Source organism: Capnocytophaga sp. oral taxon 412 str. F0487 (genome assembly GCF_000271925.1).
GTDB classification, from domain to species: domain Bacteria; phylum Bacteroidota; class Bacteroidia; order Flavobacteriales; family Flavobacteriaceae; genus Capnocytophaga; species Capnocytophaga ochracea.
This window is the reverse complement of record NZ_AJZR01000002.1, coordinates 1-47,916: the sequence shown is the minus strand read 5'-3', so window position 1 is coordinate 47,916 and position 47,916 is coordinate 1. Positions and strand designations below refer to the sequence as shown.

Annotated in this window: 40 protein-coding genes and 2 pseudogenes; 24 read left to right on the top strand and 18 right to left on the bottom strand. The window is 40.3% G+C overall.

Features of this window, described 5'->3' with window-relative positions:
• Positions 1-160: 160 nt before the first annotated feature.
• Positions 161-598: a hypothetical protein gene (locus HMPREF1321_RS00255; protein WP_034575323.1), complete on the bottom strand. Its 438-nt coding sequence runs from the start codon at positions 596-598 to the stop codon at positions 161-163.
• 295 nt (positions 599-893) lie between these two features.
• On the opposite strand from HMPREF1321_RS00255, the gene HMPREF1321_RS00250 reads away from it, so the two are divergent.
• Complete coding sequence (locus HMPREF1321_RS00250) at positions 894-1,145, top strand: GlsB/YeaQ/YmgE family stress response membrane protein (RefSeq protein ID WP_009411577.1); 252 nt, start codon at positions 894-896, stop codon at positions 1,143-1,145.
• Positions 1,146-1,227: 82 nt separating this feature from the next.
• Here the strand turns inward: HMPREF1321_RS00250 and HMPREF1321_RS00245 are convergent, their stop codons facing one another.
• The gene (locus HMPREF1321_RS00245) at positions 1,228-1,614 is read right to left on the bottom strand and encodes a hypothetical protein (RefSeq protein WP_009420824.1); all 387 of its coding nucleotides are present in this window, start codon (positions 1,612-1,614) and stop codon (positions 1,228-1,230) included.
• Between the two features lie 710 nt (positions 1,615-2,324).
• Here HMPREF1321_RS00245 and HMPREF1321_RS00240 point away from each other — a divergent pair.
• The 6 genes from HMPREF1321_RS00240 to HMPREF1321_RS00215 all read left to right on the top strand — a co-directional run bounded on the left by HMPREF1321_RS00240 (position 2,325) and on the right by HMPREF1321_RS00215 (position 6,753).
• Positions 2,325-2,471 (top strand): hypothetical protein, encoded by a 147-nt coding sequence (locus HMPREF1321_RS00240; protein WP_009420811.1) that lies wholly within the window; start codon positions 2,325-2,327, stop codon positions 2,469-2,471.
• Positions 2,472-2,669: 198 nt separating this feature from the next.
• A complete protein-coding gene (locus HMPREF1321_RS00235) occupies positions 2,670-4,109 on the top strand; it encodes a hypothetical protein (RefSeq protein ID WP_232205402.1) in 1,440 nt (479 codons plus the stop codon).
• 127 nt (positions 4,110-4,236) lie between these two features.
• Positions 4,237-4,758: a DUF3127 domain-containing protein gene (locus HMPREF1321_RS00230; protein WP_009411581.1), complete on the top strand. Its 522-nt coding sequence runs from the start codon at positions 4,237-4,239 to the stop codon at positions 4,756-4,758.
• A gap of 3 nt (positions 4,759-4,761) precedes the next feature.
• The gene (gene aat, locus HMPREF1321_RS00225; RefSeq protein WP_009420832.1) at positions 4,762-5,430 is read left to right on the top strand and encodes a leucyl/phenylalanyl-tRNA--protein transferase; all 669 of its coding nucleotides are present in this window, start codon (positions 4,762-4,764) and stop codon (positions 5,428-5,430) included.
• 5 nt (positions 5,431-5,435) lie between these two features.
• Positions 5,436-6,227, top strand: coding sequence for a glycoside hydrolase family 16 protein (locus HMPREF1321_RS00220; protein ID WP_009420806.1), 792 nt, complete (start codon positions 5,436-5,438; stop codon positions 6,225-6,227).
• 13 nt (positions 6,228-6,240) lie between these two features.
• Complete coding sequence (locus HMPREF1321_RS00215) at positions 6,241-6,753, top strand: zeta toxin family protein (RefSeq protein WP_009420830.1); 513 nt, start codon at positions 6,241-6,243, stop codon at positions 6,751-6,753.
• Positions 6,754-6,808: 55 nt separating this feature from the next.
• Here the strand turns inward: HMPREF1321_RS00215 and HMPREF1321_RS00210 are convergent, their stop codons facing one another.
• Positions 6,809-8,020 (bottom strand): Bcr/CflA family multidrug efflux MFS transporter, encoded by a 1,212-nt coding sequence (locus HMPREF1321_RS00210; RefSeq protein ID WP_009420809.1) that lies wholly within the window; start codon positions 8,018-8,020, stop codon positions 6,809-6,811.
• Positions 8,020-10,503 (bottom strand): zinc-dependent metalloprotease, encoded by a 2,484-nt coding sequence (locus HMPREF1321_RS00205; RefSeq protein WP_034575321.1) that lies wholly within the window; start codon positions 10,501-10,503, stop codon positions 8,020-8,022. The genes HMPREF1321_RS00210 and HMPREF1321_RS00205 overlap by 1 nt, the downstream gene beginning before the upstream one ends.
• Positions 10,504-11,369: 866 nt before the next feature.
• Between HMPREF1321_RS00205 and pheS the strand changes: the two genes are divergently transcribed.
• The 4 genes from pheS (at position 11,370) to HMPREF1321_RS00180 (ending at position 15,516) form a co-directional block, all read left to right on the top strand.
• A complete protein-coding gene (gene pheS, locus HMPREF1321_RS00195) occupies positions 11,370-12,392 on the top strand; it encodes a phenylalanine--tRNA ligase subunit alpha (RefSeq protein WP_002673912.1) in 1,023 nt (340 codons plus the stop codon).
• Between the two features lie 267 nt (positions 12,393-12,659).
• The gene (locus HMPREF1321_RS00190) at positions 12,660-13,571 is read left to right on the top strand and encodes an ABC transporter ATP-binding protein (protein WP_009420822.1); all 912 of its coding nucleotides are present in this window, start codon (positions 12,660-12,662) and stop codon (positions 13,569-13,571) included.
• A 62-nt stretch (positions 13,572-13,633) separates the two neighbouring features.
• Positions 13,634-14,245: a PASTA domain-containing protein gene (locus HMPREF1321_RS00185; RefSeq protein WP_002673909.1), complete on the top strand. Its 612-nt coding sequence runs from the start codon at positions 13,634-13,636 to the stop codon at positions 14,243-14,245.
• A gap of 212 nt (positions 14,246-14,457) precedes the next feature.
• Positions 14,458-15,516, top strand: coding sequence for an RluA family pseudouridine synthase (locus tag HMPREF1321_RS00180; protein ID WP_009420836.1), 1,059 nt, complete (start codon positions 14,458-14,460; stop codon positions 15,514-15,516).
• Between the two features lie 114 nt (positions 15,517-15,630).
• On the opposite strand, the gene HMPREF1321_RS00175 is transcribed toward HMPREF1321_RS00180, so the two are convergent.
• Both HMPREF1321_RS00175 and HMPREF1321_RS00170 read right to left on the bottom strand, forming a co-directional pair.
• On the bottom strand, positions 15,631-17,385 hold the full coding sequence (locus tag HMPREF1321_RS00175; protein ID WP_009420816.1) for a TonB-dependent receptor: 1,755 nt from the start codon (positions 17,383-17,385) through the stop codon (positions 15,631-15,633).
• A 113-nt stretch (positions 17,386-17,498) separates the two neighbouring features.
• Positions 17,499-20,504 carry a tetratricopeptide repeat protein gene (locus HMPREF1321_RS00170; protein WP_009420840.1) on the bottom strand — a complete coding sequence of 1,002 codons (3,006 nt, stop codon included), beginning with the start codon at positions 20,502-20,504 and terminating at the stop codon, positions 17,499-17,501.
• Between the two features lie 1,178 nt (positions 20,505-21,682).
• Here HMPREF1321_RS00170 and HMPREF1321_RS00165 point away from each other — a divergent pair.
• The 7 genes and pseudogenes from HMPREF1321_RS00165 (at position 21,683) to HMPREF1321_RS00135 (ending at position 26,305) form a co-directional block, all read left to right on the top strand.
• Positions 21,683-21,931, top strand: a complete 249-nt coding sequence (locus tag HMPREF1321_RS00165) for a phosphopantetheine-binding protein (protein ID WP_009419675.1) — start codon at positions 21,683-21,685, stop codon at positions 21,929-21,931.
• Positions 21,921-22,820, top strand: a complete 900-nt coding sequence (locus HMPREF1321_RS00160) for a lipid A biosynthesis acyltransferase (protein WP_009420807.1) — start codon at positions 21,921-21,923, stop codon at positions 22,818-22,820. The genes HMPREF1321_RS00165 and HMPREF1321_RS00160 overlap by 11 nt, the downstream gene beginning before the upstream one ends.
• Positions 22,817-23,705: pseudogene (locus HMPREF1321_RS00155) on the top strand (dialkylrecorsinol condensing enzyme DarA). The gene HMPREF1321_RS00160 and the pseudogene HMPREF1321_RS00155 overlap by 4 nt, the downstream one beginning before the upstream one ends.
• 167 nt (positions 23,706-23,872) lie before the next feature.
• Positions 23,873-25,000 carry a beta-ketoacyl-ACP synthase III gene (locus HMPREF1321_RS00150; RefSeq protein ID WP_009420820.1) on the top strand — a complete coding sequence of 376 codons (1,128 nt, stop codon included), beginning with the start codon at positions 23,873-23,875 and terminating at the stop codon, positions 24,998-25,000.
• Positions 25,001-25,002: 2 nt separating this feature from the next.
• Positions 25,003-25,437, top strand: a complete 435-nt coding sequence (locus HMPREF1321_RS00145; RefSeq protein ID WP_009420843.1) for a hypothetical protein — start codon at positions 25,003-25,005, stop codon at positions 25,435-25,437.
• A gap of 38 nt (positions 25,438-25,475) precedes the next feature.
• Positions 25,476-25,913 (top strand): acyl carrier protein, encoded by a 438-nt coding sequence (locus tag HMPREF1321_RS00140; protein WP_009420829.1) that lies wholly within the window; start codon positions 25,476-25,478, stop codon positions 25,911-25,913.
• Positions 25,910-26,305 (top strand): hypothetical protein, encoded by a 396-nt coding sequence (locus HMPREF1321_RS00135; RefSeq protein WP_009420812.1) that lies wholly within the window; start codon positions 25,910-25,912, stop codon positions 26,303-26,305. The genes HMPREF1321_RS00140 and HMPREF1321_RS00135 overlap by 4 nt, the downstream gene beginning before the upstream one ends.
• Before the next feature lie 188 nt (positions 26,306-26,493).
• Here the strand turns inward: HMPREF1321_RS00135 and HMPREF1321_RS00130 are convergent, their stop codons facing one another.
• Together HMPREF1321_RS00130 and HMPREF1321_RS00125 are read right to left on the bottom strand one after the other, a co-directional pair.
• The gene (locus HMPREF1321_RS00130) at positions 26,494-26,973 is read right to left on the bottom strand and encodes a hypothetical protein (RefSeq protein ID WP_009420839.1); all 480 of its coding nucleotides are present in this window, start codon (positions 26,971-26,973) and stop codon (positions 26,494-26,496) included.
• An 18-nt stretch (positions 26,974-26,991) separates the two neighbouring features.
• Entirely contained in the window at positions 26,992-27,861 is an 870-nt protein-coding gene (locus HMPREF1321_RS00125; protein ID WP_009420834.1) for a GyrI-like domain-containing protein, read from the bottom strand.
• 1,160 nt (positions 27,862-29,021) lie between these two features.
• On the opposite strand from HMPREF1321_RS00125, the gene HMPREF1321_RS00120 reads away from it, so the two are divergent.
• Together HMPREF1321_RS00120 and HMPREF1321_RS00115 are read left to right on the top strand one after the other, a co-directional pair.
• Positions 29,022-32,096: a SusC/RagA family TonB-linked outer membrane protein gene (locus HMPREF1321_RS00120; protein WP_034575318.1), complete on the top strand. Its 3,075-nt coding sequence runs from the start codon at positions 29,022-29,024 to the stop codon at positions 32,094-32,096.
• Between the two features lie 5 nt (positions 32,097-32,101).
• Positions 32,102-33,484 (top strand): RagB/SusD family nutrient uptake outer membrane protein, encoded by a 1,383-nt coding sequence (locus HMPREF1321_RS00115; protein WP_009420826.1) that lies wholly within the window; start codon positions 32,102-32,104, stop codon positions 33,482-33,484.
• Between the two features lie 545 nt (positions 33,485-34,029).
• Here HMPREF1321_RS00115 and HMPREF1321_RS00110 read toward each other — a convergent pair.
• The 5 genes from HMPREF1321_RS00110 to HMPREF1321_RS00090 all read right to left on the bottom strand — a co-directional run bounded on the left by HMPREF1321_RS00110 (position 34,030) and on the right by HMPREF1321_RS00090 (position 38,714).
• Entirely contained in the window at positions 34,030-35,346 is a 1,317-nt protein-coding gene (locus tag HMPREF1321_RS00110) for a DUF389 domain-containing protein (RefSeq protein WP_009420818.1), read from the bottom strand.
• A 376-nt stretch (positions 35,347-35,722) separates the two neighbouring features.
• Positions 35,723-36,436 (bottom strand): DUF4197 domain-containing protein, encoded by a 714-nt coding sequence (locus HMPREF1321_RS00105; RefSeq protein WP_002673868.1) that lies wholly within the window; start codon positions 36,434-36,436, stop codon positions 35,723-35,725.
• Positions 36,437-36,517: 81 nt separating this feature from the next.
• Positions 36,518-37,225, bottom strand: coding sequence for a hypothetical protein (locus tag HMPREF1321_RS00100; RefSeq protein WP_009420815.1), 708 nt, complete (start codon positions 37,223-37,225; stop codon positions 36,518-36,520).
• A 9-nt stretch (positions 37,226-37,234) separates the two neighbouring features.
• On the bottom strand, positions 37,235-38,077 hold the full coding sequence (locus HMPREF1321_RS00095) for a DUF3822 family protein (protein WP_050977193.1): 843 nt from the start codon (positions 38,075-38,077) through the stop codon (positions 37,235-37,237).
• Positions 38,052-38,714, bottom strand: coding sequence for a hypothetical protein (locus HMPREF1321_RS00090; protein ID WP_002673865.1), 663 nt, complete (start codon positions 38,712-38,714; stop codon positions 38,052-38,054). The genes HMPREF1321_RS00095 and HMPREF1321_RS00090 overlap by 26 nt, the downstream gene beginning before the upstream one ends.
• Before the next feature lie 126 nt (positions 38,715-38,840).
• On the opposite strand from HMPREF1321_RS00090, the gene HMPREF1321_RS00085 reads away from it, so the two are divergent.
• Positions 38,841-40,262, top strand: a complete 1,422-nt coding sequence (locus HMPREF1321_RS00085) for an ATP-dependent RecD-like DNA helicase (protein ID WP_009420825.1) — start codon at positions 38,841-38,843, stop codon at positions 40,260-40,262.
• Between the two features lie 55 nt (positions 40,263-40,317).
• Here HMPREF1321_RS00085 and HMPREF1321_RS00080 read toward each other — a convergent pair whose 3' ends face one another.
• The 5 genes from HMPREF1321_RS00080 to HMPREF1321_RS00060 form a co-directional block, all read right to left on the bottom strand.
• A complete protein-coding gene (locus tag HMPREF1321_RS00080; protein ID WP_009420813.1) occupies positions 40,318-40,665 on the bottom strand; it encodes a phage holin family protein in 348 nt (115 codons plus the stop codon).
• Positions 40,650-41,420, bottom strand: coding sequence for an alpha/beta fold hydrolase (locus HMPREF1321_RS00075; protein WP_009417256.1), 771 nt, complete (start codon positions 41,418-41,420; stop codon positions 40,650-40,652). Before HMPREF1321_RS00075 ends, HMPREF1321_RS00080 begins: the two co-directional genes overlap by 16 nt.
• Before the next feature lie 19 nt (positions 41,421-41,439).
• The gene (locus HMPREF1321_RS00070; protein WP_009420821.1) at positions 41,440-42,540 is read right to left on the bottom strand and encodes a glycoside hydrolase family 6 protein; all 1,101 of its coding nucleotides are present in this window, start codon (positions 42,538-42,540) and stop codon (positions 41,440-41,442) included.
• Positions 42,541-42,694: 154 nt separating this feature from the next.
• A complete protein-coding gene (gene trmB / locus HMPREF1321_RS00065; RefSeq protein ID WP_009418948.1) occupies positions 42,695-43,381 on the bottom strand; it encodes a tRNA (guanosine(46)-N7)-methyltransferase TrmB in 687 nt (228 codons plus the stop codon).
• A 90-nt stretch (positions 43,382-43,471) separates the two neighbouring features.
• Positions 43,472-44,626, bottom strand: coding sequence for a 5-(carboxyamino)imidazole ribonucleotide synthase (locus HMPREF1321_RS00060; RefSeq protein WP_009420814.1), 1,155 nt, complete (start codon positions 44,624-44,626; stop codon positions 43,472-43,474).
• A 417-nt stretch (positions 44,627-45,043) separates the two neighbouring features.
• On the opposite strand from HMPREF1321_RS00060, the gene ribD reads away from it, so the two are divergent.
• The 3 genes and pseudogenes from ribD to HMPREF1321_RS00045 all read left to right on the top strand — a co-directional run.
• The gene (gene ribD, locus HMPREF1321_RS00055; protein WP_009420833.1) at positions 45,044-46,039 is read left to right on the top strand and encodes a bifunctional diaminohydroxyphosphoribosylaminopyrimidine deaminase/5-amino-6-(5-phosphoribosylamino)uracil reductase RibD; all 996 of its coding nucleotides are present in this window, start codon (positions 45,044-45,046) and stop codon (positions 46,037-46,039) included.
• A 392-nt stretch (positions 46,040-46,431) separates the two neighbouring features.
• Positions 46,432-47,346, top strand: a complete 915-nt coding sequence (locus HMPREF1321_RS00050; protein WP_009420837.1) for a hypothetical protein — start codon at positions 46,432-46,434, stop codon at positions 47,344-47,346.
• A 299-nt stretch (positions 47,347-47,645) separates the two neighbouring features.
• Positions 47,646-47,916 (top strand): annotated as a pseudogene (locus tag HMPREF1321_RS00045) (hypothetical protein); the annotation flags it as partial.

Sequence of the window (47,916 nt, the reverse complement as noted above, 5' to 3'; positions counted from 1 at the left end):
CAAAATTTGAAAGCAATTCACAACGGAGAAAGCCTCAAAGGTTTAGGAGCGGAAGTTGTTATCAATCGCAAAGATACAAAAAAAATATTTTATAAGTAACAAAGCATAAAAAAGGTTGCCCAGACTTCTGAGCAACCTCTTTCTATATTCTATTAGATGATTAACTTCCTAAGGTATACCAATGTACGCCTATCAAATATTGAAACTCCGCTGAAAACGACAGCCGTACGGCAACTACCAGCAGAAAAGCCAACACGGATAAACCTATCTTTTGGTACGTCTTGCTCACAGTAGCAATGCACATTCCCAATAGGAAAGCCACCGCAGTGCCAGCAATATAACCGAGTGCCAAGCTCGTATGCGCATCTTGCAGGCTGCCAGCGATGAGCATTAGCACTGCAAAAGGACTCACCACACGCAAGAAACTACCCCACTTCTGTTGAGGTCTCTCTCTTACAAAAAGATAACTGATAATCACCATCCCTGTTAAGTATAGGGGTAGGGTTACCAAATGATCTCCATAGGCTATTGAACTTATAAACAAGTAAAGTGCAATAGCTGAGATAAGTTCTAAAAAGATTTGTACTGACTTTTTCATAATTAAATATTTTAGAATTTTGCGACAAAGTTATAAGATATTCTCTTCTCTGTCAAGTAAGTTAACAAAGTTTAAGATTGTTTTAACTTTTAATTGTAGACTTTGTATTGTTTTTAACAAATGTTGTTATTAATCACAAAAGTACAAAATTTGAAAGCAATTTACAAAATGTATAAGTAAATAATCTGAACAATAACGCTAAGTAAAGCGAGCGAATCCTCTCCCTTTTATGATTTTTATTTGTTTTTTTAGATGATAATTCTTACCTTTGTACCCTAATTTAATATTAAAAATTATGGGTATTATCGCAACACTTATTATTGGAGCCATCGCTGGATGGTTAGGAGGAACTATCTACAAAGGTAGTGGATTAGGTCTTATAGGCAATATCATTATTGGTATTCTTGGAAGTATCGTGGGATATTGGCTTTTAGGAGATGTGTTTCACGTCTCACTTGGAGGAGGATGGATTGGTGCTATCTTGACAGGAGCTATTGGAGCTATTGTTATTTTATTCTTGATAAATTTGATATTTAAAAAGAAGTAATAAGGAAGAGCACATATTAAAAATGAAAAACCCCCGAAAATATTAGATATTTTCGGGGGTTTTTAGTACTTCTTTTTTAGAATTACCTTTTTGCGTTAGCAGTCCAGGTCTTTCCATCTGTAGTATACAGAATGTTCAATGAAGATGCGTTGATTCTAATTACTTTTAAACCATCTTGCAAATCAACATTTACTAAAATGTTATCTCCTTCTTTTTTGAAGCTAACACCTTTAAGGTCAGGAATACCGTCTGAAAAACGGAAATAATAGTCATTTCCTGTTTTAACAACTGTTACGGCTCCGTTATCAACAGATTTTTTTTCATCTCCATTTGAATAAGAGATTTTACCTTTGTAGGTTCCTACAAAAAGGTCATTGTCTGCTGGGTCATCATTCTTGCTACAAGATATAGAAGAAAAAGCTACTAGTGATAAACAAATCACTGATACTAAAGCAATAATTTTTTTCATACTTGATTCAATTTAAAAAATTAATATTAAAGTTTGTTGCAATAATTATGCCATTGGAATGCTTTATGCAATTTTTAATAGTTGTTATCAATGGGAAAACTACAAAATTTGAAAGGGATTCGTGATAAAGATGTATTGGTTTGTTTGAGCAAGTTGGTTGTTGGTGGAGGAGTTCGGAGGCGCAAGCTACAAGAAAAGCGCCAACGAAAGGGATTATTGAACGAGGAAACAAAAAAACCTCCCCCTTAGCACATACTCCGCTCTCGCGGACTTCCTCCAAAGGGGGAAAGTAGTGACGAAAAGGAGAGTGTGTGTCACAAAAAGTAATGCATCGGAGCTTTCGGAAGGAAACGGAAGAAATCATAAAAAGACTGGGAGGTTTTTTGATGAAAAAATGCTATGAGGAGGGTGGGGGTAGCTTATAGAGAGCTTATAGGAAGCTTATACGAATCTTGGACGATTGGTATAGAAAGAGTATATAAGTAGTTGAATCATAATGTAATACAACAGTGCTAAAAATGTTAAAAATGGGGTTTCGAGGCGAAAGAAAGAGAATCCTCACCCCGTCCCTCTCCCAAGGAGAGGGGGAATGTGGAGACGGAAAAAGAGAAAAAATGACGAATGACGAGAGACGAATGACGAAGAAAATGTGATGAAAATCTCTTGCGGTGCACATACCCAGTTGTCGCTGGCTACCTCAATGAGAGGGAATGTGGCGAGTTATTTATTTGGTAAGCCCCCGAACCCCCGAAGGGGGACAAGCTGGAAAAGGAGACAAACCACCCCTTTATCACACACTCCGCTCTCGTGGGGTACATACCCAGCTGTCGCTGGCTACCTTCAAAGGGGGAATGTAGTGACGGAAAAAGCAAAAAAATGACGAGTGACGAGTGACGAATGACGAAGGGGCGAGTGACGTGAAAGAGGGAATATAGCGAGAGAAAACAGATGAGTGAAGGGGGGAATGATAGAGTTTTCTTTTATGTATCTTGTATATATTATAAAATTCATTATTTTTGCGGTTGTAATTTAATTGTTTTTTCAAGATGAATAAAATGAAATGTTTATTTTTAATAGGCGTACTTTCGGTAATGAATGTTTGTGCGCAAGATTTTAAAGTAAAGAAGGGTGAACTTCTATCAGATGGGACTCCTGTTGCTAAGATTGAGAAAAAGGACGGTAAATATCAATTTAGTGACCTTTCGAATCATTTGTTGTACAGGGTGGTTCTCACGGCTGAAACGGCACAAGGTAATTTGGCTCCTCACCGTTGGATAGAGTTTTCTAATGCTAATGGGGTAATTCGGGAAGTGGCAATTCCGGATAAATTGAAATTTACTTTTTCGGGTGAGAAGTACCTGCTTGACTGTGTGTTTAAATCGGGGACGGGAATGCTCACAGAAAAGGGTATTGACCCTGCGGTGGTAACGGCTTTTTTTGAGAGTACTCATCGTCCGTTCTCAGAGAAATGGGACGCTGTGTTTGAACAAGAGCGGAATACTATTCAAACGGAAGATAACTTGGCTATGGCTGATAAAATTTCGGTACAGGGAGAAGCGATTCTTAAAAACGGCAAGCAAATAGGCATTATTGTGCGCAAAGTGCAAAACGGAGACGGAGGTATTGTTATCACTGATTTTACGGTAACAGATATCAAAGGTCACGTAGTGGCTACTGCGCATCATCATTCGTATAAAAACGAAGATTATTTCGTTATAAAAACCTACGACCAAAAAGAGTTTCCGGTATTTGTTCCTCTTACCAAAATAGGAGTGGCTGATAAAAGAATTGTGAATAGGCTTTATGCCAATGGCTATCCGTTTGGCGATATGACTGAGGCTTTTAGTCAATATTTAGAAGGTAGAAAGAATGCTATCGACCAGCAAAATAAAGAAATGTTGGAAGAAGCGAAAAAGCAAACGGTAAATATTTATGATGCTCCGGGTTATGTGATAGATGCTAAAGGGGATAAGAAAGAGGGGCTTATTACGATTGAATTCCAGTCGGTAGGAGCGATACTTAACAAAGAGCAGAATGTATCAGACCTTACTTCATATGGGACAACGATGAAACTCAAAAAGGAAGGTGAGAAAGACGCTTATTTTAAAGCGAAGGACGGTGTGAAATTCTGCATAGATGAGCGTTGTTTTATAGGTTCAAAAAGTACAGAAGACGGCTTCTTTGCTCACGGAGGTTCACAGTTAAACGTACTTTCGGGGGCTGCTCAGTTCTTTGAAATTCTGTATGATAACAACGACAATTACGTGTTGGCACACAGCAGATATCCTGAGGATTACTATTTAAAGATTAAGGGAGCTGACAAAGCGGTATATTTGGGAGATAAAGCAACTTTTGGTTCGAAGAGTGCAGATAAAATACAAAAAATATTGGCTAAATATATCAACTGTCCTTCGTTAGATGTTACTAAATACAACACCAAAACGAAAGAAGGAATGATACAGTTGGTAGATGATTATACAAAGACTTGTAAATAGGATGTTTTTGGGCAAAAAGTAAAATGTTTTGTAATATTTTAGGGTATAAGTATTGCCGATAACTAAAAAAATAGTATCTTTGCCCTTGTAAATATTATCAGAATAAGCAATAAAAAGGAATACCAATATGGAAATTCAAGGACGAATTATAAAGATTAGCCCTACACAAACCGTAGGACAAAACGGCTTTCAACGCCGTGATGTGGTGATTTCTACTGAGGAACAATACCCCCAGTATATCCCTTTTGACTTTGTACAAGAAAAATGTGTACTTCTCGACAACTTTCAGGTAGGGCAATTGGTACGCATCAGTTTCAATATTCGCGGTCGTGAATGGGTAAACCCGCAAGGTGAAACTAAATATATTGTGAACTTACAAGGATGGCGTATTGAAAATGCTGAGGTGGCACAAGGAGCCTATCCCCCTCCGCAAGGGCAATATCCACCACAGGGGCAACCTGCTTATCCGCCACAAGGATATGCACAACCACAGTATCAGCAAGCGCCTCCGCAATATCAGCAAGCCCCACCACAATACCAACAAACGCCCCCTCAGTATCCGCCACAAGCCCCTCAACAGGCTTTTAGTGCACCAGACCCCGCACAGGGAGCTTCTGCCCCTACTGAGGAAGACGATTTGCCATTCTAAAGAATGATATACTTAACGAACGATAAAACATCTTTTCCTTCCCCCGATACGGCTTCGGAGGAAGGAATTGTTGCTTTAGGAGGGAACCTTACCCCTGAACGACTTATTGAGGCGTATTCGGAGGGTATTTTTCCGTGGTATAACGAAGGAGAGCCGGTAGTTTGGTGGTGTCCTGACCCGCGTTTTGTACTCTTTCGGGAGAAATTGCATATCAGCAAGCATATGCGTAAGATGCTACGCGAAGCACCTTATTGCGTTACTTATAACCGTTGTTTTACTGAGGTGATGCGACAGTGTGCTACTGTTCCGCGTAAAGACCAAGACGGCACGTGGATTCACCCTGAACTGATAGAAGCCTATACAGGCTTGCATAAAAGAGGGATAGCGCACTCGGTAGAGGTGTGGGAAGGAGATGTGCTCATAGGAGGTCTATACGGGCTAAAAATGGGCAAAATCTTTTGTGGGGAGAGTATGTTTAGCAAGCGTAATAATGCGTCAGAATACGGCTTTATCACCTACCTGCAAGCACACCCCGATATAGCATTGGTAGATTGCCAAATATACAGCGAGTATTTAGAGCGTTTGGGAGCAGAGGAAATACCTCGCAAAGAGTTTTTAGTGCTTTTAGGTAAGGCATATGAAGAAAGAGAAAATGAAAAGATAATAACTTAAACTGTATGAATATGAAACCTTTTACATTATTACTATTTACGTTGGCTCTTATGAGCTGGGGTTGTTCAAAGAAAGAGGAGGTTAACGAGAAACCTTGGAAATTGGTATGGGAAGATAATTTCGACAGAAATGATATTTTCTCGACAGGAGTGTGGACAAAAATGAACCGTTGGGGAGACAACTGTTGCAACACAATGAGCAATGACCCGAGTTTGTTTGAGATAAAGAACGGGAAGATGATTCTCTTAGGGGTAACTAATAAAAATTTAAAAAAAGACCCTTCGCCTTACCTCACAGCAGGAGTTTGGACGAAAGGGAAGAAGTTTTTCCAAAAAGGAAAGATAGAAGTGCGCTGTAAGCTAGAGGGAACACAAGGAGCGTGGCCTGCTATATGGTTGGTTACTAAAGACACTAAATGGCCTGAAGACGGAGGGGAGATAGATCTTATAGAACGCTTAAATTACGATCCTTTTGTGTATCACACTGTGCATTCGCCGTTTACATATAAAAAGAAAGCAGGACCTAAAAACTCTATTTCTTTCCCTATTAATCCAGATGACTACAACACTTACGCAGTGGATTTTGAAGGAGATGTGATACGGTTTTACGTAAACGGACTGCCTTCATTTGTTTATTCGCGTATGCCTGGTAAGGAGAATGAAAAGCAATTCCCGTTTGATTTGCCTTTTTATTTGATTATTGATATGCAACTGGGAGGTGAATGGGTAGGCGAAGTAAAGCCGTTTGATAAACCCGTAAGAATGTATATTGATTGGGTGCGGTTTTATCAGAGGTAAACGAGGTATAAAAATGATTGTTATAATTACTGGAGCTTCACACACAGGTAAGACTTTTTTAGCTCAAAAGCTATTAGAAAAATATAAATACCCATATCTATCAATAGATCACTTAAAAATGGGATTAATTCGCAGTGGTTATACTAAACTTACCTTAGAAAATGATAAAGCACTTACAGATTATATGTGGCCTATTATTCGTGAAATGATTAAAACAGCCATAGAAAACAAACAAAATCTTATCATTGAAGGAGCATATATTCCTTTTGACTGGGAAAAAGATTTTACAAAAAAATATCTCGAGGATATTAAATGTTATTGTCTTGTAATGAGTGAAAACTATATTAAAACCCACTTTAAGGATATAAAGAAATATGCAAAAGTCATAGAAAAGCGTTTAGATGATGATTGGTGTACAATGGAAAGTGTTTTAGATGATAATGCACAGTTTTTAGCTCTTGCAAAGAAACACAACACTAATTTTATACTGATTGATGATAAATATAAGGTAAATATCGAGCTATGATGAACTATAAAATTTTTGTTTTGGAGAGACTTAGAGAGGCAGAGAAACGGTATAGTTATTTGCTAATGGTGCGACGGGCGACTAACAACAAGTAGCTGAGGGCGCCTACTCCTATGCATATTGCCATTGCAAATACCATTGGGCGCTCAGAGGTGATGGCGAAAAGCGAGAGCACTGCTCCTACTACTGAACCGATACCAAAACGCAACATTCCTGTGAGGGAATTGGCGGTACCTGCTACTTCGGGGTACATATCCAAAATGGCAGCATTGGCGCTGCTGGACACTACCGATACCAAACCTACAAACATTGAAACGCCTGCTACGGTAGCCCATAATCCCAAATGGAAAATACCGCATATCACCAGCCACGCTCCTGCAATGAGTTGGATAGTTAGCCCCAACCGCAAGGATTTTTCTACGCCTATTTTGGTGACGAATTTGCCATTGAGCGAGGTTGCCGTCATCATTACAATTACATTGAGAAGGAAGAAATACCCAAAGTGTTGAGGGGCTACCCCAAAGAGTTTGGTGTACACGATAGAGCCCGTGGTAATAAAGCAAAACATCCCTGAATAGGAAAGCGAATTGCAGAAAATATACCCCAATACCTTTTTATTGCTGAGGAGCTTTCCATAAATGCGCAAGGTGTTACCTATTTTCAAAGGAACACGCTTGAACTTAGGAAGGGTTTCTGGGATTTTATAACTCACTAAGAGCGCCGCCAAGAGTCCTAAAACCATCAGCACGTAGAAGATGATATGCCAATGAAACCAGTCGGTGAGGTGACCGCCCAGTACGGGGGCGATGAGCGGGGCTATCATTGTGACAATCATAATCATCGACATTTGGCGGGCGAACTCATTTTTAGCGAAAAGGTCGCGCAAGAGGGCACCCGTAACTACCGCCGGCGATGCTCCAAAAAAGCCTTGTACAAAGCGCAGTATATAAAAGTGATGGATATGGTGGATTTGCGTAATCACTAACGACACCAATGCTGAGGTGATAATCCCGATGAGAATGATAGGTTTGCGCCCATAACTATCGGAAAGAGGTCCCCAGAAGAGTTGCCCAAAAGCAAAACCAAGAGTAAAGAGCGCTAAGGTTTGAGAAATCATCTCTTCGGATACGTTCAAATCGTTAGCAATCTTCACAAAAGCTGGGAGGTACATATCGATAGCCAGCGGGGTGAGCATCGATAGGAGTCCCATAATGAGGATAAACAGTAGGTCGGGTTTTGAGTCTTTGAGTTCTTCGGGTTCTAACACTATTTTTTAGGGTCTTTAATACGTTCTATTTCCTTTATAATTTCTTGGTAGTGTAGATGGTTAATAGATGAAGCAGGTTCTTTGGCAAGAGCTTGTTTGGCGAAAGCCTCAATCATATCCAAGTGCTGCAAGGCAAAGAGGCGCACATCGGATACTTGCTGTATGCTCGCAGCTTTGCTGTTTTTAGCGTCGGCAGGCGCATTGATGAGCCTATCGATTTGAGAGAGGTACAAGCGTTCGATACCACGGCGATAAGTGTTTTGGCGTGCATCGGGGTTGTTGAGGGGTTTCCATACCGCTTTGAATACATCTTGCAGATATTCGTTTAACGGATAAGGATTTTTGGAGGTGAGCGATTGGTTATAAAGGTTGTAGAGGGTTTGCTCTCCTAAAAGTACACTCAAGGTAAGGTTTTGCATACTGATGATGTTCTTATCGGGGGTTGCTCCTGTTTTTTCTACTATTTCCTGAGGATATAACCACAAAGGCGCTTCAAAAAGTTCTTTATCTAAATAGCTAATAGCTTCTTTTACTTTTTCTTTGGGCACTTCTTTATAAACTTCTTTCTCACCGATGATGCCCACATATCTATTGCCAATGTGCTTGAGCACGTGTTTCAAATAGCGGAAATACTGCATATAGGCAGCGGTTTGCATTTCGTCGAGATGCTCGTACTTGTCGTTAGGTTGTTTAGTCCATTCGGGGAGGTGTTGCACGATATAGCGGAGATTTTTCAATCCGTAGGTATTGGCTTTCATCACGTTGTCCGAAAGGTCTTCAGTTTGTGCACGAGGGTCTTCATCTTTGCCTTCCCCTCCGAACCACAATTGCGGATTGGCTTTGAGTTTTTCGGTAACCATTTCGGCAAGAGACTCTTGTTCAGCATACTCATCTTTGTATTTGTTGCCGTAATAGCGATATCCCCATTCGATTGCCCATTTGTCGTAGATGCCTATGCGTGGATAAAGTCCTTTGCTGCTGATGTTGTCTTCGGGCTGTGCCACATAGTTAAAACGCGCATAGTCCATAATAGAAGCGGTATGTCCGTTGGCTTCTACCCATTTTTTGTCGCGGAGTTTTTCGACAGGCGTTTGACTGCTGGCGCCCATATTGTGGCGCAAACCTAAGCAGTGCCCTATTTCGTGAGAGGATACAAAGCGTACGAGGTCGCCCATTAGTTCCTCGTTGAACTCCATAGTACGAGCGCGTTTATCGACAGCGCCTGCCTGAATCATATACCACTGATTGAGGAGTTTCATCACGTTGTGATACCAGCCCACGTGACATTCTATAATTTCACCACTGCGAGGGTCGGCGATGTTAGGACCGTAGGCGTTACTTTTTTCGGAAGGGAGGTAGCGAATTACGTTGAAGCGGGCATCTTCTAAGCTCATTGAAGGGTCGTTAGGCCAAGGTTTTGCGACAATAGCCTCTTTGAATCCTGCTTGTTCGAAAGCAACATTCCAATCGTTTACGCCCAAAATGAGGTATTTTTGCCATTGTTTAGGCGTAGCAGGGTCGATATAGAACACGATTTGCTTTTTGGGGCGTACTAACTGACCGCTGAGGTATTTTTTGACGTCTTCTTTGCGAGGTTCTAAGCGGAAACGGTGTATGTAATATTCAGTTTCGGTGCGTTGTTGCTGGTCGCTGAACTTGATGTATCGGGTAGCGAAAAAGCCCACACGAGGGTCGAAGAGGCGTTTTTGCATAGGTGTTTTGGGCAGGAGCACCATAGAGATATTCAGTTCTAAGGTAATAGCCCCTACTTTGTTTGCCGACGGAATGGTACTGGGTGAAGCGTTGAACGTTTTGAGAGTATTGACCTCTACGTTGATAGGATAAGGACGTATATCGTCTACAAAAGAACGATCGGTAGCGATAGCGCCTATTTTCATTTGGGTTTTTGTATTCGATGAAAAAGAGGTAACACTGTTGTCTTGCTTGAAGAAATCGGTGATGTCGATGAGCTGTGCTTTGGTTTTGGGGTTGCGCCCGATAACGGTGAACGATGCCACTACAGGATTGGCGCTCGAATTGGCGACTGCTACCGAGATATTATCATCAGTGCCGGCTTCTTGCAGATTGAGGAAAGAGCGCAAGAGGAGTGTTTTATCGCCTTTCTGCTCGAAATAGACGGTTTGTTCATTCACTTTTTCGCCTGCATAGAGTCCGAAGTTGTGAGGAGCCGCTTTGAGTCGCGTTACGCATAGCAAATAGCGATTGAGGAGGGAATCGGGGACTTCAAAGTACCATTTCTCTTCAATTTTGCGGATAGTAAAGAGTCCGTTGCACTCAATACCCTTTTTTTTGATGAGTTTAGCGTACTCTTCGGCGCGCTTTTGCTCGGGAGTCTTTTCGGGTTTTTCAGTTGTTTTGGTTTTAGTAGTATCTTTAGTAATGGTATCTTTCACAGCAGGTATTTTCTGCGCGAAAATCATTGTTGTAAATGATAGGAAAAGTATAAGTAAGTGTTTTTTCATTATTAGGTGTCAGGGATTAGACTTGTTAGACACGTCTGATCTGAGAGTATTTGATTTTGGGGTGCAAAAGTAGAAAATAATTAGGAAATTAGCAAATGAGGAAATGAGAGAATTAGGAAATGAGAGAATTAGGAAATGAGAGAATGAGAGAATGAGAGAATGAGAGAATGAGAGAATGAGAGAATGAGAGAATGAGAGAATGAGAGAATGAGAGAATGAGAGAATGAGAGAATGAGAAAATGGGGTACGAGCTACAAGCTTGTACCAAAGGAGATTAACTTTGCCAAAGTTTCAAACTTTGGCAAAGTGTATACCCCTAAAAGTGACACATCTGAGACATCGGAAGATAACGGAGAAGAACGGAAGGAAGTTGAGAAGAGTTTTGATGAAAAAAGGCTGTTAGAAGGGTGGGGTTAGCTTATAGAGAGCTTATAGGAAGCTTATACGAATCTTGGACGATTGGTATAGAAAGGGTGTATAAATAATTGATTAATAGTGTTATATAACAAGGCTAAAAATGTTAAAAACGGGGTTTCGAGGCGAAAGAAAGAGGAAGAGGTGATAGACCTTAGGCCATAGGCACTAGGGGGGAGTATCACGGAAAAGGAGAAGTAATGACGAATGAACGAGAGACGAATGACGAGGAGCGAGTGACGAAAAAGGGAGAATGTGGCGACGAAAAAGGGGAATTAGTTTAGAGAATTAGCAAATGAGAAAATTAGTAAATTAGGGAATTAGAAAATGAGAGAATTGGCAGATGTGAGAATTAGCAAATTAGAAAATTAGTAGATTGGTAAATTTGCTAAATGGAAAATTATTTATACTTTTGCGTCTTGGGAAAAACAAAAGAGAAATCGTATTACTGTATGATTATTGATAAAATAAAAGAGCATATTGCTAAGATAGAAGATTTTAGCGCGAAAACTAAGGAAGAACTCGAACAATTCCGCATTCAGTACCTCGGTAAAAAAGGGGTACTCAACGACTTTTTTACCGCTTTTAAAGAGGTGCCTAAGGAGGAGAAAAAGACTTTTGGGCAGGTAGTGAATGAGCTCAAACAAAAAGTAGAAGCCAAAGTACAAGAATGGCGCGAGCGTTTGGAAGAACACAGTGAAAGCAAAGGTATATACGGCGACTTGAGTCGTCCTGCGACCCCTTCGCCTATCGGGGCGCGCCACCCTATTTCGATAGTTAAAAACGAAATTGTGAATATCTTTGCCAATATAGGTTTTAACGTATCGGACGGACCTGAGATAGAAGACGACTGGCATAACTTTACTGCCCTCAACCTTCCTGAATATCACCCTGCTCGTGATATGCAGGACACGTTTTTTATACAAACTAATCCGGATATTCTCCTACGTACCCATACCAGCTCGGTGCAAATACGCTATATGGAGGGACATCAGCCACCTATACGGACGATTTCGCCGGGTAGAGTATTCCGCAACGAAGCTATTTCGGCACGTTCACATTGTTTGTTCCACCAAGTAGAAGGCTTATATATAGATAAAAACGTATCGTTTGCTGACCTGAAACAAACTTTGTTGTACTTTACTAAGGAGATGTTCGGCAAGTCGCGTATACGTTTGCGTCCGTCGTACTTCCCTTTTACCGAGCCGAGTGCTGAGGTAGACATCTATTGGGGACTCAATAACGAGGTGGATTACCGCATTACCAAAGGTACTGGTTGGTTGGAAATTATGGGTTGTGGTATGACTGACCCTAACGTACTTAAAAACTGTGGTTTTGATAGTGAGGTATACAGTGGTTTTGCCTTCGGTATGGGAGTTGAACGCATTGCGATGCTTTTGTACCAAATAGGGGATATACGTATGTTCTATGAGAACGATATGCGTTTCTTGGAACAGTTTAAAAGTGCGCTCTAAGTGCGGATAAAAGATAAAAGGTAAAAGGTGCGAGCCGCACGGGCGTATAGGAGGTAAAAGATAATAAGGTAAAAGGGGCGAGCCAAAGCCAGTGAGGGCTCACAGCTGGATATGTGGAGGCGGATTAATTAGGAAATGAGGAAATGAGAAAATGAGAAAATGGGGAGGTGTGAGTTCTTAGGGTACAGGGAAACTTTGCCGAAGTGTGGGAAGCAATATACGAATTGCATAATTTGCAAAACGCAAATATTTACATATAAATAAACAATGCTAAACCTTAAAAATATATTCTTTGCTTATGAAGGGCAAGACCCTATACTGCAAGACATTTCTTTTGAGTTGGCGCAAGGAGAGCACCTTTCGCTGATGGGAGAAAGTGGTTGTGGCAAGAGTACCTTGCTGAAAGCTATTTATGGTCTTATTGATGTGCAAGAAGGTACTATACACTTCCACAACGAGCGCGTAAGGGGGCCTTCTTGGCAGTTAGTGCCTGGGTTTAAAACGATGAAATACCTTGCACAGGACTTTGGGTTAGGTCCTTATCATACAGTAGCTGAAAATGTAGGAAAGTTTATCTCTAACCTCGATTTAACCTATAAAAAAGAGCGCGTAATGGAGTTGCTCGCCTTGGTGGGAATGGAACGTTTTGCGCCCCTAAAAGCACTGAACCTCAGCGGTGGTGAGAAACAGCGTGTGGCATTGGCAATGGCATTGGCACAAGAACCTCAATTGTTATTGCTTGACGAACCTTTTAGTCAGGTGGATAATTTTAGAAAGAACGAACTACAACGCACTCTCTTCACCTATTTAAAAGAGCAAAACATTAGCTGTATAGTGGCTACTCACGACGGTAAAGACGCGCTTTCTTACTCCGATAAAACCCTTATAATGCGCGACGGGAAGCTGTTGTTTTTTAACAATACGCTCTCGGTTTATTTCCAAAATACCGATTATTACACGGCTTCTTTGTTTGGAGAAGTGAGTTGGCATAACGGTAAGCTCTTCAAACCCCAACAGATTACCATTACTGCAACCTCTGATTGGGAAGCTACTGTACAATACTGTTATTTTCAAGGAGCACAATACCTTATAGAAGCTACTTCGGTAGAAGGGAAAGTGTATTTCTACAACGATACCCCCATAGAGAAAGGGGAGAAGGTGTGGTTGAGGATATTGTAGGGGGCTGTATTGTCCTTTTCAAAAATATTTGTACCTTTGCGCCATAACAATACTTGCAAAGTATGGAAAAGATTAAAGAATTCTTAAAAAACTCAGGAAAGAAACTAGCTTGGCAATTTGCTTTTGCCATAGTGGCGTGTATTATATTAGTTTGGTGTGTATTGCAACTCTTGCGTATCTATACGGCGCACGGAGAGTACATTACAGTACCTAATTTGAGCAAGAAAACACTTACCGAAGTAGGGGTGATATTAGATAAGCAACAATTGCGTTATGAGGTGTTGGATTCTACTGAATACGACCCTAAATACCCTCCTCTATCGGTAATCAGTCAGACGCCTGAGGCTACCGAGAGAGTAAAGAAGAACCGTAAAATATACCTTAACATCAATCCGTCGGGCTATCATAAAGTAACAGTGCCTAAGGTGATACAAGTAACGCGCCGGAATGCAGTAGCTACCTTGCAATCGGTAGGGCTTGCAATCGGTAGAGTTACTTATGTGAACAATATAGGGAAGGATATGGTATTGGAGATGCAACACGACGGTAAACCTGTACAACCTGGCGATAAGCTTATTAAAACCTCACGTATAGACCTTGTGTGTGGCAACGGCTTAGAGGCTCGGGATACTATCCCTACCGAAATACCTATTGAAGAACTGATGGGGGACTAGTGCGAGCCGCACAGGCAGTCGTAGCACGACGGGCGGTGTGAGCCACACTAGCAAGTGTGAGTCGCACGGGCAAGTGTGAGCCACACTAGCAAGTGTGAGTCGCACGGGCAAGTGTGAGCAATGCAGACTATTATAAATTTAAACTTTGGTAAGAGGCATAGCACGCACGCTATTAGAAACTTTGGCAAAGTTTGTGGCGCAAATGTAAGGTAATGCGTGATATAGACGAGATAGAAGATTTAGACGATTTGGAACCAGACGGAGAGGAAGCTCCTTCTCTTTACGAGCATTACTCCTTTACGGCGGGCAAAGGGCAAGAGCCTTTGCGCGTGGATAAATTCTTGATGAACTTTGTAGAGAACGCTACCCGTAACAAGGTGCAACAAGCAGCCAAGCAGGGTAATATTTTTGTGAATGGCGAGCCTGTAAAGTCTAATCATCGTGTGAAAGCTAACGACGAAGTAAAGGTACTTTTTCCTCACCCTCCTCACGAGGATTTATTGGTACCCGAGAATATTCCTTTAAAGATAGTATACGAAGACGATAGCCTTTTGGTGGTAAATAAACCTGCGGGTATGGTGGTACACCCTGGTCACGGCAACTACAGCGGAACGCTCATCAACGCATTGGTATATCATTTTGAGAACTTGCCTAACAACAGTAGCAATCGTCCTGGGTTGGTACATCGTATCGATAAGGATACTAGTGGACTTTTAGTAGTGGCTAAAACCGAAGAGGCGATGTTACACCTTACTCAACAGTTTTTTAATAAAACTACTCAGCGCGAATATATAGCCCTTGTATGGGGTAATATAGAAGAAGACGAAGGAACGGTGTGTGGTCATATTGGGCGACACTTAAAAGACCGCCTGCAAATGGACGTCTTCCCCGATGGTTCTCACGGTAAAGAGGCAGTAACCCATTACAAGGTGTTAGAGCGTTTTGGTTATGTAACACTCATTTCTTGCAAGTTAGAAACAGGGCGTACACACCAGATAAGAGTACATTTAAAGCACATAGGGCATACCCTTTTCAACGATGAACGTTATGGAGGCGACAAGATTCTGAAAGGAACGACTTTTGCCAAATACAAACAGTTTGTAGAGAATTGCTTTGCGGTATTACCTCGCCAAGCCTTGCACGCTAAAACCTTAGGTTTTGAACACCCCATTACTCACAAGTACCTTAGCTTTGATAGTGAACTTCCTAATGATATGCAACAGTGTATAGAGAAATGGAGGAATTATAAGAAGTCGATGGTAAGTGATTAAGGGAATAATAAGAGAGATTAAAGTATAAAAGACATAAAAATTGAGGATATAATAAACAAACAGCGGTATGAATAAAGCATTCATACCGCTGTTTGTTTTGTTAGTATATAATTGTTACTTGTTACTTAGGCTAAACAGATAACGTACTCCTGCAAAGGCTTGTACGCCTTGTGAAGGATAATACAACCATTTTTTATAGTGCTCACTGGTGAGATTGTTGGCTTTTAAGAATACTTGCCAATGTTTGTTGAAAGTGTAATCGGCGTGGAAATTGATATCAAAATAACCTTCCAAAGAGAGCTTCTCGGGAATAGGATTTGCAACAGTTACGTAATCGAGGTCGTAACGTTTTCCTACATAAAAGAAGTCGAATCCAGCAAATAGATTGGGTAATATTCTAAAATCGGTGAAGAGAGATACTCGTGTGCTGGGCAAGTTCCAAGCGGTTTTATTTTTCTGTACACGGGCGTTATAGTTATTATATCTTCCTTCAAAGGTAAAAGAGAAAACATCTTTTATATTTCCTCCGATAGATGCCAAAAGCTCCATATCGTTTACTTCGTCGTACACTAACTTAAAAGAGTTGTTATATTGATAAGGCAATATTTCGGTAGCGATAGTAGGTGTCTCGGAATTGGTAGTAAACAGAGGCATCTCTTTGTATTGGCGATAGCTTCCTTGTATGCGATAAAGCAAATCGGAAGTTACTTTTCCTTTAAGGGCTACAAAAGCATCGGCTTGCACATTGGTAGGCTTAATTTCTTGCATAGGTGAGAGAAAAGGATTCTCTTTGGTGAGTTTCTCAACTGTGTTTTGTTGCATAATACCGCGTATACCTGCGTGCAAAATAGCATCGGCAGTTAGCGGATAAGAAGCCTCTACATCGGGATAAGCTTTAAACTTGCTTTCATCGGACTGGTTCGCATCTACATACATCAAAGCAACGCCTAATTTTAAGTCCAAATTCTCAATAGACAAATGATAAGAAGGATTTACCCCAAAGAGCGTCCAACGATTGTTAAGCTCGTTTACTGAGTTATTTTGACGAGTAAAACTACCATTGTAATAATCGAGAATTACATTGGTACGAACTTTTTGGTCATCGGTAAGAGGAATTTCGAAGGTGGGTTGTGCTTTTACATTCAATTCTTTACTATCGAAATGGTCGTAGAGCCCACGTACGCTGAAATCAAGTCCTTTAAAGTAAGGATTAGACCATTGGAGGTAACCTCCTACACCATAATCGAAATAGGTTTGGTGTACGTCATCTACTTTTCCAATCAACTGTTGTCTTGTATAAGAAGCGGGACGGATACCATACCAGTTGTGCAAACGGCGACCTATATCGGCAGTGAGCCCCCAAAGTACATCTTGGTTCTGAAAATCATAACGCAACTCAGCCGATGAGAGCGCATAATTGGTATCGGTGTATACCTCGTCCATATCATCATTGGCTGAGATGTGATTCAGTAAGAAAGAAGCGTTACTGTTATCATTTACTGGGAGAGTGATATTGGCATCGGCATAAAAGGTATTGAGCATACCGAAACCCCCACCGAAATAAGAATCTAAATAGTCTTCGCGAACGACTTTTGGTTTCACCGAAGCTGCTTTGCCTTTTTCGGGAACAAAAGTAGAGGCTACCGGTACCGAATAGATGGTATAGTTGATTTGCTTTTTCTTAACGGTAAGCGAATCTTTTACGTTTGCATCTTCACGTTTTTTGTCGGCGTCGGCGATTGTAGGAGCATATGATTTTACCACATCTACCACTTTGGTAGAGAGACTGTCTTTACGGCTTTGAGCAACTGCCATTGTTGAGGCAGAGAACAAAAGCATTGTTAGAATATATGTGATGTGTTTGTTCATTTGTTTAGAAATTAGGGTTTAGGAGGGAGATTCAACTTTGCCAAAGGTGCGAGCCACACAGGCAAAAACTTTGGCAAAGTGTATATTAACCATTAACAATTAATCATTAACCATTATTTTACTGATGAATTACTTTTAGCGGCTTCGGCTTTTACTACTGCGAGTTCTTTTTTGGCTTCGGCTACTATTTCAGGAAACTCTTTAAAGTTTTTAATTACACTTTCTAAGACGTAAGAGGCTTGATAAGCGTCTTTGAGTCCGTAGAAGTTTTTAGCCATTACGATAAGGCTCTTAGCAGCGAACTCTTTGTGTCCGCCATAGTCTTTAGCAATCTTTTGAACTACGTCATTAGAGGCTTTGTAGTTACCGTCTTTATTCTTAAAATAAGCATCGTAATACAAGGCTTCGGCAGCGAGGCTACCCGTAGCGGTTTTCTGTACCTCTTGGTAATATTTGCGAGCTTGGGTTTCATTTCCTGCTTGACTATAAGCACGAGCCAACACTATATAAGCATCGTTCTTGATACGTGTATCGATAGATTTTTCTTCTAATACCTTATTGGCATATTCAATAGCTTTATCGTATAGTTTTTCGTTATAGCACACGCGCATTAGGTTGCTTTGTGCATAAGTTTTGTTCTGTGCGATAGTAGCGGTTCGTTCGAGGTCTTCGAGATAAGGTTTAGCTTTTAGGTAGCTACCTGCTTCAAGAAGGATTTGACACACACGAGTAAGCGATTGCTCGCCGTATTCATTAGAACCGCTTTTGGTTACATTTTCGTAATGCGTAAGCGCTTTAGACTTTTGTCCACTATTGAAATACATTTGTGCTAAGTAAAACTCGGCATTGGTGCGACGCATACCATTAGGGAACTCTTTAAGGTATTTTTCAAAACCTGAAATAGCCTCTTTGGTATTGTTTTGCATATATTGTCGTTCGGCAGCTTCATAAGTAGCTCCTTCGAGTTCGAGGTCGGTTACCTCTACATATCCCAAACCTTTAGCCCACGATGCGTATTCGTTTACATTACCCATATCTACATAAATGAGTTTTGCGGAAGCTACCGCTTGTGAGGCTTCGTTGGTATTAGGATAGTCTTTCGCGATAGTTTGGAAAAGCGTTAAGGCTTTTTGGTTTTCGTTCCTATTATAATACACTAAACCTTCGCGGAGCATTGCACGAGGTACGAGTACATTGCCTTTATACTCTTTAGCGAGTTGCTGATAGTACTGTAATCCCTTTTGAGTATTTCCTTTGGTTACATAAGCATTCCCTAATTCAAACAAAGCATTAGGGCGCAGATTAGAGCTTTTGTAGTTCTTAACGAAACGCTCTAAGTCTTCAATTTTGCTATTGAGGCGGTCTACAAACCCATAACTAATAGCCTTTTGGTAGGCGGCATAATCTTGGTCGGCTGATTTAGCTTCGATAAGTTTGTTATACCCTTCCATTGCAGGCCAGTATTTACCTGTTACGAAGTAAGAATCGGCGAGACGGAGTATAGCGTCGTGCTTCCAACTACTGTTCTTAGGGTTTTGTTTGAGGTACTTCTCGAAATTAGCGATAGCACCTGCATAGTTTTTTTGATTGAAATTAGCATAAGCTAAACCGTAGAAGCCTTTGGCATACTCTTCGGTTTTAGGTGCTGATGAATTATGGAGAAACTGAGTAAAATAGGATTCGGCACCTTTGTAATCTTTCAGCTGATAAGCAGTTTCACCAGCCCAATAGGTAGCGCGAGCGGCAAGCGTAGAATTACCACCGATGGCTTTCTGCAAATATTTTAACGCCTCGTTGTATTGCAATTCATTAAAGAGCTCTAACCCGCGATAGAAGGCTACTTTTTTATAGGTTTCTTTGTCCTTAGGGTCGTTAGACTTTTCGAGCAGACTGATAGCGGCTTGATAGTTACCAGATGAAATATAAGAGTCGACTAAGAGCGACTGTATTTCGTCTTTATGGTCGTTAGGATAAGCCGAAGCATATGCTTGTAGCACATTGGGGACACTCTCGTAAGGGTTACCGATTTCATAACTGAGGCGGGCGTAGTTCAGATGAGCATCTTTTTTAATTTGCTTATCGAAATCCATTTGAGAGGCATTGCGGAAAGCGTTAAGCGCCTCTTGTTTTTGGTTGGTTTTCAAATAGCATTCGGCTAAATGATAATACGCATTTTGAGCGACGCTATCGTTTCCGCCTACGATTTTGTTGAACTGCTCGATAGCTGCTTTATAATCGTTATTTTTGTAATAAGCGTACCCCATATAGTAATAATCGGTATTGGAGAACCTACCTTTTTTACCTTTATAGTTTTGCAAGTAAGGGATTGCTTCTTTGTATTTCTTGAGGTTGAAGTAGCTTTCGCCTATAATCTTATTGAGCTCAGATACTTCTTGAGCATTTTTGGTTTTAGCGAGCTGTTTCTGTCCTTCGGTGATAGCTTCTTGATAAAGAGCTTGTTTGAAGTACATATTGGCTTGGAAGTAAGACACGTTTTTGGTTAGTGAAGCATCTTCTTCTTGTACTTCGCGGAAGTAGCTTTCAGCCTTAGAATAATCGTCTTTATCATAGGCGATATATCCTAAGTAATACTTGGCATTGGCACCGTATTCTTTGGTGTTTTGCACCGACTCGAAATAAGGTTTAGACTCGGCTTGTTTGCCAGTTTGGAAGAGGCAAAAACCTTTTTGGAAGTTGTATTTAGCTTTATCACTACTGCTTATGCTTTGGTCGTCGATAGCTTCGTACCAAGCGAGCGCATCTTCGTAGTTGCCCTGCTGATAATAGATGTTAGCCATTTGCAAATAGGCTTCGGAGCTCAGAGGAGAGTCGGGGTGATTGACGATAAAGTTATTCACCAGCGCATCGGCTCCGTCTTGATTGAGGATAGCGGCAATAGTGGCTACGTAGTATTCACTTTGGGTTTGGATAGCTCTATCGGGATTGGAGGTTTGTTCTTTTCGGAACAAGTTCTGTGCAGGCTGATAGAGCTTGCGATTGTAGAGTTCCACTGCCTTTTGGTATTGGCTTTGTGGATGGGTAATCATTTCAGTTTCTTGTGCCCATAACAGAGGGCTAAACGCCATCAGTGAGAGCACTGAAAAAAGTGTTTTTTTCATAATGTTTTAATTATTAGATGTTAGGATATGAGGAATAGATGGGGCAAAGATAAGAAATAATTATGAAATACGAATAAAAAGGGGAGAAATATTTGTGTGAAGGGGAAGCAGGCCTTAGGCAATAGGAGGGGGAAGCGACAAGCGGGAGAAAAATGAGAAAATGAGAGAATGAGAGAATGAGGAAATGAGGTGCGAGCTTGAGTTAGAGGAATGAGGCTGTGCCTCAGAAATTAAACAAAAATTTAACAAAATCAAGGCTGCGCCTTGTGAAATGGGGAGAGAGGTTCGTCGGAGTTTTCGGAGAATCTTAGAGAAGTTCTGAACTTTCGGAAGATATCGGAGAGATTCGGAAGAGGAGAGGGAGAGGTTTTGGCGAAAAAAGGGTATGAGAAGGGTGGGGGTAGCTTATAGAGAGCTTATAGGAAGCTTATACGAATCTTGGACGATTGGTATAGAAAGGGTGTGTAAAAAATTGATTAATAGCTTAATACAACAATGCTAAAAATGCCAAAAATGGGGTTTCGAGGCGAAAGAAAGAGAATCCTCACCCCGTTCACATACTCTCCTATTCGGAGACTTCTCCCAAGGAGAGGGGGAATGTAGCGACGGAAAGGAGAAGGGATAATTAGAGAATTGGCAAATTAGAAAATTAGGAAATTTGGAGGTTAGCAAATTAACGTGAGTTTGACGTAAGAAAAGTGTAGCTTGCGCTACAGAAATCTTACAAATTTTTAAAAAAATCAAACAAATAGGCTACAAATTGTCTGAAAATCTCACACAGATTACACGGATTGCACGGATAGTCTTTCATTTGACAATTGACAATTGATAATTGACAAATGTGATGGACACGAATTGGCAACTGCGTTGCTGGATTTCACAGATTACAATATAAACACAACTGTAAATCAGTATTGATATATATATAGAACTGACGTTAAATTAGTATGGGTTGTTGGGGAAAAATGGAGAGGCTCGGGAGAAGTTCTCGGAAAGAGAGGGGCTGGAGGTTTAAACTTTGGCAAAGTGTGTGACGCAAAAGTGACTTTTCAGAGGGTTGTTCGATTATAACGATGTAGTTTTGGGCTTTTTGCGAGATGATGTTTGTTAGGAAAATTGGTTATTGACAAAATATTCGTATCTTTGCCCCTTAAAAGTATTAGCTAATAAAAAGAAGAATGAACAGACAGGAGATTATAGACCTTACTACTCGTATTTTTGTTGAGGAATTTGAAGTAGAAGCCAGTGTGATTGCCCCTGAGGCAAACTTCCGCGAATCGTTAGGATTAGATAGCCTTGATTATGTGGATTTGGTGGTGCTGATTGAACAAGAATTTGGTGTGAAATTGGTAGAAGCCGATTTTAAGCCTATCGTAACCTTCAACGACTTTTATACTACCTTAGAAAATAAAGTGAATGCACGCTAACGAACAAGCCAAAACGAAATGGCAAGGCAAATCTAAGGGTACTGTATTAGGCTATAGTATCTTTGTGTGGCTGATGAAACACTTGGGTATTTATGCTGCTTATGCCTTGCTCATCTTTGTAGCGTTCTACTACTTTTTGTTTGAGTGGCGCTCCAATGGCTATATGTATTACTATTTCCGTCACCGCTTGGGCTATTCACCTCTGAGAGCAGTAGTGAACTTGTACTTAAATTATTTTACTTTCGGGCAAACCATTATTGATAAGATTGCTATCTTGGCGGGCTTGGAAGAGAAATTTACTTATGAGTTTGATGGAGTAGAAAGCTTACATAAACTATTAGACGAACAACAGAGCGGAATACTTATTTCCGCACACATAGGCAACTTTGAAATTGCTGAACCTTTTTTCAGGAAAATAGATATTGATTTGAAGATAAGCACCGTAACTACCGATATGGAACACTCGGTAATCAAGGAGTATTTGGAGTCGATTTCTAAAAATAAACCCTCGAATCAGTTTATCTATGTGAAAGAAGATATGTCGCATATCTTCAAAATCAACGATGCTATTGGCGACAACAAGATAGTGTGTTTCACGGGAGACCGATATTTTGAGGGAGTGCGTTCGCTCAAAGGAACGCTGTTGGGCGCAGAAGCTACCTTCCCCGCAGGTCCTTTTTTTATAGCTTCCCGCTTAAAAGTGCCGGTGCTTTTCGTTTATGTGATGAAGGAAAGCAGATTGCATTACCACTTGTATGCCCAAGTCGCTGAGGTGAAAAGTCGCGATGCCCAAGCGCTACTCGATGCTTATACCGAGAATATGGAGCAGATGCTACGAAAGTATCCGCTACAATGGTTTAATTATTTCAACTTTTGGGATGAACAATGAAACGCGTATTGGTAGTATATTACACCCAATCGGGGCAACTCAAAGAGATTATCGATAGTGTACTATCCCCACTCACGGAGGTAACTATCGACTTTTTGCCTATTGATACGACAGAACCTTTTCCTTTTCCGTGGACAGACAAGGCGTTTTTTGGAGCTTTTCCAGAGTCGTATTTGCAAATACCTCAGCCCTTAAAGCCTTTTCAGCTGGCACATACCGATTACGATTTGGTGATATTAGGCTACCAAGTGTGGTATTTGTCGCCTTCTATTCCGTTTAATTCCTTTTTGCAGAGTGAAGCTGGTAAGCAACTGTTACAAGGCAAACCTGTAATTACTGTGTCGGGCACACGCAATATGTGGGTAATGGCACACCAGAAAGTAAAAAAACTCTTAACCGACTGTGGGGCGCACTTAGTGGGCAATATCGCCCTTACCGATAGGCACCACAATCATATCAGCGTGATTACCATTGTACAGTGGCTCTTTTCGGGCGACAAGAACAAACGCTATCTCGGTGTGTTCCCCAAAGCGGGCGTTGCCGATAAAGATGTACAAGGCGCGAGCGTATACGGCACGCTCATTGCCCCTCACCTGCAAACCGGTGATTACACAGGACTGCAACAAGCAATAGTAGCCCACGGAGGCGTGCATTATAAGCGTTTTCTCCTTTCCGCAGAGAAGAAAGGCAATCGCCTTTTCGGCATTTGGGCAAAGATGATTTACGGCAGTAAGAAACGTAAATTCCTACTGAAATGCTTCCGTATCTATCTGTATATCGCTATTTGGGTGCTGATGCCCATCGTATGGTTGCTATATTGGCTCACCTACCCATTATTCTTTTGGAAAGTAGAGAGAGGTGAAACAATTGATAATTGAGAATTGACAATTGATAATTAGGGTAGTATTGTAAACTCTGCCAAAGTTTCAACCTTTGCCAAAGTAAAATTATCGTCAGTAATCAAAACGAATGATAGGTTGGGAGTAGATACACAAACTTAACACATTAAAAATAGAAATCACTAATATCAGAGAGTTACCTGTTACCTAAATATGAATGTCTATATAACAAAAGCAAGTAAATATTTACCTAACAAACCCATTGGCAATGAGCAAATGGAGACTTTCTTAGGTCTCATAAACCAAAATGCCTCTAAAGCCCGGCGCCTCGTGCTCCGCAACAATGGTATTCTCACCCGTTACTATGCCCTTGATGAGCAAGGTAACCCTACTCATAACAATGCCCAGCTTACGGCTTTGGCAATACAAAACCTATTGGACGGCGAAGTGCCTTGGGATAGTATAGAGGTGCTCTCTTGCGGTACCTCTACCCCCGATGTGCTCTTGCCCTCACACACTTCTATGGTGCACGGACTCTTGGGCGGACACTCGGTAGAACTGAATGCCTCTTCAGGGGTGTGTAACTCAGGAATGAATGCTCTTAAATTTGGGTACTTATCAGTAAAGGCGGGCAATAGTGTGAATGCAGTATGCACGGGCTCTGAACGTGTATCAGCGTGGTTGCGTGCCGATAAATACGAAAATGAAGTACAACTCTTAGCCGAATTGGAGGCACACCCTGCGATTGCCTTTAAAAAAGATTTCTTGCGCTTTATGCTCTCCGATGGGGCAGGGGCTTTTCTGTTAGAAAACAAACCGCGTGAAGGTGCTTTGCAAATAGAGTGGATGGACGCCTATTCGTATGCTCACGAGCTCGAAGCGTGTATGTATGCCGGTGGCGACAAGCTCCCCGATGGCAACCTCAAGGCTTGGAGTGAATATCCTGCAGAAGCGTGGCTTAGTGAATCTATCTTTGCTATCAAGCAAGATGTGAAACTGCTCAATGAGAATATTTTGCTAAAAGGCGCTGAGAGTATGCGTGCTACCTTAGATAAACACCAACTGTCGGCAGATGATATTACCTATTTCTTGCCTCATATCTCGTCTTGTTATTTCAAAGAACGCTTGTATGAAGCTCTCAAAACAGTAGGTATCGACCTTCCGTTAGAACGTTGGTTTATCAACCTCCCCGAAGTAGGCAATGTAGGCTCTGCTTCCGCTTATTTGATGTTAGAAGTCTTGATGCACTCAGGGAAACTCAAAGCGGGCGATACTGTGTTGCTATCAGTGCCCGAGAGCGGTAGATTCTCCTATTCTTATGCTTTCTTAAAGGTCATTTAATTATGGTTTTACCAATTACAGATAAAAACGAAATTCTCACCCTTATACCCCAGCGCAATCCCATTGTAATGGTAGATGCTCTTTGGGAGTATACCCCCACCGAGGGTGTGGCAGGACTCACCGTTGCCCCTAATAACCTCTTTGTACAGCAAGGGATATTCTTAGAAAGCGGACTCATAGAGCATATTGCCCAAAGCATCGCCTTGCACAAAGGCTATTACTACTATCTCAACGGAAAACCTGCTCCTATGGGGTATATAGGAGCGATTAAAAACATAGAAATACAATCCCTGCCCAAAGTAGGCGATACCCTTAAAACACACATCACTATCCAGCAAGAGTTTATGGAGGTAACCCTCGTAACAATGCAAACCTTTATAGGTGATACCCTCATCGCCCAAGGCGAAATGAAAACCGTACTCGCACCCAATTCCTAACCCCCCTAACCCCTGACAGCTAGCCCCTAACACCTAATATGAACATCTCTATCCACAAATATCTTCCTCACCACCCGCCAATGCAAATGGTCGATACTATTACTGATATCAGTAATACGCACGTAGTTACCGAATTTACGATAACCGATAGCTGTATTTTTGTAGATGAAGGATTGTTTGTAGAAGTAGGACTTATCGAAAATATGGCGCAAACCTGCTCGGCAATTGTAGGGCAGTTTCTCTTTGGTATAGAAGATTCGTCAAACTATGTGATAGGTTATATCAGTGCGATTAAGAAGTTGGAAATCTTTACGTTGCCTAAGGTACAGGAAGTTGTGCGCACCGAAGCCGAATTGCTTTCTCGTTTCGATACCGATGAGTATTACATCTGCTCAATGCGCTGTAATGCCTTTGTAGGAGATATTCTTATGGCAACAGCCGAAATGAACTTAGTAATTAAAAACCTAACGGAATGAAAGAAACCGAACTACCTCAGGAAAAAGGTGCCTTACAGGACTTTACAGAACTGTGCTATGTAACCGATGACGAAGGCAACTACACCACCCTATCCAGTTCGGGCTGGGAGGTGAAGAGCATTGCCTTAGAAGCCTCGCTCAGCCGTTTGCAAGAGCAGATTGACGAAGCAAAAGCCGATGTGCTTGCAGGACACAAAAGCCCCATAGTGTATTATATGCTCCTCAACCGTATGGATTGGGCAGTCCTTGCCGATGCAATGCACCGCTGGCAATGGGTTATCAAGCGTCACGCCAAACCTTCGGTATTCAAAAAACTATCTTCTAAAACGCTACAACAATATGCTGAGGTGTTTGACATCACTGTGGAAGAACTGTGCGAGTTAAACAAATAAAAGTCCTTTACTCTAAATGAGTAAAGGACTTTGTTCTATTGCTTTTCATACTATAATTGCCTGTGGTGTAGCAAGCACTCTTTGGGGTTTAACAAAGGCGTAATGCGACTATCTATCGCATAACACTCAGGACAAGCTTCTTTCATTGTACTATTATTTTAAAATCTGATATAAACTGCTTATATAGCTCACGCCATTTCAAGTAATTGACTAATTTCCTCTGCGTGTGTGCGACAGTAGTACATCACAAAAGCAATGTAAGGCACAAAGAGAACGATGCTCCACAGTAACCCCTGTGCAAACGCTTTGTAATCACCAATGCGATAGAGCACATAGCCCGCCCAAATCAGGTTGAGTGTCATTGTAATATGTGACATTTGAGCAAAGATGTTAGCACCACTCCACGTAAAAGTAAAGAGCCCCATCGTACCAAAATAGTACATTGGCAGGAAGGCAAGCGGTAGCCAAAAAGTCTTTTTAGTCACCCAAAAGACGATAAGGCAACCTAAATACACCAAGCTACTAGGAGAACAAGCGTTGTAAGCCAACCATTGCACAAAGTTTACTTTCAGAGTAAAAAAGAAGTAACCACTCCCTGAAAGCGTAAGCAATAATAAGACAATCGCCAAAGCGACACCTGTGATTTTTTCTATTTTTGTAAGATTCATAATGTTAGAAATTAGAAGTTACGAAATTGCCCGTGCAGTTTGCACTGGGATATATATCTCAGTTTTCAGTTTTTCTTCGGGGGTACGACGGCAGTCGTTGAGGTATTTCTCGAACATAGGCTCATCGCGCACTTCGTATTCACTATCTACCACCCAGCGCATAGCAGTATCGTAGACGGCTGAGAGCTGAGTATAACTACCTTGATAGAAAAAGATTGCATATTTGCCTCCTGCTAAGGTTTTGCAACTCACTTCACCTGAGGGTTTAGCCGGCTTGTGAATAGCCAAACTCACCTCGGAACGTTGCAAAGAAGCTTCGGTAATTTTAGGGTCGTCATACGAAACACATATCGACTCAATGCCTTTGGTAAAGAGTTTTTGCGATTTTACAACACCCCACAATTGTTCGTAAGCTTTGTTGTAGTTAAGTGTACCATATTCTCCTGTAAGAGCTACGTAAATAAGACTTTTGGGCTCAAGCTCTACTATCTTTGGAGCTTTGAGCACTACTTCTGGATTGTTTATTTCTTTCTTCATAATATAAATATCTCTGTTTGTTCTATACTGAGTAGGCGTAATACCATATTGATTTTTAAATGCTTTGGAAAGAGAGGCGGGCGTTTCATACCCTATATTAAAAGCTATTTCTTCTACCGAAAGCGTCGAATAGCGTAACAGCTGAGCTGCCGTTTCTATGCGCAAACGAGCAATAAAGGCAATGGGCGATTCTCCTTTAAGCGCTTTAAAGATGCGACAAAAATGAAAATCAGATAAGTTAGCCACATTGGCGAGTGTTTTTATCTTTATAGAAGTATCGAGATGACCATTAATGTATTCCGCCACTTTGTTGATACGCTGAGTGTAATCGTTACGAGTAATGGATTTCATACAGATTTATTTTGAATTTCTGTGGCAAAGATACGGCACTTTTCCAAAGAAGTCTTTTCCTATCTTGCTAATTTCACCTTGTAAGTTCATCTTTCCGTCACCACATTCCCCCTTTTCCGTCACTATTTGCCACCACATTCCCCCTTTCCGTCACTATTTCCGTCTCCACATTCCCCTTTTTTCGTCGCTCTCTACTCGTCACTACACCCCCTCTCCTTGGGAGAGGGACGGGGTGAGGATTCCTTTTCTTTCGCCTCGAAACCCCGTTTTTAACATTTTTAGCCTTGTTGTATTGTACTATTTATCAATCACTTATGCACCCTTCCTATACCAATCGTCCAAGATTCGTATAAGCTTCCTATAAGCTCTCTATAAGCTAACCCCACCCATCTTACAGCCTTTTTTCACCCAAACCCCTCTCATCTCTCTTCCGAATTACTCCGTTTCCTTCCGAATCCCCATAACAGCCTCAATACATCACTTTTGCGTCACACACTTTGCCAAAGTTTAAACCTCCAGCCTCTCTCTTGCCCAGAACTTCTCCCGAACCTCTCCATTTTTCCCCAACAACCCATACTAATTTAACGTCAGTTCTATATATATCAATACTGATTTACAGTTGTGTTTATATTGTAATCTGTGAAATCCAGCAACACAGTTGCCAATTCGTGTCCATTACATTTGTCAATTGTCAATTGTCAAATGAAAGACTATCCGTGCAATCTGTGTAATCTGTGCGAGATTTTTAGGCAATTTGTTGCCTATTTGTTTGATTTTTTTAAAGATTTGTAAGATTTCTGTAGCGCAAGCTACACTTTTCTTACGTCGAACTTACGTTAATTTACTAATTTCCAAATTCCCTCATTTTCCCATTTCCTCATTGTGATATTTGTAACACTCTATTAGTTATTTTGTAACAAAAATAGTGTTTTTCTACCGAAATAATTTTGCATAAAAACAGTGTATAGAGGGCATTTCTTTGCGTTTTCATCAAAGAAATACCAATTTTATTGCAAAAAACGCAAAGAAACCGCGTTTTTATGATTTTTTTCTCATCTATTTTTTACAAACAAAATGAATAAATTTGTTAAGGATAAATTTGGAACTTAACAGAAAACTTTTCTACCTTTGCACCAGTTTATAAAATAATGTTATAGAAGATGAGATTAAACAAAGTATCTTTCGCACTATTTTTAATACTAATAGTGCAAGGCTTCTCGTGGGCGCAGGAACGAGAAGTGACAGGAACAGTACGCGATGCTAGTGGAACTGAAATGATGGGCGTAGCTGTAGTAGTAAAAGGAGAACAACACGGTGTTCAAACCGACTTTAATGGTCGTTATAGCATCAAGGTTGCTCCAGGTAAGACCTTAGAGTTCTCATTCTTAGGAATGAAAACCCAAAATCGCAAAGTAGGCACTTCAGGTCGCATTGATGTAGTAATGCAAGAAGAAGCCGTTGAGATCGGTGAAGTAGTGGTTTTGGGTGTTGTTAAAAAGAAAGCAGCTGAATCCACAGGAAATACTGTACAGTTATCAAGTAAAGATATAAGTACACCTTCGGCTATTTCTGTAGACCAAGCTCTGCAAGGGAAAACTCCAGGAGTGGTAATTAACGCTGCTTCAGGAACACCAGGAGCAGAACAGACTGTAATGATTCGTGGGGTTGGCTCTATGAATAGTAGCAATAAACCTCTTTATGTGATAGATGGTGTGCCAGTAATCACAGAAAACTTAACAGAGGATAAAAATACAGCTTCTTCAATGTCAACCCTTGCAAGTATTAACAATGAAGATATAGAAAGCTTAACAGTGCTCAAAGATGCAGCTGCTACGGCTCTTTATGGAGCAAGAGGCTCTAATGGGGTTATTGTTATTACAACCAAGTCTGGTAAAAGAGGAAAAACGAGGTTTAATGTAAACACCTCAGTGGGTTTCCAAAACGATGCATATTATAAAAGGTCTTCTCTTACGGGTGACCAACGCTATCATTTGTTAAAACAAGGATTGGCAAACCAGTTTGCAAGTAATGGAGCAACTTACGATACAGCAATTGATTTTGCTCAAGCTAAGGGTTTGAGAATCAATGGAGCAGAAAACTTTAATAGTGCATTAAATAATAACAATTGGTCAGAACTTATAAAAAACAAAAATGCTGTAATGACCTCTGCCGATATATCCGCCTCAGGAGGAGATGAAAAAGGAACTTACTATGTATCCTTGGGGTATAACAGAACAGAATCTACTGTAAAAGTATCAGACCCTTTTAAACGCGTATCAGGAGTGATAAAAATCAATAGAGATTTAAATGATAAATTGAAATTAGAGGCTTCGGTAAATGGCTCTTGGGTATCTCAAAATCCTATTGCTGAGCAATCATCTTATTATACGAATCCTTATCTGACAAAAGTATTGATGTCGCCTTGGATAAGTCCTTATAATGCTGATGGTTCCTATAATGTTACCACATTTAATGACTATACAAGTTTGTACAATTACTTGTATATAAAAGACCACGATATATCAAAGAACAATACCCTAAGAGGGTTGATAAACTTTAAAGTAGATTACGAACTGCTTAAAAATTTAGTGTTCTCTACTCGTGCAAATGTAGATTACATATCATCAGATTATAAAAACTATCAAAACAGAATACATAGTAATGGTTCTAAAAATAATGGGTCTTCGCATCGTATAATGGCTCACCACACCACTTGGGTATATCAAAATACCTTAGCATACAATTTTAATGTAGCCGAGAAACATAAATTTGGACTAACAGCACTTTATGAATATCAAAAATACAAAAAGAATTATTTAGAAGGTTATGGTACTAATATAGCCACAGATGGTTTAACCAATCTCGCTTCTGTAACAAAACAAAAAGCAATATCTTCTACTTTTGAAGATTGGGCGAATGTATCGTTGTTAGGAATGTTTAACTATTCTTATGCCGAAAAATATATTCTTGACGCAAGTATTCGTAGAGAGGGTTCATCTCGTTTTGCAAAAGGAAATCGCTATGGGAATTTCTGGTCTTTAGGGCTTGCTTACAACCTTCATAAAGAGTTTGATGCCCTTGCAAAAGTTTTCAACGAGTTGAAATTAAGAGCTTCTTATGGGCTTACAGGTAACTCTGGGGTAGATTTAAATCAATACCAAGTGCTTTTAGCTTATGATACTGAATATGCTGAAAATGGAGCTGCCTACCCTAAAACATTAGGAAATGATGCCCTTACTTGGGAGAAAAACCGTACTTTTGATGTGGGGCTTAATTTTGCTCTATTTAATCACCGTGTGAGAGGCTCTGTTGCATATTACGATAAATATACTTATGATTTGTTGCTAAATGTGCCTTTGTCAAGAACCACAGGTTTTGAAGAGCAAGCTATTAATGCAGGAGCGATGAGCAATAAGGGTATTGAGGCTTCATTAGGATTAGATATTATCCGTAATAAAAACTTCAATTGGAACTTGTCGGCTAATATAGCAACAGTTAAAAATAAGGTAGAAAAATTAGCAAAAGATGGTACCGGCGCCGATGTAGACCCAACAGCAGGAAATGAATACAAACAAACCAAAGTAGGAGAAACGTATGCTTATTGGTATATGCCCACTTGGGCAGGTGTCAATGTGAACACAGGGCTTCCTGAATGGTATGACAAAGAAGGCAAGAAAACATCAGACTATAACCTCGCAGAGCGAAGATTCCAAGGTATTGCCATTCCAAAATATTCAGGAGGTCTTTCTACTCACCTTCAATATAAAGGGGTATTTTTAGATGCAACTGTTTATTTTACAGGAGGACATAAAGTATATGAACAGTATGCTCAGTTCTATTTAAGAACCAATAATTTTACAACGGTAACTTATAATGGAGACGCTGAGTTATTAAACGCTTGGCAAAAAGCAGGAGATGTAACCGATGTACCAAAAATGAGCTATTCAGGCAATGATAATTTTCATAGCACTTCTTCTCGTCACTTATACGATGGTACCTTTGCACGCTTGAAAGATATTACATTGGGGTACGAAGTACCTTCTAAATACTTAGAAGGAACAGGCTTTGATGGAGTTACCTTTACCCTTAGAGGAACTAACCTTTATACTTGGGTGAAAGACAGCGGTCTAAAACTTGATCCTGAAGTAGGTAACAAAAATAATAGAATGGGGTATACTACCCTTACTACCCCACCTGTAAAATCTGTAGTATTTGGTGTTAATTTAAAATTCTAAACAAAATGAAAAAAGTTATATACACACTATTTAGCATAGCCTTGTTAGCTACAGGCTGTACCGACTTAGACCCAACATTGGAGCAAGATAAGATATTAGGGGAAAGTATCAATTCTGTAGAAGATGTTAGGAGTGTTTTAAACTCAGCGTATAATCGTATGAGTTCAAGAGAGTACTACGGGAGAGATGTCATTATTTTCGGAGAAGTGCGTTCCGATAATGCATACTCCGACGCAAATTCAAACCGTTTTGTTACGGTTGCTAAAATGGATATGAACAGAACAGATGCCTATGCCTCTGATACTTGGACGCAAATTAATAAGACAATAGTATCAACTAATGTAGTTATTAATGCTGATAGAGCAAAAATTACCGGTGATGTTACTACGCTGAATCATTATTTAGGGGAAGCTTATGCCATTCGTGCTTTAGCACATTTTGACTTGTTGAAACTTTACGGACAACAATATCAAGAATCTGACAGAACAAAGGCATTAGGTGTTCCTTATACAAAAGTATTTGGGAAAGCCATTTATCCAGCTCGTGAAACAGTTCAGCGCACTTATGAGCTTATAATGGAAGACCTAAATGCAGCTATTAGCAATTTATCGGCAAGCAAAAATGATGCCTCTGCTCACTACATTACTACTTTTGCAGCTTATGCACTCAAAGCTCGTGTAGCTCTTTTCTTTGAAGATTGGGCAACCGCTCGTGATGCTGCTAAGTACGTGATTGATAACAAAGGTTCTCGCTTGGATATTGCAGCAGCTGATGATTTTGCAAAAACCTTTACTACTGATAATACTAAAAATCAAATTTTTTCTATTGCCAATAGTGATAGTCATTATACAGGAGTCAATAGCTTAGGAAATATTTATTTTGGCTCTTATGGAGATGTGGTAATGCTCAACGATTTGTATTCAAAATACGAAACAGGAGATGTTAGGAAAACTCTCTTTTCTGAAATAAGAGCAGGTAAAACTTACAGAATGCGAAAACAAACAGATCTCATAGGAGCACAAGATATACCTGTTATTCGTTATGAAGAAGTAGTGCTTACCTATGCCGAAGCTCTTTTCCGCTTAGGTGATACTACAAATGCCCTTGCTCAGCTGAATTTAATACCTGCAAAACGAGGAGCAACCGCTTATACATCGGCAACTCTTGAGAATATTTTGTTAGAAAGACGAAAAGAGTTTGCAGGTGAAGGCTTCCGTTTTTATGATATTGCACGAAATAAACAAGATATGCCTCTTGTAGATGATGCCTTGCAAACTTATGGAACAGTAACCTATGGAAGCTATAAATACTCATTTCCTATTCCAGATGCCGAAATGGGAGCTAATGGCAATATGAAACAAAATCAAGGTTACTCTTCAAATCCTTAGTTGTTACTTGTAAAATTAGAGCTGAATCTTCTGAGAGAGAGATTCAGCTCTTTTTATTTCTTTTGTACCTTTTAAACAAAAAGATTTTTTCGATATTAACCTATTTCTCTATTGCTTAGTTATAAGCATCACTACTTTATCCCAGTATATTACGTTAAAGAATTTAGTTAGTAACTGTTTCAACAAAAGCCATCTAAAAGTTTTTAAAACTACCAAAGTCACGCCTATGTTTGTATTATAATCTGTGTAAATCCAATAGCAAAGCTACTAATTCGTACCCATCACATTTGTCAATTATCAATTGTCAATTGAAAGACTATCCGTGTAATCTGTGTGTAGTCTGCGAGCTGGCATAGCAGAGTATGTGTGTATGTGTCTAAAGGTAGCTTGCTACCTATTTGTTTGATTTTTTAAAGATTTATAAGATTTCTGTAGCGTAAGCTACACCTTTCTTACGTCGGACTCACGCTAATTTAACAGTCCATACAGCTCACACCACGGGGATTTCATTTTCTCATTTTCTAATATACTAATTTTCTAATTCCCTAATCTGCTAATCTGCAAATCACTTTCTTATCGCCAAACTTCTCAGCGAGCCATTGTTGCAATTTTTGAGTATCTACCTCTTTGGCGATTTCTTTACCCTTCACAGTTTCTTTTTTAGGCGTGTAGAGCATCACCGTAGTGAGAGAAGAGTTGCCTTTTCCCGAAAAATCCGTCAGTTTTCCAAAATAAAAACTCTCAATATTAGGGAACAATACTTTTATTTCTTTGGCAAAAGTAGGGTCGGTATATTTGTATTGCGCCAACTCTTCTTTTAGCTGATTTATCTTTATGTCTTTATTAGAAAGCGACGCCTTGTTTTTGTTGATTTCCGATAATATCTCTTTGTCAATATCCGACTCTTTTTGTCTGATGATGAGTTCGGTATTATGTAATTTGAAGTTTTTGAGGTTGCTTTGTAGTGTTTTTACTTCTTCATCGGTAAATTTCTTGTCTAAAAAAGCCAATTCAATGGTTTTAGGTGAGGTATTGTAGTGTATTTTCTTGTAAATAATGGTATAACCGCTGTTTTCAAACTCGGCAGAGATATAATGAGCTACATTCTCGTGGAATTCCTTCTCTTTCAAAAGACTATATGCCAAATACAAACTAGGGGTAACAATAAGGATAACCAATGTGGTGATAACAACGCGCAAACGCTTGTTGAGCGCTTCGTTACCCGTGTTTTTAGGAGTGTATTTTAGGTATTTGATGATGAGGAAAGTAGCAATCCCAATGAAGAAACAGTTGATGCTATATAGATAGAAAGCTCCTAAAAAAAAACTAATATTGCCCGTAGCCAAGCCAAATCCAGCTGTACAAAGCGGTGGCATCAAAGCGGTAGCAATTGCCACCCCTGGTATAGGGTTACCTTTATCCTCGCGCGTTAGCGAGATAGCCCCTACCAACCCACCCACAAAGGCAATAAGCACATCGTAAATGGTAGGCGAAGTACGCGCCAAAAGCTCTGACTGTACATCTTTAAACGGACTGATATAGAAGTAGATAAACGATACTATAAGACTCACCACAGTAGCGATGAGCAAACTCTTGCCAGTTTTCTTCAACAGGTCGAAATCATAAGTAGCCAATGCAAATCCTGCCCCTACGATAGGTCCCATCAAAGGAGAAATAAGCATCGCCCCGATGATTACAGCAGTAGAATTCACGTTTAACCCAATAGAAGCAATCAGGATAGCACAAGCCAAAATCCATAGATTAGCACCACGAAAAGAGATATTGCTAAGGATATCTTCAATTACTTTTTCCTTTTTCTCTTCCCCCTGATGTAAATTGAAAAGTTTTTTCAAAAAACTCATAATGTAAGATATTAGATGTTAGTTTTTAGTCATTAGTACAAACGGCTAATGCTTTTTATGTGAAGTGCAAAGATAAGCATAATTTATCAATTAACCAATATGTCAATTTGTCGATTAGTGGTGCAAAGCTATAAGATATTAAATGAAGTAGCAAATGTATTCGTCTGCTATTCAGTTTAATACCTATTATTGTTCAGTGTAGACCCACTGTAGACCCACTGTAGACCCACTGTAGACCCACTGTAGAGCCACTGTAGACCCACTGTAGAGCCACTGTAGAGCCACTATGTGCTCGGTATAGGTTCGGCGTATATAGGAATACAAAATCGCCGTGCGGTATTCATACCACACGGCGATTATTATAAGGGATTTGCTATTATTTATTATCCTGCATCGCAAACACTGATTTTAGTAAAGGGGTAGTGCGCGCCGCTATGTTCGTGCGTATTTCCTTCTCCTTATCGCCCACCTTCACAAACAACCCATTGATAGCCTGTTGGGTAACGTATTTAGTAAGGTTCGGTTCAACGGGCTTTACCAATGGTATCTGGTTATACTTATTGATAATGTTCTCCCATACCTTATCGGCACCTACTTCACTAAGCGAGGCTTGCACTTTGGGAGCAAAAGCGGTCTCCAAAGAACTATAAGTGCTGTTTTTTAGGTAGGTAGTCGCTGCGGTATTGTCACCTTTTAAGATGTTCATCGCATCGGTAAAGGTCATATTTCGTATCGCTGATAAAAAGATAGGCTTCGCCTGGCTTACAGCATTTTCAGCTGCTTCGTTTAGTACTTTTAGCCCTTGGTCAGCCAAAGAACCTAACCCCACCGAACGCAAAGTTTTATCTACCTTCTGGAGTTCTTCGGGTAATAGAATCCGTACCGCTTGGTCTTTAAAATAACCACCGTCTTTGCTCAGCAAATCCACCCCACTACTTACCCCCATTTCAAGGGCTTGTTTGAGTCCGCTGGCTACATTAAATCCGCTACCGCCTTGGGTAGTGTTGCCCATAACTTGTTGCAATTCGTCGCAACTGTTCAGAGTAAAAGAGCCCATTGTTAAGAGCCCCAAAAGCATTACTTTTTTCATATATTTGTTTTATTAATTTTTAACTGTCTTTTTCTTATTTCATCTGTATAAGTAGCGTAAATAGTAGCAGAAAATTATTATTTACCTTTTATTTATTGAAAGGTATATACTGAAAATGCTCGCAAAAAGTATCGGGAAGGTAATGACAATACCTATACCAAAAGAAAGAAAGCCTGCTAACACAAAAACACAACCCAAGAAGGTAATGATAAGGGCAGTGAAAGGTGCGAGCATTATTCTTCTATAACTCTCTCCCATAGCCTTGAAAAGAGGTTTGTTTTCCAAAATAATAATCGGGATAGTGAGTACAAATACTAACGAGATGATAGTGTTAAAGGCAAGTCCTAACGAGTACATTCCTACGGCAGAAAAGCCTACTAATATAAAAGTTTTAAGACACATTTGCAGAATAACGTGGCTTAAAATAGCACTTGTTTCAGGAGCGCGATAATAAGTGAATAGGTTGCCCAAAGTAGCGCGTTCCCCTTGGATTACCGTCGCGTAGTTCTTGTAAATACCTGCTGTAAAAGGGGTAATGATGCCATCTACAAGTAACGAGAAGAACCAAAATTTAATAACAAAACTCCGGCTACTGACTAAAGCGATGAGCTTTTCGGGGTTGCTTTGTAGAGCAATGATATCCTCTAAAGGCATTCCGAAGATAGTAGTAATAAGAGAAGCGTAAACTAAAAACACTACTGTAAATAAAATAAGAGAGCCCAAAAGGTGCACTCCGAAAGTACTTTGGTATAGTTTAAAAGTATTGCGCAATATATTCAAAAATTTCATAGCAATAGGTTAAAAAGATTGGGTGAGCACAAAATTCCGACGAATAAGCTCTTCGTCCATTCCCGTAGCAAAGTGTTCCTTATGGTATTTTAGGAGGTAAATATACCTCACATAACGCCTTACCTTATTATAAAACAGTGCTGTAGGGTCTACTTCCCCTGTGATATAAAGAGGCACTTGCTCAGTATCGATATCCAATTGTTCAATAGAGAAAAGAATGTAATACAAGAAGTCTTCAATGGTTTCATAGCTGAACCTATTGAAGTAATACAGTTTTTTACCTCTAAACACTACAAAGTAAAAAGAGCCTACTTCGGCATAGATATACATCACTTCGAAAGCGTGCGAAGAGTAGTGTTTGAGGAACATACGTAGTAGTGAGGTAGCAAAGTGTTGGTAGTCGAACCTACCGTAATAAGAAAGTAGTGAATTATTTACTATTGTATTGGGCAAATAAGCATTCACCGTTTCAATAGATATGATTCTATCAATTTCCACGGTATAGGGTTCCGCTTCCGATACATCTATACTGTATTTGAGGTATTCCAGCATTTCGTCTTTTCCGCCGTAAAGAGACTGTGGGATAAAAGCAAAGGAAGGGGTATTGTGTAAAACCTTAATAGTATCGAAATCTTGGCGGAGGTCGTCTTCACTTTGTATCACAAAATAGATTTGCCTATCGATATCTTCTTTGCTCTTATAGCTGAAGTTGATAGGAAAATTATAAATAGCCTCTACACACAGGAGCACAGGGTTAAACACACAAAAAGAAAGTCCATCCAAGTTTATTTGAATGGACAATTCCTTAAAGTACGTTTTAAACTGATTATTGCTTTGCAATTTTTGCGTCATAAGAAGTTGGCCAGTTACCGTTTACAGTAAGCTCTTCGAGTGAACCTACTTTAATATTAGGACCTCTTACATCTTCTACCGATGTTTTTGCAATTTCTTTTTCTACTAAGTCTTCATCAAGACCTTGTAGCACCACTCTCTTAGGCACATACGCTTCAAAAACGGAAGATTTTACATTGTTCTTGTCGGTAATTTCTCCTGTTTTCATTATAAACTGACCAGGAATTTTACCTTTGATAGGAGGTAAATCGCGCAAATGCAAATAACGATTATCGTTTTTAAACAATGAATCTTTTACTGATACGTGCCCCAAAGTATCAATAACTACACCTTGGCGCATTACCGTAATTTTAAAAGTCTCATCGAAAGCATTCCAGCTTGTGTCGCGTTGTGAAGTAATAGTAAATTGTGCAGTTTCGATGAACTTAGTAAGCTCATCAAAATTATCGGCATATTTGCCGTTGAGTCTCAAATAAGCATCTTGCGCTGCACGGATATCTTTCAGTTTCTTAATTACCTCGGTGTAGCGTTCCTCCTTAATTTTTTTGAACTCAATAGGGCCTGTGATAGACCTGTAAATTAGGTAGCAAAATACTAAACCTAATGCCCAAAATGCAATAGTTACAATTTTTTTCATCGTTTTAATTCTATAAATTAATAATAACTTTCTTGACTGGTATTGCGCAAAACTACAATCTTTTTTTGAAACAAAAAAATTATTTTAACTTTTTTTTATAATTTTGCTCTCAGAACTGTTTTTATTATGAACGAAAAAGCCTTTTTTAGTGCCCTTATTAGTGCCTTTAAACACGAGCCTACTCCTTCGCAAGATGTTGCTTTACAAAAGATTACAGAATATCTATTCTCAGCAGATGCTTCTGATAAACTTTTTTTACTAAAAGGTTTTGCTGGAACTGGAAAAACTTCTATCACCAACTGTCTTATCCGTACTTTACCGCTCATAAACCACCAATCGGTGTTATTAGCACCTACCGGTAGGGCAGCCAAAGTGATGACCTATTTCACCCAAAGGCAGGCTTTCACTATTCACAAATATATTTATTACTCCAAAGCTGATGGTACTGATGTATCCTTCAAACTGCGTGCCAATAAGCTCCAAAATACTTTATTTATAGTAGATGAGGCTTCGATGATTGCTGATAACGACTATCAACTCTTTGAGCGCCCTTCATTATTAAACGACTTAATGCGCTTTGTGTATTCTGGAAAAAACTGCAAACTATTACTTATAGGCGATACTGCGCAATTGCCTCCTGTTAATACCCTCGAAAGTCCTGCACTGAATATCCCTTATTTAGAATATCAGTTTCAAAAAGAAGTGCTTACGGTTACGCTTACTGAGGTGGTACGCCAGCGACGGAAGTCGGGGATATTGCGCAATGCTACCCGTTTGCGCAAACATATCTTCTCTTCGCTTGCTGAAAAACAGTTCGCTTTTAAGATAAATCATCACCCTGATATAATACGACTTACTGACGGAGCTGAAATACAAGACGCTATCAGTGAGGCGTATGACGATTATGGTTCAGAAGAAACTACGGTAATAGTGCGCTCCAACAAGCGCGCGGTGGCTTGGAACAACCAAATACGCAGGGTGATTTTAGACGTTGAAGACGAAATAGCTGCCGGAGACTTGCTAATGGTGGTTAAGAATAATTACTTCTGGTGTAAGGATAATTCGCAAGTGAGTTTTATTGCCAATGGTGATATTATAGAGGTGTTACAGCTTTATGACTTCACAGAAGCCTATGGTTTCCGCTTTGCTGAGGTATCGGCTCAGCTTATTGATTATCCCGAAGTACCTCCGTTTGATACGGTTATATTATTAGACACCTTAAACAGTGAAGCTCCTGCCTTATCACCAGCTCAAAGCAATCAGGTTTATGAAGAAGTACTCGCTGATTACGCTGATGAACCTACGGCTTATAAAAGATATCAGAAAGTGAAAGAAAACCCTTATTTCAATGCTTTGCAGGTGAAGTTTTCGTATGCGATTACCTGCCATAAGAGTCAAGGGGGGCAATGGGACGCTGTGTTTGTGGAGAAACCTTACTTACCTGATGATATCATAGATGAAGGTTACTTGCGATGGCTTTATACAGCTATCACTCGTGCTAAAGAAAGGGTCTACTTGGTAGGGTTTAAAGACGAGGATTTTGGTTAAGAATTAAGAGTTGAAGAAAGATAAGTTTTTTGAGTGACTTCAACTTTGGCAATAATTAGTTTCTTACTTTCCCAAGAGGAGCAAGAGCTAATGCCTGAGCTAACGAAAGGCAAGTGCTGAACATCAGTCCGCCCCAGAAGCCGTGTACTACAAAGCCACCTACTAATTTACTTGCCAGTAGCACAATTACAGTGTTGATGATAAATAAAAAGAGCCCAAAAGTCATAAAGGTAATAGGGAAGGCAATGAACTCTAATATAGGGCGTACAATACCATTGAGAAGTGAGAGCACAAAGGCTACCACGAGGGCTGTGAAGAAGTTCTCGATATGAGCACCCACATTTAGGTAGCCCAATACAAAAACAAGGGTTGCGGAGATGAATAAGCTTATAAAGTATCGCATAAGAAATGTATGGTTTTATTGTAAAATTCAGTAGGGTTTTGAGCGTGTAACCAGTGTCCTGCCTTGCTCACCGTATCGATAATAGCGTGCGGAAAGTGAGTGCGAATAAGGGCTTCGTCTTCGGGCATCACATACTCAGAATACTCTCCTTTTAGAAAGAGTGTTTTACCCTCGAACACGTTACTATCAGGGAGTTCAGCTCCTATCTCGCTTTCATTCTCAATTAAAGCAGGGAGATTCAGGCGCAAGCCCAATCGGTCTTTGGTTTCCCAATAAAGGTTTTTCAGTAGGAACTGTCGCACTCCTATATCGCTTACATAAGCCGAAAGAGCTTTATCGGCTTCGGTACGTGAATGTATCACATCGAAATTTAAGGACGCTAAACCTTGTAAACAAGCTCCGTGATGCTCAGGAAAGAATTTAGGCGACATATCAGCAACGATGAGAGAAAGCACTCTATCGGGGTGTTCGGTAGCGAAAAGCATTGCTGTTTTGCCTCCCATAGAATGCCCCATCAGGTGAAAGACTTTCAATCCGTGAGCGTCAGCATATGCAAGCAAATCTTGTGCCATTAGAGGATAGCTGAAATCGGGGCTGTGAAAACTACGACCGTGATTGCGTTGGTCTACTAAATGCACTTGAAAGCCCGCTTCGGCATATTTGAGCCCCAAAGTACGCCAGTTATCTGACATACCCAAAAAACCGTGCAGGATAATGAAGGGAGTGCCTTCGCCTATAATTTGAGAATGTAACATAGTTATTTAGTAAGATAATTTAAAAGTTGTTAGGGACTTTCCACTCTTCTATAATTCCTTTTTCAATAGCTTTTTGCACTAATGATTTTGCTACTGCGGGATACCAAGAGCCTGCCTCAGGATCGCCATTGGCACAAAGACCATCGGATAAGCCAGGATGTTTAATCCACAAATAAGCGTCGGCGTGAGGAGCAGAGGTTTTGGTGGTAGGGCGTACTCCTAAAGCGGCGTTGAAATTGTTACAACTGTAATAATAAGCCTTATTGGTTTGTTTAGGGCTATCGATACCATTGCGGGAGGTGTCTATCACGTAGTATTTTGTGCCTAAGCCTTTCTTTTGGAGCGTTTGTACGAACTCTTCGCTCCACTTTTCAGCCCGAGGAGTCCCTCTGTGGTCGGCGACGTTGGTAACAAAGCCACGCATATACCGGATACCGCCATCTATTACCGCTTGGGCAGCTTCTTCTTGTTTGAGTTCTGTTCCGCCAATATGCAAATACAGCAACGCATTCGGGTTGTTATCAGCAAAGGTTTTTCCTACATAAGTGAGGAGTTCAGCGCGTTCTTTGTATTTTGCATCGTTGTATTTCCAGCCTTTCTTTGAACAAAAGTTATGGGCATCGGGTTCTACAATCACTATTATAGGGGTTTTGCCAATAATAGTACTGGTGCGATTTATCCACTCTTTATAAGAAGCAGCCGTTTTATGACCTCCGGTTGAATACGAACCACAATCTCTATAAGGAATGCCGTAGAGTGTGATGATAGGTGTTTTTTGTTGTGCCTTTGCGCCTTCGATGAGCCGTTTTAAGGTACTATCGTCGAAGGCTTTTACGCCTTCGAACCATTCAGCTGTGGGAGTAGCGGCTATTTGGTAATAGAGTTTCTTTAAGTAAGGGTCTTTTTCTTGCTTAGTCATTTCATAAGCCTTAGTTTCAGTAAAGAGATAGAAAGGTTTGGAATAAGCTAATAAAGAACTGTCTCCTTTTTTAGGTTCTTCTTTTTTGGAGTTTTCTTTTTGCGAAGTATCCTCAGTATTATTATGCTTATCACAAGAGATGATTGCGAAGAACACAGCAATGATGAGATACGGATATGTAAGGGAAATGAGTTTTTTCATTGGATAATATAATTAATGATTAATGGTTAATGGTTGTTTGATGATTCTTCGGTTGAGGTTCGTCACATATTCAGCTCTTCAGGGAGAACCTCCCCCTAACCCCCTCAAAGAGGGGGAAGTACGATGCAAAAGAGACTTTTTAGAGGTTTTAATGTTAATTATTATCTTTTTTTATCTGAAAGCGAATGTAGGTAATGGGTTTGTTTTGCTCCAAATAGAACTGCTCATAAAAGGTTTTAATTTCGGTTACTTCTTCGGGTACACCGTCGCTGTTATAGATGTTGTGATTGGCATAGAGTACTTTATGCCCTGCTCCGTGTAACAATCCTAGCGTATAGCCGTGCATAAACTCACTATCGGTTTTGAGGTGAATATAACCCTCAGGTGCAAGGATATGCTGATACCGCGTTAGAAAATCGGCGTTTGTAAGGCGGTGCTTGGTGCGCTTGTATTTGATTTGAGGGTCAGGGAAGGTAATCCATATTTCGCTTACTTCCTGAGGGGCAAAACAACATTCGATGAGTTCTATTTGGGTGCGCAAGAAGGCTACATTGGTAATATTTTCGTCAGTAGCAGTTTTAGCACCTCGCCAAAAGCGTGCTCCTTTGATATCGATACCTATAAAATTCTTCTGAGGGTAGCGTTTGGCTAAGCCCACTGAGTATTCACCTTTACCACAACCCAATTCTAAGACAATAGGGTGATTGTTCTTAAAAAAGAGTTCGTTCCACCGACCTTTATAGGCAAAAGCACCGTTAAGGAGCTCTTCGCGTGAAGGTTGGATTACATTGGCAAAGGTTTTATTTTCTTCAAATCGTTTGAGTTTGTTTTTGCTTCCCATATTGTTATATATAATTTAAACCTCCCCCCTTTACACATACCCAGCTGTCGCTGGCTACCTCCCAAGGGGGAATATGAGACGGTCTATATATTAGGCGATTACGCGTATGGTGTTCTTTACTTGTTCGGCTATTTGGCGTGCTTTGTTGATATTGGGGTTTACAATGGTTACGTGTCCCATTTTCCTAAAAGGGCGTGTTTCTTTTTTGCCGTAGATATGGGGGGTTACGCCTTCCATTGCCATTATCTGTTCGATGTTTTCATACATTACTTTCCCTTGAAAGCCTTCTGCCCCTACAAGGTTCACCATTACGCCTGCGACCTTACTTTCAGTACTTCCTAAGGGCAGGTTTAAGATAGCGCGTAGGTGTTGCTCAAACTGATTGGTATAAGTTGCCTCGATACTGTAATGCCCTGAGTTATGTGGGCGAGGAGCGACTTCGTTTACCAAAATCTCATCGTTTTCTGTTTGAAAGAGCTCGACGGCTAAGAGTCCTACTACTTCAAAAGCTTGGGCTACTTGTATTGCAATAGTACGTGCTTTTTGAGCGACAGCCTCTTCAATACGCGCAGGGCAGAGCACATACTCCACCTGATTGGCTTCGGGGTGGAACTCCATTTCTACCACAGGGTAGGTGCGCACCTGACCCTTTGCATTACGGGCTACGATTACTGCCAATTCCTTTTTGAAAGGCACTAAACTTTCGGCAATGCACTGGTTGTTAGGTAAAAGATTTAGGTCGATGAGCTGGCGGACGATTTTCACGCCATTACCGTCGTACCCGAAGCGTGCTGACTTCCAAACGAAAGGCAAAGAGAGCTGTTGCTCATTGATTGCCTTTTTCAGACTTTCGGTATTTTGAAAGACTTGAAAAGGAGCGGTAGGGATACCGTGAGTGGCATAAAACTGTTTTTGAGTGGCTTTATTTTGGATATTCTTGATAGTTTGAGGGCTGGGATATACTTTTACCCCTTCGGTTTGTAGTTTCTCTAAGGCTTCTACGTTTACGTTTTCGATTTCAATAGTGAGTACTTCTACGTCTTTACCAAAGTTATACACGGTATTAAAGTCGGTAAGGTTGCCTTGCACAAAGGTATTGCAGGCAATGCGACAAGGAGCATCGGGGGAGGGGTCGAGCACCTTGGTGGTGATATCGAACTTGCGGGTTTCGGTAAGGAGCATCTTGCCTAACTGACCTCCGCCAAGGATTCCGAGTGTAAAATCGGAAGAGAAATAATGGGGCATATTGCTTTTAATGATTAGTGGTTAGAGGTTAATGGTTAATGAGGAGGCAAAGGTACGAAATTATTTTTTAATGCCAAAAAATGCCAATAATGCCAATAATACTGATTAATGCCAAAAATACTAAAAAAACTAAATAATGCCAGAGGGGTAACTTATTGGGGTTTTCGGAAGATATCAAAATATATTAAAATAATATCGTAAAATACCGAGATGAAAGAAAACTATGGAAAAAGTGCTCTTAGCTTATAGAAAGCTTATAGGAAGCTTATACGAATCTTGGACGATTGGTATAGAAATGCTATATAGATTGTTTATTCTCAATGGGTTATGAATTGTTAAAATTGTATAAAACATTTTATCATTTTTATACTTAGGAGTTATTTTATTATCTTTGCGCCAAAAGTTATTTTTTTTCTTATGACAACCTCAGAATTAACTGTTGATGAATGGTATATGCGTAGGTGCATTCAGTTGGCTTATAATGGCTTAGGAAGTACCTATCCGAACCCTATGGTAGGTAGTGTTATCGTATACGAAGGGCATATCATAGGGGAGGGGTGGCACCAGAAAGCGGGTGAGGCACACGCTGAGGTACGGGCGATTACCTCGGTAAAGGATAAGAGTCTGCTACCGAAAAGTACGATTTACGTGAGTTTAGAACCCTGTTGCCATTTTGGGAAAACGCCTCCGTGTGCTGACCTTATCATTGCTCACAAGATAGGGCGGGTGGTGATTGGCACTATCGACCCTTTTGCGAAAGTGCACGGCAAAGGAATTGAAAAACTGCGCAATGCAGGGTGTGAGGTGATAGTGGGGGTGTGTGAGGCTGAATGTAGGGAACTGAACAAGCGGTTTTTTACTTTTCACGAAAAACATCGCCCTTATATTATCCTAAAATGGGCTGAAACGCGTGATGGGTTTATAGCTCCCCTGCATAAAGAGGAGGTTGCTCCGCACTGGATTAGCGACGTTTATGCGCGCCAGACAGCACACCAAATGCGCACTGAGGAACAGGGTATTGTGGTGGGAGTAGGAACGGTATTGGCGGATAATCCTTCGTTGGACAGCCGGAGCTGGTATGGGCGCAATCCTGTGAGGATAATAATTGACCCGAAGTTACGTAGTCCGAAGGAATTTGCGGTATGGAACGACCGTACAACTACTTTGTTTTTTACTGAAGAGACGTCTGTTCCGGAGATGATACACACTGATTTTTTCACGATAGATTTTAAGCATAAACCTTTGGAACAAATTTGTGCTAAACTGTATGAAATGAATTTACAAAGTATGATTGTGGAAGGAGGGGCTTATACGCTACAGCAGTTTATCGACGAAGGGTTATGGGACGAAGCGGTTGTATTTACGGGGGATATTTGCTTTGGAGAAGGGGTGAAAGCGCCTATTTTCAAGTAAAAGGTGCGAGTCGCACAGGCGTAAAAGGAAAGGTAAAGTCAGCGAGGGCTCACAGTTGGGAAAGTGAGTAAAAGGTAAAAAGAGGTAGAAATTGCAGGAATTACTAAAAAACGATGAGAGAAGGCTTGGGGTATACCGAATAAATGTTAAAAAGAGGTTATTTTTAGGAGAAAAAGAGCTTTATGGCAAGATTTTTGATAGTAGAATTAGTATAAATATGATGTAAACAAGTGTGTCTTGCAGTGTTTTAGCACAAAAGTTATTTTATAAGGAGAGTAACACGGCACACATATTAAAAGTAGCATATAAGTCTTTGGCTTGGAAAGACTCGTGCGGATTTCAGAAAGTACGAGCATTACAAACATAGATAATCTTCAAAATAATTATATACAATGAAAAGAGTTATTTTATTACTTTCGACAGTTGGCTTATTCACAGCTTGTGATAAAGGCGACGATTTACCACCTTCAGATCCTATCTATTTTGCAGATAAGATAGTGGAGACGACCCTACCTGCACAAGGTACCCAAACACAAACTACTGAGCAACTTTTTGAGTATGTACAAAATGTATTAGGATTGGTACGCAAACACACAATAAAAGTGACAGATGGCACCGGCAGAACTGTGGAAAAAGTGTACGAGACTTCGTATGACGGTACTTTTCCTATCAAAACGGTTTATACAGAAGGCAATGTAAAAAAAGAGGAAGTTGTGTATGACAAGTATAGCAGTGAAAGAGGACGCTTGCTTAAGAAAACAACTACTGTGGTAGGTAAAGAGAGTTTGCCAACCGTAGATGAGTATGAGTATGATGGCGGCAGGTTAAAAAAACATACTAAAAGTGAAAAGTTATCGGCTAATGTAACTAAGTATACAGTGGTAGTCTACAACCGTGAAGTACTCAATGAGATAAAGGCTGTAACAAGCGAATACACTGAAACGAGTGGAGTGAAGAGTACCGCTACTACTACTGCTACAGATACTTATGTGTTGAACTACAACGAAACGGTAAGAGAACACACTCACACAGCAGGTAATAAGACTTCGGTAACAACCTACCAGTATGATGGTAGAACCAATCCTTGGTTTTTGCATTTGTCTTATAGAGCTACTCACCCCGAAGTGTTCTTAGATGAACAATACGCCAGAAACAACATTACCAAAAAAACAGTGAAGGACTCTGATGCAACAGGACGCAGTTACGAGCAAGAAACCGCTTACAGTTACTTTAAAACTGAATACCCACTTAAAGCTACTGTAAAGGAAAACGGTAAAGAAGTAAAAACAATAGAATTCACATATTAGTTAGAGACTTTTACATTGTATTTGTGTTTGAAATTTCTTTCAGAAAAAGCTCCTATATGAGGAGCTTTTTTCTTATTTAAGCCGTAGATCGCAACACGATAGGCAGTGTGAGCCACACAGGCAAGTGTGAGCCACACAGGCAAGTGCGAGCCGCACGGGCGATTGTAACACGATAGGCAGTTTATGACTTTGAGTTTTGAGAAACTCGGGAAAATCTTTAGCAAAAGCTTCTCGTGCAAGAGTATATTATTAACTAATTATTACTACCTTTGGCGCAAAAATATAATAAAATAATTCATATGAAAGCAGTTATATGTATAGCTTTGGTTTGTAGTCAATGCGTAGTGGCACAGCACACTACCTCAAAGTATCTTGCAGATAAAGATACCAAAGCCCCTTTACGGGCTGCTACAATTCATAATGCCAACGACTACACCGTTACCAATGACGACGGGCTCTTTGTATTTTATTCTACTAATGACAGCGTAACTATAAAAATGTTAGGTTATGAAACTCTCAAAACCACTTTTAAAGCCCTCAGTCGTACAAAAGACACCTTGTACCTTACCC

What these genes read in the sequence shown, in the direction of transcription:
- HMPREF1321_RS00245 (WP_009420824.1), bottom strand. Translation starts at nt 1,614, where the DNA reads ATGAAAAAAATTATTGCTTTAGTATCAGTGATTTGTTTATCACTAGTA.
- HMPREF1321_RS00235 (WP_232205402.1), top strand. Translation starts at nt 2,670, where the DNA reads ATGAAATGTTTATTTTTAATAGGCGTACTTTCGGTAATGAATGTTTGT.
- HMPREF1321_RS00105 (WP_002673868.1), bottom strand. Translation starts at nt 36,436, where the DNA reads ATGAAAAAAGTAATGCTTTTGGGGCTCTTAACAATGGGCTCTTTTACT.
- HMPREF1321_RS00215 (WP_009420830.1), top strand. Translation starts at nt 6,241, where the DNA reads ATGATTGTTATAATTACTGGAGCTTCACACACAGGTAAGACTTTTTTA.
- HMPREF1321_RS00255 (WP_034575323.1), bottom strand. Translation starts at nt 598, where the DNA reads ATGAAAAAGTCAGTACAAATCTTTTTAGAACTTATCTCAGCTATTGCA.
- HMPREF1321_RS00125 (WP_009420834.1), bottom strand. Translation starts at nt 27,861, where the DNA reads ATGAAATCCATTACTCGTAACGATTACACTCAGCGTATCAACAAAGTG.
- HMPREF1321_RS00130 (WP_009420839.1), bottom strand. Translation starts at nt 26,973, where the DNA reads ATGAATCTTACAAAAATAGAAAAAATCACAGGTGTCGCTTTGGCGATT.
- HMPREF1321_RS00170 (WP_009420840.1), bottom strand. Translation starts at nt 20,504, where the DNA reads ATGAAAAAAACACTTTTTTCAGTGCTCTCACTGATGGCGTTTAGCCCT.
- HMPREF1321_RS00100 (WP_009420815.1), bottom strand. Translation starts at nt 37,225, where the DNA reads ATGAAATTTTTGAATATATTGCGCAATACTTTTAAACTATACCAAAGT.
- aat (WP_009420832.1), top strand. Translation starts at nt 4,762, where the DNA reads ATGATATACTTAACGAACGATAAAACATCTTTTCCTTCCCCCGATACG.
- HMPREF1321_RS00070 (WP_009420821.1), bottom strand. Translation starts at nt 42,540, where the DNA reads ATGAAAAAACTCATTTCCCTTACATATCCGTATCTCATCATTGCTGTG.
- HMPREF1321_RS00115 (WP_009420826.1), top strand. Translation starts at nt 32,102, where the DNA reads ATGAAAAAAGTTATATACACACTATTTAGCATAGCCTTGTTAGCTACA.
- HMPREF1321_RS00090 (WP_002673865.1), bottom strand. Translation starts at nt 38,714, where the DNA reads ATGAAAAAAATTGTAACTATTGCATTTTGGGCATTAGGTTTAGTATTT.
- HMPREF1321_RS00135 (WP_009420812.1), top strand. Translation starts at nt 25,910, where the DNA reads ATGAAAGAAACCGAACTACCTCAGGAAAAAGGTGCCTTACAGGACTTT.
- ribD (WP_009420833.1), top strand. Translation starts at nt 45,044, where the DNA reads ATGACAACCTCAGAATTAACTGTTGATGAATGGTATATGCGTAGGTGC.
- pheS (WP_002673912.1), top strand. Translation starts at nt 11,370, where the DNA reads ATGATTATTGATAAAATAAAAGAGCATATTGCTAAGATAGAAGATTTT.
- HMPREF1321_RS00085 (WP_009420825.1), top strand. Translation starts at nt 38,841, where the DNA reads ATGAACGAAAAAGCCTTTTTTAGTGCCCTTATTAGTGCCTTTAAACAC.
- HMPREF1321_RS00190 (WP_009420822.1), top strand. Translation starts at nt 12,660, where the DNA reads ATGCTAAACCTTAAAAATATATTCTTTGCTTATGAAGGGCAAGACCCT.
- HMPREF1321_RS00060 (WP_009420814.1), bottom strand. Translation starts at nt 44,626, where the DNA reads ATGCCCCATTATTTCTCTTCCGATTTTACACTCGGAATCCTTGGCGGA.
- HMPREF1321_RS00050 (WP_009420837.1), top strand. Translation starts at nt 46,432, where the DNA reads ATGAAAAGAGTTATTTTATTACTTTCGACAGTTGGCTTATTCACAGCT.
- HMPREF1321_RS00120 (WP_034575318.1), top strand. Translation starts at nt 29,022, where the DNA reads ATGAGATTAAACAAAGTATCTTTCGCACTATTTTTAATACTAATAGTG.
- HMPREF1321_RS00080 (WP_009420813.1), bottom strand. Translation starts at nt 40,665, where the DNA reads ATGCGATACTTTATAAGCTTATTCATCTCCGCAACCCTTGTTTTTGTA.
- HMPREF1321_RS00185 (WP_002673909.1), top strand. Translation starts at nt 13,634, where the DNA reads ATGGAAAAGATTAAAGAATTCTTAAAAAACTCAGGAAAGAAACTAGCT.
- HMPREF1321_RS00250 (WP_009411577.1), top strand. Translation starts at nt 894, where the DNA reads ATGGGTATTATCGCAACACTTATTATTGGAGCCATCGCTGGATGGTTA.
- HMPREF1321_RS00220 (WP_009420806.1), top strand. Translation starts at nt 5,436, where the DNA reads ATGAATATGAAACCTTTTACATTATTACTATTTACGTTGGCTCTTATG.
- HMPREF1321_RS00145 (WP_009420843.1), top strand. Translation starts at nt 25,003, where the DNA reads ATGGTTTTACCAATTACAGATAAAAACGAAATTCTCACCCTTATACCC.
- HMPREF1321_RS00205 (WP_034575321.1), bottom strand. Translation starts at nt 10,503, where the DNA reads ATGAAAAAACACTTACTTATACTTTTCCTATCATTTACAACAATGATT.
- HMPREF1321_RS00180 (WP_009420836.1), top strand. Translation starts at nt 14,458, where the DNA reads ATGCGTGATATAGACGAGATAGAAGATTTAGACGATTTGGAACCAGAC.
- HMPREF1321_RS00095 (WP_050977193.1), bottom strand. Translation starts at nt 38,077, where the DNA reads ATGACGCAAAAATTGCAAAGCAATAATCAGTTTAAAACGTACTTTAAG.
- HMPREF1321_RS00165 (WP_009419675.1), top strand. Translation starts at nt 21,683, where the DNA reads ATGAACAGACAGGAGATTATAGACCTTACTACTCGTATTTTTGTTGAG.
- HMPREF1321_RS00140 (WP_009420829.1), top strand. Translation starts at nt 25,476, where the DNA reads ATGAACATCTCTATCCACAAATATCTTCCTCACCACCCGCCAATGCAA.
- HMPREF1321_RS00110 (WP_009420818.1), bottom strand. Translation starts at nt 35,346, where the DNA reads ATGAGTTTTTTGAAAAAACTTTTCAATTTACATCAGGGGGAAGAGAAA.
- trmB (WP_009418948.1), bottom strand. Translation starts at nt 43,381, where the DNA reads ATGGGAAGCAAAAACAAACTCAAACGATTTGAAGAAAATAAAACCTTT.
- HMPREF1321_RS00150 (WP_009420820.1), top strand. Translation starts at nt 23,873, where the DNA reads ATGAATGTCTATATAACAAAAGCAAGTAAATATTTACCTAACAAACCC.
- HMPREF1321_RS00075 (WP_009417256.1), bottom strand. Translation starts at nt 41,420, where the DNA reads ATGTTACATTCTCAAATTATAGGCGAAGGCACTCCCTTCATTATCCTG.
- HMPREF1321_RS00175 (WP_009420816.1), bottom strand. Translation starts at nt 17,385, where the DNA reads ATGAACAAACACATCACATATATTCTAACAATGCTTTTGTTCTCTGCC.
- HMPREF1321_RS00160 (WP_009420807.1), top strand. Translation starts at nt 21,921, where the DNA reads ATGCACGCTAACGAACAAGCCAAAACGAAATGGCAAGGCAAATCTAAG.
- HMPREF1321_RS00240 (WP_009420811.1), top strand. Translation starts at nt 2,325, where the DNA reads ATGTGGCGAGTTATTTATTTGGTAAGCCCCCGAACCCCCGAAGGGGGA.
- HMPREF1321_RS00230 (WP_009411581.1), top strand. Translation starts at nt 4,237, where the DNA reads ATGGAAATTCAAGGACGAATTATAAAGATTAGCCCTACACAAACCGTA.